The organism is Stutzerimonas stutzeri, from assembly GCF_000952685.1.
Lineage (GTDB): Bacteria > Pseudomonadota > Gammaproteobacteria > Pseudomonadales > Pseudomonadaceae > Stutzerimonas > Stutzerimonas stutzeri_E.
In genome coordinates this window covers 1-57,671 of record NZ_JYHV01000016.1, presented here as the reverse complement: position 1 = coordinate 57,671, position 57,671 = coordinate 1, and the positions used below count along the sequence as shown (strand labels likewise).

The following is a 57,671-nucleotide window of genomic DNA, read 5'->3' as shown; positions in this document are numbered from 1 at the left end:
TCAGTCCCCCGAGCACAAGGTCGGCCACACCGGTAAAGGTATTGGCCCCTGCATCCATTACCCGAAGAAAGGCCGAGACGCCCCGGGTGGTCGGCGTGCTGCCGTTGAGTCCCGGGTTCTTGGCGAAGCCGTCGCGGAAGCCGGCGTTAAGCTGATCCCACTGATCGGGCGTCAGATCAAGCTTCTTCGCCAGCTTGTCCTTGTCTTCGATGGGTGCGGCATCAACGGCGGTGTTGAAGTCCGTGAGAATCTTATGCAAATCGCCTTCGACCAGCCCCATGTTCCGACCGGCACCGCCTGGCACGTCCTTTCCAAATATCTGCGGCAAGGACTTGTCGAGCCCCAACATTTGATTGACGTGAGTGCCACGGACGCTGTCGACGATATTGCTGCCCAAGTTGACGAAGTGCTGCCCTGCGCCCAACACGCTGACGAAGTCCTTGGCGATGGCCAGTCGCTCCTCTGGCGTGTCCGCCAGCGTGCCGCCCTTGCCCGCGATCTGATAGATGCCAGAGGCCAGCGAAATCAGACCGCCTGCCGACCCGAGCACGCCGTTGCTATTGAGCTCGGTGATGGTCTTCAACATGCTGCCGTGGGCACCCTCGCCCAACGTCTTGTAGATGTCCTTGCCCATGACCTTGTCGATATCGGCCGCGGTCACGGTCCCGTTTTTGGCAAAGGTCGCGCCCAGTTCCTTCAAGGCCTCACCGAACGCTTTGGCGGTCTGCTTGTTGCCCAGAAACTCCTGCACGAAACGCTCGGTTTCCACAGTACGGCGGGTCATGTCGACACCACCCTTCTTCAGCGCAGTCAGAAGGGTTTTGATGGTGTCCTGGGTCGCAAGTACCGTGTTTTCGTCATTGATTCCGGAGGGATCGGCGAGCAGCTTGTCCAGATCCAGGGTCGTCGCATCGATCATCATGTGCTGCGAAAACTGTGCGGCCTTGTCCGGATCGAAGGCAGCGAGCGATGCGTAGGTCTTGCCGATATCGGCTTCAGCCAGATCAGCCTTGCCGCTCTCCTTCAGATCGGCAATGTAGCGCGAGTACTCCTCGGAGAAGGCCATCTTCTCAAGCTTGTCGAATACCGCGTCTTTGTCCGGCAGCGCGTCAAGGGCCTTGCCCTGTTGGGCCTGGAAATCTTTTTGCACAATGCTGGAGCCGAACAGCTCGGCCGTTTGCTCATCAACCTTGGCTCGATCGATGATCGAGGCGAAGTCCTCGCCGTTGACCTTGGACGTGCTCTGACCCATAGACATGTCCAGCGTCACCATGTCCAGGCCATTCTCGCTGGCAGCCTGGGCGCGCAAGGCGTTGTACAACTTGGCGCGGTCGTCGTCCTTTGCAATGCTGCCGTTGTCGATGCCGGTCTTCCATTCGCTGATCAGGTTCTGCCAGGTCAGCTCGCCTACGGTCAACTTGCGATTCTTGTCATTCGGATCGGCAGTCGTGGTTTCCAGGTTGGCCACATCCGTTTCGGAATCCAAAGGCAGACCGGCGCTCTTGCGTTCGAAATCCAGTCTGCTGTCTTCGGTAGCCTCAGGTCCCTTGAGGCTTGAGAAACCGTACTTACCGAAGTCCTGGAGGCGGCCTGCTTCGGTGCCATTCCTCGCTTCGCCATCCTTGGTGATGCCGTCAATGCTGCCATTGCCCACATCGCTTCCAGACAAAAGCTTTCCGTCGCTGTCATGTGTTTCGATAAATTCGAGTACTTGCGAAGCCCTGAACGCGGCGTCGGCATCCTTCTCGAAATCGCCGACTTGGTCTTTCAGCATGTCCTTGATGCCGCTCTGGTTCCCGAGATTCTTGAGCAATGGATCGCCATTGATGATGTCTTGTGCCGAGCGATCATCGCTGTCCGGCCGCTCCCACACGATGCCGAGTTTTTCCGCCTGTTCGCGAGCGTCCTTGTCATTGGCGGCCGACGCCGGGTCCTTGAGTTCGCCTTTGAGGTGGGAGAAGCCGAACTTGCCGAAGTCCTGAAGACGCCCGGCCTCCGTGCCGTTCTTCGCTTCGCCGCTCTTGGTGAAGCCATCGACACTCCCATTGCCGACATCTTTCCCGGCGATCTTCTCGCCTGAACTGTCCATCGTCTCGATATGCTCGAGAACCTGAGCCGCTCGGTAAGCGGCATCGGCATCCTTCTCGAAGTCGCCAACCTGCTCCTTGAGCATGTCTTTGACGCCGCTCTGGTTCCCAAGGTTTTTCAGCAACGGGCTGTCGTCGATGATGTCCCGGGCAGAGCGCTCATCACCTTCGGGACGTTCCCATTTGATTCCCAGCTTCTCGGCTATTTCGCGTGATTGCTTGTCATCCGCTGCAGCGGACACCTGATTGAGCTCCCCCTTGAGGTGAGAGAATCCATACTTCCCAAAATCCTGTAGACGTCCGGCCTCGGTGTTCGCCCTCGCCTCGCCGCTCTTGGTGAAGCCATTGATGCTGCCGTTGCCGATGTCGCCGCTGATGATGCGGTTACCGTCGCCATCAAGCTTCTCGACATGTTCCAGTACCTGAGCGGCTCGGTAAGCGGCATCGGCATCGTTTTCGAAATCGCCGACCCGCTCTTTGAGCATGTCTTTGACGCCGCTCTGGTTACCTAGGTTCTTGAGCAGGGGATTGTCATTGATGATGTCTTGCGCTGAGCGGTCATCCCCGTCCGGACGTTCCCATTGGATGCCGGCGGCCTCGGCCTGCTCTCGGGCTTCGGTGTCGTCGCCAACAGTGCTGACATCGTTGAGCTCACCCTTGAGGTGGGTGAAGCCATATTTCCCGAAGTCCTGCAGTCGACCCGCTTCGGTGGCATGTCTCGCCTCGCCGCTGCTAGTGAACCCGTCTACTCTGCCGTTATCCACATCGTTGCTGGCGATACGGTTGCCGCTTTCGTCGAACTTCTCGATATGCTCCAGGACCTGCGCGGCCCGGTACGCCGCATCGGCATCTTTCTCGAAATCGCCGACGCGCTCTTTCAACTTGTCCTTCACGCCGCTCTGGTTTCCCAGATTTTTCAGCAGCGGCGTATCGTCGATAATCTCTTGTGCTGAGCGTTTGTCGTCTGCTGGACGCTCCCAATTTATGCCTGCTTCCTTGGCCCCCTCAGCCGCCTGCTCCCACGCTCTTGTGGAATTCGAGTCCGTTCTGGGGTTGTCGCCTGCGTTACTCGTCGCTTTGACGGTCATTGTCTATTCCTTTCTCGAAGCACCAGAAAAGTACAGTGACTACATGAGCTTACGTGGGCCGGGCGCAATACTCGCTACTGGCTGGATCGGATGATGTAAACACCGTCCATGAGAACCCTCATGAATGAAAATTCAATGACAGCCCAACCCATCGAGCAACGCACTGCATTTCAACGGGACCTGACGTGTGAGCGATAACGCTTCGGCCGACCAGACGCAGCATGAATCCCCTCGCGAACGGTGCGATGTGTTTCGTAACGACAGGGCCTCCTGATCCGCATCGGACGGCGATGTCCGGGCCGCCGCCTGACAGCCATACCCCCAGCAAGCCATCCAACGGTGCGGTGAGCTTCTGCAAGACCAATCGATACCGGCTTTCTTCCGAGCACCGCCGACCTGCGGTAATCAACCTGCAAACGGCCTGGTACCGTATTCTGGGCCGGGAATCCGCGCCTATATCAGTGATTCAGTGAGCTGAACCAGATGTCTGCAGCAATCCTCAATGCCTTCGGCTGGAACATTGGTCACGCCCAACAGCAATCCACTTTGGGCCTGTGCAGCATCGGCATACCAGATGGATAACGGTAACGGCGCAATCCCGAATGCCAACGCCTCCTGGCTGATGGCAACGTCGTCCGTGCCTCGAGGCAAGTGCAACAGCAAAGCAAGTCCGGCCATCGCTTCGCTCGTGCCTGGAACGTTCAAGGCACGCTGTAGAGCGGCCAACCGGGCGGCATAGGTGCGCTTCATTCTGCGCAGGTGGCGCAGGTAATGGCCCTTGCGCATGAACTCGGCGAGCGCCCATTGGCTGGCGATCGACGCCGCAGGTGCCAGCGCAGCCGCTGTGTCTGCGACCCGGTTTGCCAAGGATGCCGGAGCCACAACAAACCCTAGGCGCAAACCCGGGTTGATGGTTTTGCTGAAAGTGCCAATGTGAATGACCCGACCTGAACGATCCTGGGAGGCAAGAGCCGGGGCCGCTCGACCTGCGAGTTGCAGCTCGCTCAGGTAGTCATCTTCTATGATCCAGCTGCCATTCCTCTCAGCCCACTCCAGCAGGCGAAGGCGCCGTGCCAGCGACAACGTCACACCCAGAGGTGCCTGCTGCCCTGCGGTGACGACTGCCAACGCCGCGTTCGGCGCGTGTCGGATACCCTCTTCGACGTTCAAACCCTGTGCATCAACCCTGACGGGTACCGACTCGATCCCCGCCATGGAAAGCGCCGTTCGGGTCATTGGATAGCCGGGATCTTCCATCCATGCCGTCTGCCCTCGCAAACCGAGCGCATGCAGGATCAGCCCTAGGCCACCCGAGTAGCCCGAGGTGATGACGATCTGCTCTGGCGCACAGATGACGCCTCGCGCCACCGAAAGATAGGCGGCGATCTCGGTCCGCAAACCGGGCTCGCCGCGAGGGTCCGGGTAGCTGACCGGAGCCATTGCGGCCTGACGGGCCGCGCCCGCGGCAATGCGTGACCATACTTTGTAGGGAAAAACGTCCTGCGCGGGTATGCCAGCCTGGAACACCATGGGTGCGTTGCTGAATGGATGCTGGTAGAAGTCCGGTAATGGCGAGCGCAAACTGCTGGCGTCAATCGCCCGGACCGCAGGTAACGGCTGCGCGACAAAGGTACCCGCAGCGCCCCGGGAGACGATCAACTGATCGTCGATCAATCGCTCATAAGCCGCCCGCACGGTGCCACGGGCTACGCCTAGTTGAACACTGAGGTCCCGCCAGGATGGCAAGCGAGCACCCGCATACAGATGCCCCTCGCCGATCGATCTGCCAATGGCTCCAACGATTTGCTCAACCAGGGAAAGCCCCGCCTCGCGGTTGAGTTCAATGCGCAAATCTTCCATGCATCCATCACCCGCTGGCGTTGACAAAAAGACGAAAGGAGGCCTGGCGTTCGAAAGCGGTACAGGCGCGCCGATGGTACAGCCAGATTTGCCGTTCATGGGCCTTTTTATTGAACCTTCAATCCATATGATGAAGCACTACAACGACCTATTTCATGCCCAACCCGGTCTAGGAGTTCCCCTTGCAATCACCGTCTTTCCTGTCATTCATCAAGCAGTTCGCGGCACTGCTCGTGCTCGGTTTCGTGTTCCACTCGGCTCACGCCGACGACAGTCTCGACGATGAGGGTGAGCGGCGGGCACGCACCGCCGGCGCTTCGCTGATCGGACATCCCGGGCCGGTTGCTGTGCTGGAAACCATCGATGGAAAAAAAATCGATCTGGCTGAGCTGTACGGTAACAAGCCGGTTTACCTGAAGTTCTGGGCCACATGGTGCGTGCCTTGCCGCCAGCAGATGCCCGGCTTCGAGCAATTGCAACAGACGATGGGCGACAAGGTGCAGGTCATCGCGGTAAACACCGGCTTCAGCGACGACATTGACTCGATCCGCGCATACCGCAAGGAGCATCAGTTGACCATGCCGATCGTGATCGATGACGGCAGCCTGGCGGCGGACCTCAACCTACGGGTAACCCCCCAGCATGTGGTGATCGGCCGGGATGGACTGATATCCCATATTGGTCACCTCGATGATCAGGCGCTGCACGCTGCGCTGGAGCGGGCCGTATCGGAGCAGACAGCCTCCGCCAGTCACTCGGAGGCCAACACAGCGCCCGAAACGCCGCAGTTCGGCGTGGGCGACACCGTGACCGACCTGAGCATCGAAACCCTCGACGGTGATCATGTGAAGCTGGGCAAGGGTGACAAACCACGTGCGCTGGTGTTCTTCGCCCCCTGGTGCGAGTCCTATCTCGAGGAAAGCCGGCCCGAGACGTCCCAGGCTTGCCTACGGGTACGCAAGGATGTGGACAACCTGATGGGCCAGAGCGACATGGAATGGCTGGGCGTTTCTTCAGGCCTGTGGGTCTCGGCCAGCGACCTGCAGGACTACAAGAACACCACACCGACCACTCTGCCGCTGGCGCTCGACGAGCAGGACGAGCTCTTTCGTGCCTTCGCCATTCGGGACATCCCGACGGTGGTACTCCTGGATGCGCAAGGCCGTGTCACCAGCATCCTCAAACCGCAGGACAGCAATCTCGTAGAGGCCGTAAAAGCGCTGCCCTGACCCGTTGCGCCCCGCGGTTGCGGAAGGAGGCGCCATGATGCCTCCTCTCTTTGTTCACTCGATACCTTCGTCAGGAACCGCATGCCACTGCTATCGCTAAACAGGCTTCTGCTCTGCCTCTGCCTGTGCGCTTTCAATCTGCCTAGCCTGGCAGCCGAGATGCCTGGGCCGGACGATGTATTGATCGCCTCCTCGCTGATCGCTTCAACCGAGGCGCCTTCATCCGGGTCGACCACAACATTGGCGATCTTCATGGAACCCCAGGGCGAATGGCATGGCTACTGGAAGCAACCAGGCGATGTCGGTCTCCCCGCCAAGTTCACCTGGCATCTGCCGGACGGTGTAACGGTGGGCGATCCCGCTTATCCGCTGCCGCAAACGCTGCTGATCGAAGGTCTGATGAACCATGTCTACGAGCATCCCTATGCGTTGCTTGTAGACCTGTCTCTCGAAGACAACCTGCCAGACGGGACCGCATTGCCGATCCGTGTGGATATGCAATATCTGGCCTGTCGGTACGACGCCTGCGTCCCTGAGCGGGCCTCGCTGGGCATGACATTGCATGTCGGCGACGGTCATCAGTCGCCGGGCGTCGCAGCCCGTTTCGCCAGCTGGCGCCAGGCGCTGCCCAGGCCACTGGCCACGCCGGCCAGTTATGACGTGGACGGCGATCGCCTAAGCCTTCGCGTGCCCCTTCCAGCCGGCGTCTCGATCCGGAATCCTCATCTGTTTTCAGCAACCAAGGGGGCGATCGACAACGCAGCTCCCCAACGCGTTGAGCGCCGCGGCGATGAACTGATTCTGGAAACCCGCGCGGGAGCTCAAGTACCCGATGCTTTCCAGGCCACGCTGAAACTGAGTGATGACCTGGGGCTGGATATACATGCGAAACGCGGCAGCCCGGCGAGCGGGACCGACAGCGGCTTGAGCGTCATCCTGTTCGCGCTGGCCGGGGCGATTGCCGGCGGACTGTTGTTGAACTTGATGCCGTGCGTTTTCCCTATCCTGAGCCTCAAGGCCTTGAGCTTGGCGCGCTCTGGCATCAGCCCGGCTATAGCTCGTCGCGACGCCGTGGCCTACACCAGCGGTGTGGTGTTGGTGTGCGTCTTGCTCGGCGCCGTTCTACTCGCCCTGCGTGCTGCTGGCGCCCAGGTCGGCTGGGCCTTCCAACTGCAGAACGCTAGCGTGATTCTGACCCTGATGTTGCTTACCACCGCCATCGCCTTCAATCTGGCCGGGCTGTTCGAGCTGGCAGCGATCGATGCTGGAGCCAAGCTAACCAAGCAAAGCGGCGTCGGCGGTGCATTCTGGACCGGCGCGCTCGCGGCCTTCATCGCCACGCCTTGCTCCGGGCCGTTCATGGCAGCAGCCCTGGGCGCTGCGCTGGTTTTACCGACTGCCGCAGCCATGCTGGTATTCGCCGGGCTTGGTCTGGGAATCGCGTTACCCTTCTTGGCGCTGGGGTTCGTCCCCTCGCTACAACGACGCTTGCCCAGACCCGGTCCCTGGATGGGAACCCTGCGCCACGTCCTCGCGGTGCCAATGTTTCTCACCGCGCTCGCCCTCCTCTGGGTACTTAGCCATCAGGTGCCGGCCAATGCACTGGTCGCATCCCTGGGCTGCGCCATGCTGCTTGCACTCGGGCTCTGGCTGACTGGCCTCTGGCAGCAGAAACTGAAACGCAACGCCTGGTTACCCGCTGCTGTTGCATTGATCCTGTCGCTCGGCCTGGGCTGGAGTCTGGTAACAGGGCAAACCGCACCGGCTTCGGATGTGCAGCGGCACGTGTTCGACGAGAAGCAACTGGCCCAACTTCGCGCTGATAAGGTACCGGTGTTCCTTTACTTCACCGCTGACTGGTGCATCACCTGCAAGGCGAACGAGCAAGTCGCCATCGACCGTGACGCAACCGCACAGGCTTTTGCCGCTGCCGGGGTTGAAGTGATGCGTGGCGACTGGACCAATGGCGATCCCATCATCACCGCATTTCTAGAACGCCACGGTCGCTCAGGCGTTCCGCTGTACCTGTGGTACGGAGCGGGTGAAGCCGAGCCACGACTACTGCCCCAGATCCTCAGACCGGATTCGCTGCCCGAACTGGTGCAACGGTAATTCTGGATATCGAAAGACCAAGGAGTCGCTCATGGAACAATTGCTCGTCATCAACACCAGCCCGCAGCGCAGTGCGTCGTACAGTCGGCAAATGACAGAACGCTTTGTGCGTTCTTGGCGCCTTCGATACCCGAGCGGCGAAATCGTCTACCGCGAGCTGGGCAACCAGCCAATTCCACATGTGGATGAGCGCTGGGTCCAGGCCGCTTTCACACCGCCCGAGGGCCGGGACTCTCAACAGAAAGACATCTTGGCGCTCAGCGACGAACTGGTGAGCGAGCTGAAGCAAGCCACCCAGATCGTGATCGGCTGCCCCATGCACAACCTGTCGGTGCCCAGTACGCTGAAAGCCTATATTGATCAGATTATTCGTATGGGAATCACTACCCGCCTGGTGCCCGGCACACCCGGCAGCCCCTACGCAGGTCTATTGCTCGACAAGAAAGCGTATCTGCTGCTCGTGCGAGGCGGCCATGGGTACGGTGAAGGGGGAGCTTACACACACATGAATTTCCAGGAGCCCTACCTTACTGCAGTGCTGGGCATGCTGGGCATCCACGATGTGGCAACGGTCAGTCTGGAATACACGGCCATCGGCGGTGATCAACTCGATGAAGCCGTCAAGCGGGCCAGTTCACGTATCGATGCACTGTTGGGTTAAGCGACGACGGCACCGGTCTGGTCTGTGATACCCGACCAGAACCACCTGCCGCCGCGTCTCCAAGCCAACAACGAGAGCCGGCATCCGCGACTGCTCGACCGGTACGGCAAGCGGCCTAGAAAACCGGTGACTGTCTTGCTTCCCTGTTGACACTCTAAGGCTCCTACGCACCCTTAATGCGGTCTGTGGCGCTTCACGACCGCGAGCGAATATGCGTTCGTCCATTAGCGACTGGACGCTTCAGGGAAGCATGCTCAGCTTCCATTGTCGACCGTAAGCCCCACCCCCTGCCCTGTGAATCAGTGACGCCCTGGACTTCGGCACAAGCGCATCGGTCGCTGGGCGTATCGAGCACTGAACCACGATGACCGCCAGTCGCCCTTTTCTTAACTAATCGGTCAACTAGCCGATAGGGAGCCATCGCCACGCCCGGGTCGGGCCGGCTGTCTACAGGTTCAGGATCCATGTTCACTTTGCGTACCATTAAAGCTCGCTACACAACCGCCTTCATCAGCTTCGTTCTCTTGGTCATGCTGCTCACGATGCTGGGCGTCAAGCGCTTCGTTACCCCGCAACTCATGGCTGCGGGCGAAACCATCGTCATGTCCCAGGTCACTGAGATTGGCGAGCACATCGCGATGGAACTGGCGCGAGTCGAGGCGCAAGCACGCAGCATCACCCAGACGGTGCCGATGCTCGACAGTGACGGGATCGATCGGGTCCTGCCCGGCCTTGTCGACCAGTACGGTGATATCAAGGTCTTCGGCGGCGGCATCTGGCCGCTCCCAGAGGTCCGCACACAAGGCCGCGCAAAGCACAGCACCTTCTACCACCGGGACGCGTCGGGGAAGCTTATCGTCAATACCCACTGGAACTCGCCAGAGTCGCGTAACTACTTCGAGGAGCCATGGCACCGGGCCGGCATGCAGGCACCTCGCGGCAAATGCGTCTGGGCAGCCGCGTACCAGGACGACGCCAGTGCGGAGCCACGTACCAATTGCGCCATGACCATCTATAAGGACGGCTCCCCCTGGGGCGTGTCGACGATCGATCTCACCCTTGGCTTCTTCAACCGCTTGGTTGCAGAAAAGCAGGATGAGATCGAAGGCGAAGTCATGATCGTCGAAGCCGATGGCAAGATCCTCAGCAACCAGCCGCAGCTGGGCTCGGACATGGTGCTGCGCAACGTTTCCGACATGGCCAGCCAGTCGCCCTTCATCGCGACCGTACAGAAGGCGCTCGCCAGTCCGCCGCAACCGCTACGACGGGAGGTATTCACGAACAAGACCGGAGAAGAATTCACTTTCTTCATGGCACCTGTCGATGGTACGCCGTGGTTCCTCGCCGCCGCCCTACCGACCGCCAAGCTCGAGGCACGAAGCGATGCGATGCTCAGGACGCTTGCATCCCTGCAAATTCCAATGGTGCTCGTCCTGCTAGTCCTCATGCTTGTTGCGATCAACCAGCTCATGAAGCGACTTGGCGTTCTAAGGACAAACATCGATTCCTTGTCCGCGGGCGACGCCGACCTGACCAAGCGTATCGATATCAAGGGTGAAGACGAGGTCGACCAGGTCGGACGCTCCGTCAATGGATTCATCGGCTACCTGCAGAAGATGATGATCGACGTAAGTGACGCCACCACCCAGATCCAGTCCGAGATCGCGCAACTCAAGCAGCTGTCACGTTCTACCAACGATGCGCTTGCCCGGCATGCCTCGGAAACGGACCAAGCCGTTACGGCGATCAACGAAATGAGCTCGACTGCCGAGTCGGTTGCTCACAGCGCCAGCGACACGGCGACCTTCACCAAAACGGCCAACCACAACGCGATCTCATCCAAGCTGGTGGTTGACGATGCATCCAGCAGCGTGCGCTCGTTGGTCAGCGAAGTGGAAAGCGCGACGGCCAAGGTCCAGGCGATGCAGGCCGACGCCCAGCGCATCAACGATGTACTGGGCGTCATTGGTGACATCGCCGGACAAACCAATCTACTCGCACTCAATGCCGCGATCGAAGCGGCACGAGCCGGCGAGCAGGGCCGTGGTTTTGCAGTCGTCGCCGACGAAGTCCGCGCACTCGCCGCACGTACCCAACAGAGCACGTCCGAAATCAATGAAACGCTCCAACGCCTGAAAGAAGCTGTGGGCTCTGCCGTGCAGGCCATGGAACAAACCAAGGCCAGTTGCCAGGCGACAGCCGACAAGACCGCTCAGGTCACTGTCGGGCTGGACGAGATGGCCAGCTCGGTCGTTCACATCAACGACCTCAGTACTCAGATCGCGACAGCCGCCGAAGAGCAAAGCGCCGTGGCCGAGGAGATCAATCGGAACATGGTCGCAGTGCGCCACGTGGTTGAAGAGCTGGTCGAAAGCGGCGTGAGCGTCGACCGAAGCACAGAGTCCCTACTTGGCACCAATGCCCGCCTAACGGCCTTGGTGAATCGCTTCAGGGTTCGCTAACGTTCGAGCTGATGAGAATGGCCCCGACAGGGGCCGTTCCACTGCAACACACCTCCGCAAGCTCTACCGACGTTGCACTGCGTCCTGCCTGTGCAAGCCACACTGCTGTCGGTAGCCAGGGCTGTCGAGCATAGTGGAGCACCTCTTCGAACATTGCTCATTCGATTTCTCGCCATGCCGCCAAGGCAACTGGTCGCGCAACAGCCCGGAGCTTGGGCGGCCAGCGGCTCCCCCGACTGAGACGCGGCCAATGTGGTACACCAGATTAACCGGCTGGCCGAACAGTTGGTGGGCCGACGGGTTTAGGGCGGCGTTCTGCTGTTGTCCTACATAGAAGTGGCCACAAGCCCGCTGACGGTTATGGCCCGAGACAATAACCGCAACGCAACGATCCTGGGCGCCTTCGCCCCAGCCGTGGTTCCATATTCGTGGGGCTCCTAAGCACCCAGCATGAGCGCGACAGAGCGATCAGGGCTGTGACCGTAACGTCGAACTGCGTCGCCTAATGGTCGCTCTGGTCAATCTAGAGCACTGCTTTACGCCCCGAGTAAGCGTCTAACCGCATTATCGATCACCAGGTCCTGAAACACCGCGCCATATCGCTACAACAAGCTAATATGTCGTCCCGGCTCCAGACCAGCGAGCCCTGGAGCGGTTATCAATGTCACCACCGCTCTGCGACTAACGAGACACAGGATGTTTTACGTACATGAAACCACAGACGAAGGCCAGGCCGACTATCTGAACTCAGCACTTCGACGTTACGGAGTCGATTCATTCGTAGCGCCAATAGGGCCTAATGCGGAAGGTCGGAACGTCTACGGTATTGCCTGCCCGCTTGCCTCTGAAGCTGAACAAGCGAGGTATCTGCTCTACAGCAACCGAGCGTTCATCGGCGATCTGCATCCTGATGCCGCGTCCGAGATCAGTGAGAAGCGTGCGAGGAAAAACGCGGCATTCGTTAGGCTGATGACATCCAACCGTATTCTGAAGGCCTCCGGACTGATGCTGTTGATCGTGCTCGGTGGCTATCTGCTAGGTCTTTAAGCGTGTCCACTTAGAAATATTATCTGCTCAGAGCGACGGTCATCAATACCGAGTGACACGCGCTAGAAGCACCTGAGCTGAGCCCTCGCCAACCTGGGCTCACGAGCGCACTCGTATAGATGACCCAAGCAGCTAAGCGCTACGGAACTGGAATGAACTGGACAGCGCGATAAGCGAGTTAAGAAGCGCAGCGTGACCGAAGGGGAAGCTGACGCCAGGGCTTAACCGAAGCTAGCCCCCTTATGGGTAGTAACGAGCTAGCCGGGCTTCAGTTCCCTCGAGTCGCCTCATCATTCCTCTTACCTGCTGCCAGTGCTGGGCTGATCGGGCGTCTCGGTGCCGGACGCAATTGATTTAATCCGCAGTCTTTTGCGCAATAGTATCGGCTGCAGGGAGAGGTTCTTTCACCTTTGACTGAGTGCGTCGCGCTTGTCCGCGTTGCCGCTTAGCCTGCTGCTTCGCGTGTAGCGCTTGAGCGGCTGTCACCGAGCCAACCGCCTGGCCGTTCAAGTCGAGACGCGGAGCATTCTCAATCATGCTTGCCCAATATCGGCTCCCCCTGCACCAGGTCGCGATGCCCAACTTGAGTTGTTCGCTGGATATTCCGAGCAGCTCCAAGTGTTGCTCGGCATCTTTGAGAATGCCCTCTTTGAGCGGGACCTTGGGGGCCGGGTTGACCGGGAAGGCCAACGGAAAATGCTTCTGCAACCGCCATATTGCTTCCACCGCAGGATCTTGCTCACGAGGCTTCGTTTGCAAGGCCGGCTCCCTCTTGCGCTGCTTCGTACTTTCAGTCTTCACCTGCTGCTTTTCAGCCCGCAGGCGGTCCCGTAGCTCAGCTAGTTGCTCAAAACCCATCGTTCAGCTCGCCGCTTCATGGTTGTCGTGACGCAAGATTATCCCATGCAGCCATTCGAAGCAGCCTCGTCAGGCGGCAACACGATCAAGCAGTTGTTTACGGCACGCCGGCCGGCCGGTAACCGGCCGCCGCAAGCGGCGGCGTTATGTGACCTTCTGCACCACTGTCATGTCTGGCACAGCAATACCACCGAGGGGTCCGCCTGCCTGGCGTGCAGGATCAGACACTCTCCTGCAGACGCACCAGATGCCTCAGAAAGGGCCTTCTCCCAGAATCACCTCAATGGTGCGCTCGCTGCATTCAGCGCCGCAGTTGTGCAGAAGCATTTTGAGATCTGCCAGTTCCTCGATGCGCTGCTTGCTGCCGGCGATGAAGCCGACGCGCAGCGCCGCCGAGATCGATTTGGAAAAGCTGCCCAATACAGGGGGCGGTTCAACTGATCCAGGGCCGATAGCTTGACTGCAGAGCTGGATTTGAAGTCGGCCATGGCATCGTTTTCGACAATCAGCAGGTCATGCACCTCCGCCATTTACAGCAGCCGATGGGCCTTGGCGGGTGACAGGTCCGAGCCGGTGGGGTTGTGGCCAACCGACTGTATGGAGAACAACTTGGGCTTGTGCCGCTTGAGGATGCGCGTCAGCGCGTCGAGGTCCGGCCCATCGGCATGGCGCGGTACGCCTAGCATGCGCGCGCCTTGCAGCTGCAGCTTGCCGAACAGGGGGTAGTATCCCGGATCCTCGACCAGCACCACGTCACGTGGCGCAACGTAACGACGGATGATCAGGTCCATGGCGTGGTTGGCACCCAGGGTCGTCACGACCTGCCCGGGTGAAACGACTATGGCGTAATCCGCCAGCTTCTGTATCAGCCGGTGGCGAAGCGCCGGATTGCCCAGACGGGTGCCGTAGCGAAACAGGGTGGTGCCCCCTCGAACGACCTGGCGGTGAAACTTGTCCAGGCGCATGTCCATCAGCCACTCCACGGGCGGGAAGCCTTCGCCCAGATGCGAATGACCCGGCTCGCGGACGAACTGTTGGCGCATCATCCAGATGGTGTCCGGTAAGGCAAAAAGTAATTTTATTGCAAGCGGCTGATTTTAAAGGAATTCATAAAACGAACACCTCACCACTACTTGAGGTAATTCACGTACCTATTTTATTACTCTTATTATTATCTTTAACTAATGGTGGCAAGGTATTGAATTCGTTACGCTTTTAACCGTTTAAAAATCGACCTTACCAAAATTACCCGTTTTTTTGGGGTCAGGCGAAATCGCGGCACCAGCCATGGAAGTGGGTTTTTTGACCTGACGCGCTCACTTTCATGGGAACGCACTGGGAACACTCACGCGTGCTTTTGCCATATCCCAGATACGCGAAAGCCCCGAAATTCGGGGCTTTCAACGTTCTACATGGTGCGGACGGAGAGACTCGAACTCTCACACCTTGCGGCGCCAGAACCTAAATCTGGTGTGTCTACCAATTTCACCACGTCCGCAAATCTGCTAAACGAAAACGCCAGGCAGTGCCTGGCGTTTCGGAATATGGGGTGGACGATGGGGTTCGAACCCACGACCGCAGGAGCCACAATCCTGTGCTCTACCAACTGAGCTACGCCCACCATATTGCCTTGCTTTTGCCAGAGCCCGAAATGGCGCACCCGGCAGGACTCGAACCTGCGACCATCCGCTTAGAAGGCGGATGCTCTATCCAGCTGAGCTACGGGCGCTCTTATCTGCAACCTATCAGAGCGCAGACTTCAAGCTTCAGCCAATGAAGGCCTCGACCTTCAAAAGCCGTCTTACCCAGCAGCAAGCTGTGCTCGACAAGCGGGGCGAATCTTAATGGCCTGCCGGCATGCCGTCAACAGCCAAACCGAAAAAAATTCAGCCTGGTAAAGGAGTTACGGGATTCCGCCGTCGCATTGCCTTTGCCGGACGGTGTCACCGTGCGAGAATGCGCCTCCTTTTTCAATCCTTCTCGATGGTTAATCAAGCGTCATGACCGCAAAACTGATCGACGGTAAAAAGATCGCTGCCAACATCCGCCAACAGATTGCAGGCAGGGTTGCCGAGCGATCTCGGCAGGGCCTCAGGATACCGGGACTGGCAGTGATTCTCGTGGGCACGGACCCGGCGTCTCAGGTCTATGTGGCACACAAGCGCAAGGACTGCGAGGAAGTCGGATTCAAGTCTATCGCCCATGATCTACCGGCAACGACCAGCCAGAAGGACCTGTTGGCACTTATCGATCAGCTCAATGAGGATCCGCTCATCGATGGCATTCTCGTACAGCTACCACTGCCCAAGCATCTGGACGCCTCGCAGTTGCTTGAACGCATCCGTCCGGACAAAGACGTCGATGGCTTCCATCCGTACAACATTGGCCGACTCGCTCAGCGGATGCCGCTACTGCGTCCGTGCACGCCGAAAGGCATCATGGCGCTGCTTGAAAGCACCGGCATAGATTTGCACGGGCTCAACGCCGTGGTTGTGGGCGCGTCCAACATCGTAGGGCGGCCCATGGCGCTGGAATTGCTGCTGGCAGGCTGCACGACGACCGTCACCCATCGTTTTACCCATGATCTGGCCGATCACGTCAAGCGCGCCGATCTGATCGTGGTCGCGACGGGTATTACAGGCCTGGTAAAAGGCGACTGGATCAAGGAAGGCGCAGTCGTCATTGATGTCGGGATCAACCGCCAAGCCGACGGCAAACTGGTCGGGGACGTCGAGTTCGAGGTGGCGGTACAACGCGCCAGCTGGATCACCCCGGTGCCTGGCGGTGTGGGTCCGATGACCCGCGCCTGTCTGCTGGAAAATACGCTGCACGCCGCAGAACATTTGCATAGCTGACCTGAACGAAGCCTGATCGTCGGGCGCTGCCCTGAGCCAGCGTGATGAAAAAACGGCACCCTGAGGTGCCGTTTTTTTTTGCGCTTTTAACGAACGTGTCGGCGCTTAGCGCTCCTGTTCCCAAGACTTGATCAGCTCGTCATAACTGATGGTCTGGCCCTGAGGCTTCTCATTTTCCAGCTTGGGTTTCGGTGAACCAGGCTGCTTCAGCCAGTACTCCGGGTCACGCGGCTCGTTAAGCTTTGGACCGCACTTGGGCTGGACGTTGGCCCGCTCCAGTCGCGCCATCATGGTGTCTTGCGCTTCGGCAAGACCATCCAGCGCCTCTTGAGGGGACTTGTCGCCGCTGGCCGCTTCGGCGATGTACTGCCACCAGAGCTGCGCCAGACGTGGATAATCCGGCACATTGGTTCCGGTTGGCGTCCACTGCACCCGCGCAGGGCTGCGATAGAACTCGACCAGGCCTCCCAGCTTCGGTGCCGCTTCGGTCATGGCATCGGAATTGATGTCGGATTCACGGATCGGCGTCAGGCCGACCAGAGTCTTCTTCAGCGACACGGTTTTCGACACGGTGAACTGCGCGTAGAGCCATGCAGCCAGACGGCGCTTCTCGGGCGTCGAGTCGAGGAAGGTCCAGGAGCCAGCATCCTGATAGCCGAGCTTCATGCCCTCTTCCCAATATGGCCCTTTGGGAGATGGCGCCATCCGCCACTTAGGCGTGCCGTCTTCGTTGACGACCGGTAGACCCGGCTTGGTCATGTCGGCTGTGAAGGCGGTGTACCAGAATATCTGCTGCGCGATATTGCCTTGCGCCGGTACCGGCCCGGACTCGGAGAACGTCATGCCCTGGGCTTCACGCGGGGCGTATTCACGCATCCAGTCGACGTATTTTTGCGTCGCGTAGACAGCCGCTGGCCCATTGGTTGCGCCGCCACGAGCCACGCTCGAGCCGACTGGATGGCAATCCTCGACGCGGATGCCCCATTCGTCCACCGGCAAGCCGTTTGGCAGCCCCTTGTCACCAGCTCCCGCCATGGAGAACCAGGCATCGGTGAAGCGCCAGCCCAGCGAAGGATCTTTCTTGCCGTAGTCCATGTGGCCATAGACGCGCTGACCGTCGATTTCCTTGACGTGCTTGCTGAAAAACTCGGCGATATCTTCATAGGCGGACCAGTTCACCGGCACGCCTAATTCATAGCCATAACGCTCTTTGAACTGCTTTTTCAGCTCGGGACGCTCGAACCAGTCCGCGCGAAACCAGTAGAGGTTGGCAAATTGCTGGTCAGGTAGCTGGTAGAGCTTGCCGTCTGGGCCGGTGGTAAAGGAAATCCCGATGAAATCATCGAGGTCGAGCGTCGGCAAGGTAACGTCCTTGCCCTCGTTCTTGATCATGTCGCTGATGGCGACCGCCTTGCCGTAACGAAAGTGAGTGCCGATCAGGTCGGAGTCATTGATATAGCCATCGTAAATGTTCTTGCCGGATTGCATCTGCGTCTGCAGTTTTTCGACGACGTCGCCCTCCTGCATCAAGTCGTGGCGCAGACGGATGCCAGTAATCTCGCTGAACGCCCGTGCGAGGGTTTTGGATTCATATTCATGGGTCGTGATGGTTTCCGAAGCGACGTTGATTTCCATCCCACGGAAGGGCTCAGCGGCCTTGATGAACCAGCGCAACTCTTCCATCTGCTGTTCCGGCGAGAGGGTCGAAGGATTGAATTCCGACTCGACCCATTTCTTAGCCGCATCTTCATAGGCATCAGCCCATGCCGTTCCTGCAATGCCGGACAACGTCAGCAAGGCCGCGATCGCCATGCCATGTCGGGTGTTGTTTTTATTCTCGAACATAAACACCTCCTTTGGGTTTTTCGGAGGGATGGGCCGCGAGGCTCAACCCCAGCGCATCACTGCAAACAACCAGACGAGAGATAGCGCGGACGCTATCCAGATGCTCCAGTCGGTCAGCCCTATCAGCAGAAGGTGCCAATAGGCGCTGCCCAGAAGTCCAATGAACAATCGATCGCCGCGCGTGGTGACGATAGGCAGGAAACCCTTGCGTGGCACACAAGGCCGCCTCAGCTCCCAAGCGCTCATCAGCGCCAGCATCACGCCAATTACCGCGAAGAAGGCTGCAGTAGGGGTGGTCCAAGCCATCCAATTCATGGTGATCTCCTTCCTATACCCGTCCGAGGGCGAAGCCCTTGGCCACGTGATTGCGGACGAACCAGATCACCAGCATGCCCGGCAGGATGGTCAGCACGCCGGCGGCTGCCAGCACACCCCAGTCAATTCCTGAAGCGGAAACGGTCCGCGTCATCACCGAAACAATGGGCTTGGCGTCGACCGAGGTCAGCGTGCGAGCCAGCAGCAGCTCGACCCAGGAAAACATGAAGCAGAAGAAGGCCGTCACGCCAATACCCGAGCCAATCAGCGGGATGAAAATCTTCGCGAAGAACTTGGGAAAGCTGTAACCATCGATATAGGCGGTTTCATCGATCTCCTTGGGCACACCAGACATGAAGCCTTCGAGAATCCAGACCGCCAGGGGTACGTTGAACAGGCAGTGCGCCAGCGCCACCGCGATATGCGTGTCGAACAACCCGATCGACGAATAGAGTTGAAAAAACGGCAGCAGAAAAACCGCCGGAGGCGCCATGCGGTTGGTCAAGAGCCAGAAGAACAGGTGCTTGTCGCCGAGAAAGCGGAAGCGGGAAAAAGCATAGGCAGCCGGCAACGCCACGGTCAGCGAAATGATTGTGTTCAGGCAAACGTAATACAGCGAATTGATGTAGCCGCTGTACCAGCTGCGATCGGTGAAGATCACCCGGTAGTTGTCCAGCGTGAAGCCCCGAGGCCAGAGCGTAAGGCCGCCGAGAATCTCGGTGTTGCTCTTGAATGACATATTGACCAGCCAGTAGATCGGCACCATCAGAAAGACGATGTAGAGGATCAATACCGCTCGCTTGCGCAGGTTCATAAGCAGGCCCTTGTCATTTCTGGTCGCCATGGGTCATGGCTGTATAGAACAGCCAGGACACCAGCAGGATGATCAGGAAATAGATCAGCGAGAACGCCGCCGCCGGGCCTAGATCGAACTGGCCCACCGCCATCTTGGTCAGCGTCTGACTGAGGAAGGTGGTGGCGTTGCCCGGCCCGCCGCCGGTAAGCACGAACGGCTCGGTGTAGATCATGAAACTGTCCATGAAGCGCAGCATCACGGCGATCAGCAGCACGCTTTTGAGCTTCGGCAACTGTATGTAGCGGAACACCGCCCAGGACGACGCCCTGTCGATGCGCGCGGCCTGGTAATAGGCGTCGGGGATGGCCCGCAACCCCGAGTAACAGAGCAACGCAACCAGTGACGTCCAGTGCCAGACATCCATGACCAGTACCGTCACCCACGCGTCCCGTGTATTGGAGGCATAGTTGTAGTCGATACCCAGCTCACGCAGGCCGTACCCCAGCAGCCCGATATCGGCACGCCCGAAGATCTGCCAAATGGTGCCGACTACGTTCCATGGAATGAGCAGCGGAATCGCCATCACGATCAGACAGAGCGACGCCCAGCGGCCACGTGTCGGCATGGTCAAAGCAACCGCGATACCCAGCGGGATCTCGATCAGCAGCACGCAGCCGGAAAAGATGAACTGCCGCAGCAGCGAGTCGTGCAGTCGAGGATCATGAAGGATCTGGCGGTACCAGTCCGCCCCCACGAAGAACCGCGTCGAGGAATCGAAGATGTCCTGAACCGAGTAGTTCACCACGGTCATCATCGGCAGAATCGCACTGAAGGCGACCAGCAGAAATACTGGCAGCACCAGCCACCAGGCACGGTTGTTCTGGACCTTGGTCATGGCGCCTCCTCCACCAGCCGATCATCGGCGTAGAGCATCAGCCACTGGGCAGGGAAGCCTACCCAGGCCTCGCCTCTCGGGACGGGTTGATCCTCTGGCAGTCGCGCCTTGAGCAAATGTTCTTGCAGGCGAAGCGTGACGATCTTGTAGGTGCCCAGGTCTTCCACTCGCACCACGTCGGCCTGCATCCCGCCTACTGCGGCCTCGTCGGAAACCTGAACGAACTCCGGACGAATGCCGATCTGCAAGCGACACCCAGCTACATCGGGCAATCTCCCGAGCAAGGTATCGGAAAGCGGTAGATGCAGATCGCCGAACCCGACACCGCCCTTTTCGGCCCGCACGTCGATCAGGTTCATTCCCGGGCTGCCGACGAAGAAGCCGACAAAGGTGTGCTGTGGACGCTCGAACAGTTCCCGTGGCGTACCGAACTGAACGATCTGCCCACCATGCATCACCGCGATCTTGTCGGCGAAGGTCGATGCCTCCAGCTGATCATGGGTGACGTAGATCATGGTGATATTGAACTGCTCGTGAATCTGCTTGAGCTTGCGCCGCAACTTCCATTTCAGATGAGGATCGATGACGGTGAGCGGCTCGTCGAAGAGAATTGCCGACACATCGTCCCGTACCAAGCCACGCCCCATGGACACTTTCTGTTTCTCATCCGCGGTCAGGTTGCGGGCTTTTCGCTTGAGTAGCGGATGGAGATCGAGCACCTCGGCGATTTCGTGCACCTTGCTGGCAACCCGCGCTTCCGGAACGCCCTGATTGCGCAACGGGAAGGCCAGATTATCGAAGACGGTCATGGTGTCGTAGACGACCGGGAACTGGAAAACCTGAGCGATGTTGCGTTGCTCTGGCGACATTCTGTTGACTTCTCGCGCGTCGAACAGCACCTGCCCCTCAGATGGGCTGAGCAAACCGGAAATGATGTTGAGCAGGGTCGACTTGCCGCAGCCGGAAGGGCCCAGCAGCGCATAGGCGCCACCCTGCTCCCACACGTGGTCCATCTCGCGAATGGCATAGTCCGCCGCACCACTCGGCTGCGGATTGTAACTATGGGCAAGGTTCTGCAAGCGAATCTCCGCCATGGCGCTCTCCTCAGACGCGTCGGGCCGGTGCCTGGGCCAACTGCCCACCAGCATCGAACACAAACAGCTTGTGGGTCGGGATGTACACCCGGATCGGCGAATCAACGGCGTAGTCGTGCACACCCTGCAGATGTAGCACCAGGCTGAAATGTTCGTTGCGTACGTGCAGGAAGGTTTCCGAACCGCTGATTTCCGCCAGCTCGACCATGCCGGACACCTCGAGGTCGTCGTCATTGGACGGCACCAGCCCGATATGGCTGGGGCGGATGCCGAACCGGTATTCCCCTTCGTTAAGTGCACGCAGGTCGGCATTAAGGGGAAAGTGCATACATTCCTGGAAGCTCACCTCGTTGGCGGCGATCCGTCCCGGCAACAGGTTGATTGGTGGCTCGGAGAACAGCTCGGCACTGAGCATCTGACTCGGCCGGTGGTAAACCTCGGACGTCGGTCCGCTCTGAATCACGCGACCCTCATGCAGGACAGTGGCCGTTCCACCGAGCGCCAGCGCCTCGTTGGGCTCGGTGGTGGCATAGACAGCAATGCTGCGCCGCGTCTTGAATAGCTCGCGCATCTCCTGGCGGAGTTCTTCACGCAGCTTGTAGTCGAGATTGACCAGCGGCTCGTCGAACAGGATCAAATCTGCGTCCTTGACCAATGCCCGGGCCATCGCAGTGCGTTGCTGCTGCCCGCCCGAGAGTTCTAGCGGGTGCCGCTGAAGAAAGCCTTCGATGTGCAGCATCTCAGCGGTTTCGCGGACCTTGAGCTCGATTTCCGCCTTGCTCATGCCAGCCTGTCGCAACGGTGAGGCAATATTCTCGAAGACGCTCAACGTCGGATAGTTGATGAACTGTTGGTACACCATCGACACATTGCGCTTGCGCACCGGTACGCCGGTTACATCGGCGCCGTTCATCAGGATCCGTCCCTGGTTCGGCTTGTCGAGCCCCGCCATGAGTCGCATCAGCGACGTCTTGCCCGACAGCGTTCGTCCGATCAGAACGTTGAATGAGCCTGGCTCGAAATTCAGGCTGGCGTCGTCGATATGCAGCTGCCCATCGACGGATTTGGTGACGTGTTCCAGCGTGAGGGACATGTCGCATCCTTCTATTGTTATGGAAGGATGAAGAGCGATATCCGTGCCAGCGCCGGAAAAGGCTCTAGTTCGTTGTTTTCCGCAGAAAACGTTGTTCTCAAGTGTTCAAAATGAACAATTGTGAACATTGACAGTGAACAGAAATGAACAAGACTGTTCAAAGCCGATAGCCGCGTCAGCGGTCGATAACAACAATAAATTGCACATTCAGAGAGGCAACATGGCCGACCCAGCCCAGTCCATCTCGCATCAGGCTCTCGTGGAAGATTCGTGGAACCGCTGCGAGCGCTACGGGTTGAACCCGCTCAGCATTCCCAGCTTCGGCCAACCCGCAAAGCAGGACATCGATGCGCTGCTGGAACGCCAGCGCAGCCTGGTGCAAACCACCCAGCGCGAAGTGCTCCCCTACTACGAAAACATTCTTTCGAATTCGAGCTGCCTGATTCTCTTGGCGGACAGTGGCGGGCAGCTGCTCGAATCCTGGGGCGATCGACGCTTTGTAGAACCCGCACAGCAGCGCGGATTCAAGCCTGGCGCGAGCTGGATGGAGCGCGACACCGGAACCAATGCGATCGGCACTGCGCTGGCCAGCGGGCAGGCCGTACACATTCAGCGCGACGAGCACTTCCTCAAGGCCAATCGCTATCTTTCCGGCGCGGCTTCCCCCATCTTCGATGCGCAGCGCCAGCTGATCGCCGTACTCGACGTCTCCAGCGACAGCTATCTTCCCCCTTCGCACACGCTCGGCATGGTCAAGATGATGAGCCAGTCGGTGGAGAATCGGCTGATCCTCAATCTGTTCCATGACGACTATTTCCAGCTGACCTTCAACACCGGACAGGACAATCTCGACAGCCAGTGGGCCGGGCTACTGCTATTCGACGAGTCCGGTCTGGTCGTCTCGGCCAACCGGCGTGCCGACAATCTGCTCGGGGTGACACTGGCGCGGACCCGCATCGACACGCTGTTTGATGTCCCCTTATTACAACTGCTCAATCAACCCGAAGACCAGCCCTTGCTGTTACGAGCAATGGGCCGCCATCGCTTTCACGGCATCGTGCGACGTCCGCAGAAACCTCGCATGCAGCCGCGCGACTTCCGCACGATAGCTCGACCGGAACAACCCATCGACCTGGCTGGCATCGACCAGGGCGACCCGCAAGTCAACAAGGTGATTCGCCAGGCCAGACTCATGCTGGAAAAGAATGTTCCGATTCTGGTGCACGGTGAAACGGGTGTCGGTAAGGAAGTCCTGGTCAAGGCGCTGCATGCAGCCAGCTCGCGGGCCAAGGCACCATTGATCGCCGTAAACTGCGCTGCCATACCCGGCGAACTGATCGAATCCGAACTGTTCGGCTACGAGAAAGGTGCGTTCACCGGTGCCCATCAGAAAGGCAGCCTCGGCTTGATCCGCAAGGCAGATCGAGGCGTGCTGTTCCTAGACGAAATCGGTGATATGCCGCTGAATCTCCAGGCGCGCCTGCTACGCGTATTGCAGGACCGCAGCGTCCAGCCGCTCGGTGGCGGAGAGCCCTTCCCCGTCGACTTTCGCCTGATTTGCGCAACGAACCGCTCGCTACGCCAAGAGGTCGAGAACGGTCGCTTTCGCCAGGACCTGTTCTACCGCGTCAGCGGACTCAGCGTGGAACTGCCGCCTTTACGAGAGCGCCGCGACAAGCAGGCGCTGTTCCAGCGAATCTGGGAACAGTATCGAGAACCGCAGCAGTGGGCCGGGTTGAGCGCCGAAGTGCTGCGCTTATTCAACAGCCATCCCTGGCCGGGAAATATCCGCCAGCTGAGCAGTGTTATCCAGGTTGCGTTGGTCCTGGCCGACGATCAGCCGATCCGCCCCGAGCACTTACCCGACGACTTCTTCGACGATCTGGAACGCGCTCCGACCCAACCGACGCCACGCTCTGTGGAAGCCACTCCCTCCCCCAGCGACGATCTGGCCAGCCATTACCACGCTTGTCGCGGAAACATTTCGCATTTGGCCCGCAACCTCGGGATGAGTCGCAACACTCTTTACAAGCGTCTACGTGAACAAGGGCTGAAAGCATAAAGCCTGAACGCTGCCTCTAGCGAGATGCACAACGCTTGTTCAATCGAGCGAATGATGCTTTCATCGACACTAATTAATTACCTGATTAATTAAATATGCCAAAAGCTCATAAAACTCGCCGCACTGCTGGTCGTCCGGCCTCGCACCAACAGGTACAGCGCGATCAATTACTCGATCTTGCTACCCAGACGTTCGCCCACACTGGCATCAAGGCCAGTAGCCTGCGCATGATCGCCGAGTCTGCCGGGGTGACTCCCGCGTTGCTCAACTACTATTTTGGCAATAAGCAGCAACTCGTCGACGCCATGGTCGAGGAACGCTTTTTGCCGCTGGTCCAGGAAATCGCCGAAGAGCTGCGATCCACGGACGACGACCCGCAGCGCCTGGTTCGCACCTTCGTCCGTAGCATGAGCGAAATGGTGCGACACAACCCATGGATACCACCGTTGTGGGTGCGCGAGATCCTTTGCGAGGGCGGCCTGCTGCGCGCACAACTGACCACCCGGATCGCGCCTATGGTGCCGTTGCTGCTGGCTCAGCGATTTGCCTCCGCCCAGGCGCGTGGAGCGCTCAATCCGACGCTGGACCCACGCCTGCTGGTGGTTTCCCTGATTGGCGTAACCATGCTGCCCTATGCCGCCGAGTCCATCTGGCGGGGCATATTTGCCAATCCGGAGGTTGGCCACGAAGCCCTCGTCAACCATACCCTAGCCCTAATGGAACGCGGCATGGAGGTCTGACATGAGCCGTGTACTACTTGTCGCCCTGTTACTCCTCGGGCTTATCGGCTGTGAAGCTAAAAACGACAAACTCCTCGGCACCTTGGAATGGGATTCGATCAGCCTGCCCGCCGAGGCCTCGGAAATCATGCTTAGCGTGAACGTCAACGAAGGCGATCATGTGGCAGCCGGCCAGCTACTGCTGGAGCTGGATGCGCGCCGCCACGATGCCCGCATCGCCCAGGCCAGGGGACAGGTCGATCAGGCCGCCGCCCAGTTCGCTGAAATGAGCAATGGCGCCCGTAGCGAGACCATCGAAGCGGCCCGCGCACGGCTGGCGAGGAGCCGTGCGGAACAGACCGATACCGAGCGTAGCTTCCAGCGCATCGCTGCACTCTATCAACGCAAGCAGGTCGCCATCGCCGAGCTGGATCGCTCGCGCGCCGCCCGGGATCAAGCCAGGGCCTCCGTGCGCAGCGCCGAGGCGCAACTGAGCGAGTTGACCAACGGCACACGGCCGGAACGCCTGGACCAAGCCACTGCCGCGCTAGACGCCGCGCGCGCGAATCTGAACCAGCTGCAGATCGGCCGTGAGCATCTCAGCCTGCGAGCGCCCCGTGCCGGTCTGGTGGATGCCTTGCCCTTCAAGACAGGCGACCAACCGCCTGCTGGGGCCGAACTGGTCCGTCTACTGGTGGGCGATGCGCCCTATGCGAGGGTATTCATACCTGCGAGTCAGCGGGCGCAGATCCACATTGGAGACGGCATGCAGGTCTGGGTTGAAGGCGTCGACCAGCCGTTCGCCGCACATGTGCGTAGCATTCGCAGCGAGGCGAGCTTCACGCCCTACTACGCACTCACGGGCGATGACGCCAGTCGCTTGTCCTACCGCGCCGAACTGGTGCTCGAAGGTGCTGAGGCGCAGCGGCTACCGGCCGGGCTGCCTCTACGGGCAGAACGGTTGAATGATGAACATTGACGATCTGGTGATACGCGCCCGAGGCCTGAGTAAGTGCTTCGGTACGCTGACCGCCGTCGACCATCTTGAGCTTAACGTGCGCCGCACCGAAGTGTTTGGTTTCCTCGGACCCAACGGCTGTGGCAAGTCCACCACCATTCGCATGCTCTGCGGCCTGCTGCAGCCCAGCGAGGGAGAAGTCGAAGTGCTCGGCTACCAGATTCCTCGAGACGCAGAAGCACTGAAGCGCCGCATCGGCTATATGACGCAAAAGTTTTCCCTTTATGACGACCTTACCGTCATGGAAAACCTGGAGTTCCTCGCCGCCGTCCATGGCCTGAGCCGTCGGGACGCCCACCAGCGTACCGAGGAGTTGCTGGAGCGCTACTGGCTGACCGACCAGCGCTCGCAAATGGCCGGCACCATGAGTGGTGGGCAGAAGCAGCGTCTGGCACTGGCCGGCGCCGTGCTGCACAAACCCGACTTGCTGCTGCTCGACGAACCCACCAGCGCCGTGGATCCGCAATCGCGCCGAGAGTTCTGGGGATCACTGTTCGAACTGGCCGATGCCGGCACCACACTGCTGGTTTCTACGCACTACATGGATGAAGCCGAGCGCTGTACCCGCCTGGGCATTCTCGACGCGGGCCGGCTGGTTGCCGACGGCAGTCCGCGAGAGCTGATGGACGCGCTACCCAGCCACCCGCTGTTGATCGAATGCCGCCAGCCACGGCAAGCCCAGCGAGCGCTCGAAGGGCACCCAAAAGTGCTCGCAATGGCGCAGATCGGCGCTGTGCTCCGCGTCCTCTGTGCTGGCAGCGATACGCGCGAGGCCATCGCAGCCACGCTACAGCGTGCTGGCATACCCGCCGAGCTGCGGGACGGTGAAGCCAATCTCGAAGATGTCTTTGTCAGCGTCACCCACAAGCCCGTGGAGGCCACGCCATGAACCTGCGCAGGCTGGGCGCCATCGTGCTTAAGGAGCTGCGTCAACTGCGCCGCGACAGACTGACCTTCGCAATGATCGCCGGCATTCCTCTCTTGCAGCTGGTGCTGTTCGGTTACGCCATCAATATGGACGTGCGCGGCATCCAAGCGGCGGTGCTTGACCAGGCCAATACCGCCAGCTCCCGCGAAGCCATCGCCGAACTGGCCTCCAGCCAGGTGATCGACCTGCGCTACCACTTGGACAACCCGCAACAGATCAACCAATTGCTGCGCGAAGGCCGGATCAGCGCTGCTCTGGTGGTCCCAGTGGATTTCAATGCACGCCTGCAGCGCAAGGACCGCCCTCCGCTGCAACTGGTGGTCGACGGCTCCGACCAGAGCGTGCAAGCCTCGGCCCGCCAACTGGCAGCCTACCCGCTGCCTGGCTGGAGCAACCGCCAAGCCGTGGAGGTGGTCAACTTCTACAACCCGGAACGCCTGGCACCTCTGAACACCGTACCGGGACTGCTGGGCGTGATCCTGACCATGACCATGGTGCTATTCACCGCGGTCGCTCTGGTACGCGAGCGCGAGCGCGGAAATCTCGAATTGCTAATCGCCACGCCAGTCTCGCCGTGGGAATTGACCGTCGGTAAGGTCCTGCCCTTCGTGGGCATCGGCCTGATCCAAGTCAGCGTCATCCTACTGGTCGGTCACTGGCTGTTCGCCGTGCCGGTACGCGGCTCGCTGCTGGAGCTCTATGGCGCCTCGCTACTGTTCATCGTCGCCAGCTTGTCGCTTGGCGTGTTTCTTTCCACCCTGGCCAGTACGCAGTTCCAGGCCATGCAGATGGCGTTCTTCACATTCCTGCCGCAGATTCTGCTGTCGGGATTCATGTTTCCCTTCGCCGGCATGCCGAAAGCCGCCCAGTGGATCGCCGAGCTCTTGCCTCTGACTCATTACCTGCGCATCACCCGCGGCATCATGCTGCGCGAGGCCGGCATGGGCGAGCTATGGAACGAAGCCCTGTGGTTGCTGGTATTCTGCGCCATTCTGCTGGGCCTTTCGGTATCCCGCATTCAGAAGCGCCTAGATTGAACGCTGCGCAGCAACGAGCCCGCCAGAAGGCGTCGTTGCCCCAAATGAAAAAGGCCGCACACGCGGCCTTTGTCCTTTTGACAGCAATCAGTCAGCCAGCCGCCATGTCGTCCCACCTTTGCCGTCTTCCAGGACGACCCTCATGGCGGTGAGCTGATCGCGGATGCGGTCGGACTCGGCCCAGTTTTTCTCGGCACGAGCTTGCAGGCGAGCGGCGATCAACGCCTCCACCTCAGCTGCGTCAACCTTACCTGCGGCACCGGCCTGCAGAAAGTCGTCCGGCTCCAGCTGCAACACACCTAGCGGCCCGGCCAGCTCCTTCAGACGCGCCGCCAGACCGGCAGCGGCTTGCGGATCGGACGGGCGCAGGCGGTTGACCTCGCGGGCCAGCTCAAAGAGCACAGCACAGGCCTCCGGGGTATTGAAGTCGTCATCCATCGCCGCCGAGAAACGCTCAACGAAAGCCTCACCGCCTGCAGGCGCCGCGTCAGGCATGCCCCTCAAGGAATGGTAGAAGCGCTCGAGCGCGCCTTTGGCTTCTTTCAGGCTGTCTTCGGAATAGTTGATCGGGCTGCGGTAGTGGCTTGACACCAGCAGGTAGCGCACCACTTCCGGCTGGTATTTCTCCAGCACTTCGCGAATGGTGAAGAAATTGCCCAGCGACTTGGACATCTTCTCGCCATCGACACGCACCGCTCCAGCGTGCATCCAGGCGTTGGCGTACTGCTTGCCGGTTGCCGCTTCGCTCTGCGCAATCTCGTTCTCGTGATGGGGGAACACCAGATCGGGACCGCCGCCGTGGATATCGAAGGTCTCCCCCAAGCAGCAGGTAGACATCACCGAGCATTCGATATGCCAGCCCGGACGCCCCGCTCCCCACGGCGAATCCCAGCTCGGCTCACCCGGTTTGGCCGCTTTCCAGAGCACGAAGTCCAGCGGATCTTCTTTGGCCTCGTCGACTTCGATGCGCGCACCGATCTTGAGATCTTCGATCTTTCGGCGTGACAGCTTGCCGTAGCCGACGAACTTGCCGACTCGGTAATAGACATCGCCATTACCCGGCGCGTAGGCGAAGCCCTTGTCGATCAAGGTCTGGATCATGCTGTGCATGCCGGCGATGTGCTCGGTGGCACGCGGCTCGAGATCCGGCCGCAGGACGCTGAGCCGTGCCTCGTCCTCATGCATGGCGGCGATCATGCGTCCGGTCAACGCCTCGAAGGCCTCGCCATTTTCCTGAGCACGCCGGATGATCTTATCGTCGATATCGGTGATGTTGCGCACGTAGGTCAATTCATAACCACGCTGGCGCAACCAGCGCGAGACCACGTCGAACGCCACCATGACGCGCGCGTGACCGATGTGGCAGAAGTCATAGACCGTCATGCCGCATACGTACATGTGTACCTGGTTGTCGACCAGCGGCTTGAGGGGCTCCTTGGCCTTGGTCAGGGTGTTGTAGATGGACAACGCCATTACTGGCCTCCCCAGGAGTCACGCAGCGTCACGGTCCGATTGAACACCATGGCGCCCGGGTGACTGTCCTTGCGATCGACGCAGAAATAGCCCTCGCGTTCGAACTGGAAACGGTCTTCGGCTTGGGCCGAGGCCAGCGAGGGCTCGGCACGGCAGCCCTTGAGCACCACCAGCGACTCGGGGTTGATGTTGTCGAGGAAGCTGCCGCCCTCCTCGTCTTTCTCAGGATTGGCCGAGCGGAACAAACGGTCGTACAGACGCACTTCGCACTCGAGGCTCTCGGCGGCCGGAACCCAGTGAATGACGCCCTTGACCTTGCGGCCTTCCGGGTTCTTGCCCAACGTGTTTTCGTCGTAGGAACAACGCAGCTCGACGACGTGGCCGTGCTCGTCTTTAACCGCTTCATCGGCACGGATAACGTAGCCGCCTCGCAAACGCACTTCGCCGCCCGGAATCAAGCGCTTGAAGCCGGCCGGCGGGACTTCTTCGAAATCGCTGGCGTCGATGTAGATCTCGCGGGAGAACGGCAATTGGCGTACGCCCATGTCCTGCTTGGGATGGCGAGGCAGCTCCAGATTCTCGACCTGACCTTCGGGGTAGTTGGTGATGACGACCTTCAGTGGCTTGAGCACGCACATGGCGCGTGGTGCGTTGGCGTCCAGATCCTCGCGGATTGCGAATTCGAGCATGCCGATGTCGACCACACCACCGGCACGGTTCACGCCGATCATGTCGCAGAAGGAACGAATCGACGCCGGGGTATAACCGCGTCGGCGATAGCCGGTGAGCGTCGACATGCGCGGATCGTCCCAACCGTTCACGTGCTTCTCATCTACCAATTGCTTGAGCTTGCGCTTGCTGGTGATGGTGTAGTTCAGGTTGAGCCGGGCGAATTCGTACTGCCGCGGGCGCGCAGGAACCGGGAGGTTTTCGAGGAACCAGTCATAGAGCGGCCGGTGATCTTCGAACTCCAGGGTGCAGATCGAATGAGTGATGCCCTCGATGGCGTCCGACTGGCCATGGGTGAAGTCATAGCTGGGGTAGATGCACCAGTCATTGCCGGTCTGGTGATGATGCGCATGACGAATACGATAGAGAATCGGGTCGCGCAGGTTCATGTTCGGCGAGGCCATATCGATCTTCGCGCGCAGCGCCTTGGCGCCCTCCGGAAATTCACCGGCCTTCATCCGAGCGAACAAATCCAGGTTTTCTTCCACCGAGCGATCGCGAAACGGGCTGTTTTTGCCCGGTTCGGTCAGGCTGCCTCGATACTCCCGAGCCTGCTCGGGGGTCAAATCGCAGACGTAGGCTTTGCCCGCCTTGATCAGATCGATGGCCCATTCATGGAGCTGGGAGAAATAATTGGAGGCATAGCGCTCTTCACCCGCCCACTGGAAACCGAGCCATTGGACGTCGCTCTTGATCGCATCGATGTACTCCTGATCTTCCTTCGCTGGATTGGTGTCGTCGAAGCGAAGGTTGCACTCGCCGCCGAACTCCTTGGCCAGGCCGAAATTCAGGCAGATCGACTTGGCGTGGCCGATATGGAGATAACCGTTGGGCTCGGGCGGAAAGCGCGTGACGATCTTGGCATGCTTGCCCGATTCCAGGTCGGCCTGAATGATCGGGCGGAGAAAGTTGGTGGCTGCGGTAGTCTCAGGCTTGCTCATGGTGTCCTTAACGATCTGCGAGTGTGCGGCTCAGAGAGGTTTACAAAAATGGTCGGGCAAGGCGCAACGACCATCGGGAGTAACAGCCAAAGGCTGGCCCGAAGGGTGAGCGCCGCGAATCAATCAGTCGAAAAAGCGGAATATACAAGTAGTACATGAGCATTTGAGGCTGATTTCAACGCAGCATGGCCGAGCGCAGTAATTTGTAAACGCTCTCTCAGGGTAGGCCGGCCAAAACAAAGCACCTATCATAGCGGACCCATCAACCCCCTGACAGCGCAAAGCGCCCTGCTGCGCACTGCGCCGCAGCAGCGAGTCTCCGGGGCGACCGCGCCAATTGCGCAATCGCAACACCCATTTTCTAACTCTTTATCATAAGGAAGGCTTCCAATGATCAAACTCCACACCAATCATGGCGTCATCACCGTCAAGCTGTTCGAAGACAAAGCTCCTGAAACCACCGCCAACTTCAAGGAATATGTGAAGACCGGCCACTATGACGGCACCATCTTCCACCGCGTCATCAGCAACTTCATGATTCAGGGCGGCGGCTTCGAGCCAGGCATGAAGCAAAAAACTACCCGTGGCCAGATCAAGAACGAAGCCAACAATGGCCTTTCCAACAAGACGGGCACCTTAGCCATGGCCCGCACCATGGAGCCACATTCGGCGTCCGCGCAGTTCTTTATCAACGTCAAAGATAACGACTTCCTCGATCACACCGCGCCAACCGTTCAAGGCTGGGGCTACGCCGTGTTCGGCGAAGTGGTCGAAGGCATGGACGTGGTCGAAAAGATCAAGGGCGTTCCCACCACGATGAAGTCAGGTCATCAGGACGTGCCGGTGGAAGACGTGGTTATCGAGAAAGCCGAGATCGTCGAGTAATCGCATTGATCCTGCTGATTTCCGACCTGCACTTGGAAGAAGAACGCCCGGATATCACCCGGGCGTTTCTTCGCTTCCTCGACACACGAGCGCCCCAGGCCGAGGCGCTCTACATCCTGGGTGATTTCTTCGAGGTCTGGGTCGGCGACGATGGCATGACGCCCTATCAGCACGAGATAGCCGGAGCGCTGAAGGCGTTGAGCCAGCGGGGAACCCGAATCTATCTGATGCACGGCAACCGTGACTTCATGATCGGCAAGGCGTTCAGCCGAGAGGCCGGGTGTACGCTCCTGGCCGATCCGCATATCGCGCAGCTTGGCGGAGAGCGAGTACTGCTGATGCACGGCGACAGTCTGTGCACGCGAGACGAAGGCTACATGCGGCTACGGCGCTGGCTGCGCAACCCGATCAGCCTGTTCATCCTGCACAACCTCTCCCTGGCCAAGCGTCAGAGGTTGGCGCAGAAGCTGCGCTCGAGCAGCAAGCAGGAGACACGCATGAAAGCCAGCGACATCGTCGACGTGACGCCCGACGAGGTAGTCAGGATCATGCAGCGACACAAGGTCCGCACGTTGATTCATGGCCACACCCACCGCCCCGCTACGCACTCGTTCCAAGTCGACGATCAAGCCGCCAGACGTATAGTGCTAGGTGATTGGGATCGCCAGGGTTGGGCGCTGCAGATCGATGACTCAGGCTTTCACCAAGCTCCGTTCGACTTGGACTGAGCGAATCAGGCGGCGCTCGGTACACCGCTGTGAAAGCGAAACTCGTCATCCGGGCTTTCGATCAGCTCGCGCTCGCGCTCACGGACCCGAACGATGGTCGCGTCGATATCTGACGCATCGCCGTAGAGATACGCCAGCTTCAGATAATCCTGGAAATGCCTCGCCTCGGACTTCAGCAAACCGTGATAGAACTTGCCCAGCTCTTCATCCAGGTGCGGCACCAGCATCGCAAAGCGCTCGCAAGACCGCGCCTCGATAAAGGCTCCGATCACCAGGGTATCGGTGAGCCGATAAGGTTCATGGTTGCGAACCAACTCCCGCAATCCGGCGGCGTAACGTGATGAGCCGATGTTGCGCAGGCCGATATCGCGCTTGCGAATGATCGACAGCACCTGCTCGAAGTGTCGCAGTTCCTCTCTCGCCAGGCGCGACATCTTGTTCTGCAGATCGGGCTTGTCGACATAGCGGAACATCAGCTGGAAGGCCGCGCCAGCGGCCTTTTTCTCGCAGTTGCCGTGATCGATGAGCATTACGTCCTGGTTCTGCAGTGCAACATCGACCCAGGCGGCAGGCGTTGCACAGCCCAGAAACTCGTTCAATTCGGGAAGCATGATGAGGTGTATTCGCAATAAGAGGTGAACGGCGGCGATACCGCGATTCGAAGCCGCGGACGACGGGCATTATACGAGCCGAATTTCCTGCGGCCAGTGCGGGTTGATTTGCGTCACAACCAAATGGGTTGCCTTAGCTATAGTGAAGACATTACGAAACCGGAAACGGAGCCGATCATGCAAGCCATTCGCAGCATCCTCGTAATAATCGACCCAAACCTGCCCGACAACCTGGCACTGAAACGAGCGCGCCTGATCGGCAGCGTCAGTCAGGCAAAACTGCATCTGCTGGTCTGCGATGGCAAGCATGAACACAGCGAATACCTCGCCAGGCTTCGCGCAGAACTGGAAGATCAGGGGCAGACCGTAGCCGTTCATCAGGCCTGGCATGAAAATCTTCACCAGACAATCATTGCGGTACAGCAAGCCGAAGGTTGTGATCTGGTGATCAAGCAGCACATCGCGGACTCTCCTTTGAAGCGCGCACTGCTGACGCCGGACGACTGGAAACTACTGCGTTACTGCCCCTGCCCCGTGCTGATGGCCAAGACCGAAGCGCCCTGGACCGGCGGCACGGTGCTTGCCGCGGTCGACGTCGGCAACGCCGATCTCGAACATCGCACGCTCCATGCCAGCATCGTCAATCATGGCTACGATATCGCCTCGCTTGCCGAAGGCAGCTTGCACGTCATCAGTGCCCACCCGTCGGCCATGCTCTCGGCGGCCGATCCCGCTTTCCAGCTCAAGGAAACCATCGAAGCGCGCTATCGCGATGCCTGTAAGCAGTTCCAGGCCGAGTTCGGCATTCCGGATAGCCATCTACATATCGAGGAGGGTCCGGCCGATGCCTTGATTCCTCGCGTTTGCCACGAGCTGCAAGCCGTTGTGACGGTTATCGGCACGGTAGCCCGCACGGGCTTTTCCGGCGCACTAATGGGCAATACGGCAGAAGTGGTGCTCGATACATTGGAAAGTGACGTCCTGGTGCTCAAGCCGAAAGGTATCATCGATCACTTGGAAGAACTGGCACGTCGGTAACCGGCCCGGCGCGCCCATCTCCGGCGAGAGCAGTGCTACCGCCGCTGCGGCCGCTAGCCGCTGATCTCGCCCAAAAACCCTGGCGCGATATAGCGCTGATAGTGCGCCTCTGAGAGAAGAAAAAACTCCCGGTCGATAGCATCGCGAAGCTCGGGCAGCGACCAGTCGCGAAACTCAGGCAGCAAGACTACGCCATAGGCGTCGAGCTGCTGAATCACCCGCGCGCCCCTAGCGATAAGCTGATAAGCCCAGCAGTAGGGTGACTGTTCCGCAACGAAGCGGATCTGTCGGCTTTCCAGTTGGCGGCGCAACAGCTCCGCATCGAAGATTTCCAGCTTGGCAGCCATCACCTGCGCCAGGAGCTGTTCCAGCCGCAGCCATACGGAGCGCTTGCTCGCCTCGTCATAGGCATTCCAGCTGACCACTTCGTGATGGAAACGCTTGCAGCCACGGCAGACGAGATCACCGTAAACAGTGGAACAGAGGCCCACACAAGGGGTTTTGATGCGCTGATTGGACATAACGGGCGGTGGATCGGAGAACAGCGCCGCATCTTAGACTTTTGTCCAAGCCGGGTCACGGAAGAATCCACCTGGGCACCCGCCCATGGCCGTGCATCCCGCGCCCTGCGGTACTCCAGCGCGTTTTCGCAACAGCCCGGCAGGACGCACCAGATTCGATGGGCACGGCGTTTCACTTAACTTTGCGGGCCTGTTCCAGTAGAATCGGCCCGCCGTTTTAGGCGCAACAATCCGCAAGAAGCTGTTTTCAAAGCGTCACGAGCACAGTTGACCGGCTACCTACCGGGTGCGCAGATCCCTCTAACCTGCGCACCCGGAAACCGGCGTAAAACTTTGAAAACAGCTTCCGGATGCGCGTCCCGAGACACCCAAGGGACCAATGATGAGGGTATAAAACTGTGCTTGAAGCCTATCGCAAACACGTAGAAGAGCGTGCCGCCCAGGGCGTCGTGCCCCAGCCGCTGAACGCCGAGCAGACCGCAGGCCTGGTCGACCTTTTGAAAAATCCGCCAGCCGGCGAAGAGCAATTCCTCCTCGATCTGATCACCAACCGCGTTCCCGCGGGCGTGGATGAAGCCGCCTACGTCAAGGCCGGTTTCCTCGCCGCCATCGCCAAGGGCGAAGCCACCTCTCCGCTGATCAGCAAGCAACACGCCGTCGAGCTACTGGGCACCATGCAGGGCGGTTACAACATCGTCACGCTGGTCGACCTCCTGGACAGCCCGGAACTGTCCGACGCCACCGCCGAACAACTCAAGCACACCCTGCTGATGTTCGACGCATTCCATGACGTAGCCGAGAAAGCCAAGGCCGGGAATGCGAACGCCAAAGCCGTCCTGCAATCCTGGGCCGAAGGCGAATGGTTCAAGAACCGCGCCCCTGTTGCCGAGAAAGTTACCCTGACCGTATTCAAGGTCACCGGCGAAACCAACACCGACGACCTATCGCCGGCACCGGACGCCTGGTCGCGCCCGGACATCCCGCTGCATGCTCTGGCCATGCTGAAGATGGCCCGCGACGGCATCACGCCTGACGTGCCTGGTTCCGTTGGTCCGCTCAAGCAGATGGAAGAACTGAAAGCCAAGGGCTTCCCGGTCGCCTACGTCGGTGACGTGGTCGGTACCGGTTCTTCGCGTAAGTCGGCGACCAACTCGGTGCTGTGGTTCTTCGGCGATGACATCCCGAACGTACCGAACAAGCGTGCCGGCGGTTTCTGCTTCGGCACCAAGATCGCGCCGATCTTCTACAACACCATGGAAGACGCAGGCGCGCTGCCGATCGAGTTCGACTGCTCGGATCTGGCCATGGGTGACGTGATCGACGTATACCCCTACAAGGGCGAAGTCCGTCGTCATGGCAGCGATGAGCTGGTCACCACCTTCCAGCTGAAGACCGACGTTCTACTCGACGAAGTACGCGCCGGCGGCCGTATTCCGCTGATCATCGGTCGCGGCCTGACCGAAAAAGCACGTGCCGAGCTGGGCATGGGCCCGTCCGATCTGTTCAAGAAGCCGGAAGCGCCGGCTGAAAGCAACAAGGGCTTCACCCTGGCACAGAAGATGGTGGGTCGCGCCTGTGGTCTGCCGGAAGGCAAAGGCGTGCGTCCGGGCACCTACTGCGAGCCGAAGATGACCACCGTTGGCTCCCAGGACACCACCGGCCCGATGACCCGCGACGAGCTGAAGGACCTGGCTTGCCTGGGCTTCTCAGCTGACTTGGTGATGCAGTCGTTCTGCCACACCGCGGCCTATCCGAAGCCGATCGACGTCACCACGCACCACACCCTGCCGGACTTCATCATGACCCGCGGCGGTGTTTCCCTGCGTCCGGGCGACGGCATCATCCACAGCTGGCTGAACCGCATGCTGCTGCCGGATACCGTCGGTACCGGTGGCGACTCGCACACCCGGTTCCCGATGGGTATTTCCTTCCCGGCCGGTTCCGGTCTGGTCGCCTTTGCCGCGGCCACCGGCGTGATGCCGCTGGACATGCCGGAATCGGTACTGGTTCGCTTCAAGGGCAAGATGCAGCCTGGCATCACCCTGCGCGACCTGGTTCATGCGATCCCCTACTACGCCATCCAGAAAGGCCTGCTGACTGTCGAGAAGAAGGGCAAGAAGAACATCTTCTCCGGCCGTATTCTCGAGATCGAAGGACTGAACGAGTTGACCGTCGAGCAGGCTTTCGAGCTGTCCGACGCCTCTGCCGAGCGTTCGGCTGCAGGCTGCACCATCAAGCTGCCGGAAGCGGCTATCGCCGAGTACCTGCAGTCCAACATCACCCTGTTGCGCTGGATGATCAGCGAAGGCTACGGCGACGCCCGTACCCTTGAGCGCCGCGCCCAGGCCATGGAAGCCTGGCTGGCCGATCCGAAGCTGATGAGCGCCGACGCCGACGCCGAGTACGCCGAAGTCATTGAAATTGATCTGTCCGAAGTCACCGAGCCAGTTCTGTGCGCGCCGAACGACCCGGACGACGCCCGTCTGCTTTCGAGCGTACAGGGCGAGAAGATCGATGAAGTGTTCATCGGTTCCTGCATGACCAACATCGGTCACTTCCGCGCTGCAGGTAAGCTGCTGGACAAGGTCGAAGGCTCCCTGCCGACTCGTCTGTGGCTGTCACCACCGACAAAGATGGACCAGCATCAGCTGACCGAAGAAGGCTACTACGGCATCTATGGTCGCGCCGGTGCGCGCCTGGAAATGCCGGGCTGCTCGCTCTGCATGGGTAACCAGGCTCGGGTCGAAACCGGTTCGACAGTGGTTTCCACCTCGACTCGTAACTTCCCGAACCGCCTGGGCGATGCGACCAATGTGTACCTGGCCTCTGCCGAGCTGGCAGCAGTCGCCTCGATTCTCGGTCGTCTGCCGACCGTCGAGGAGTACATGGTCTACGCCGCGCAGATCGATACCATGGCAGCGGACGTGTACCGCTACCTGAGCTTCGATCAGATCGCCGAGTTCCGTGAGTCCGCGGCCAAGGCGAAGATCGACGTGGTTGCGGTTTGATGCGCTGAGCCATGCATGTCCGCCTTACAGACGGTTAACGCCGTCTGCATGAGTAGCGGAAGATGAGCAAACGCCCCGACTGGTTCGGGGCGTTTGCTTTTCTGCGAATCGCATAACAGTAGCAACCATAGCCGTGCGCTATCGGCGCTACTCAAGAACGCTGTCGACATGCATTCAACAGCACGAACCCGAGATAGCTCCATACCGTCGCGGTATGCTGAACCGCACGGCCAGATGTTCAGCCAGCTAACCTACGAACCTGCCTGGGTTCGGCAATACGTCAAACGCCGCTCGATAGAACGGCCGCTCAGTGATGTGCCAACACGGGAACCGCAGCAGCCAAAATAACCATGACGGCCTCCGATCCAGAAATCACTATCCCATCTAGCCGTTAGCCTTCGCCGAACCACCGTGCAGGCTCGCGTTACCCCAGCTGCGAAGGGCATCCTGCTTGATGCCAGAAATTTTCCATTCGCCCTCCAGGTCGGAAAGCTCGAACTCGTAGCCTCCGCATGAATGGAAGAAATCCTCGCCTGAATCCGGACGCTCCTGGGAAAGGTCAAACCGAAGAATCAGGTAGTTGCACCGCGCTCGGACAATTCCTGCGTCTGGCCCTGGAGTGATTAACAGGTTGGAAAAACTGTGGTGTTTCGCCAAGGTGTCTGCGGCATTCTGCCGACGACTGACGAAATCACGACCAGTCATCGTCGTCGGCCGCTCCCGCCCAGAGGACACATAGTCAATTGCCACTTCAGACCCAAGGCAATCGACCATCGAGGGCCAATCACGCTGATCGAAGCAAAGAAAAAATCTGCACAGGACATCATTGACCTGTACGAATACCTCTGGCTCTACGGATTCCACATCACACTCCTACGGATCGATCACTGCGTCGAAGGCATGTCTGCCGCTGCCTCCGTGAGGATTTCGGGGCCTGGGTTGCTGCGGGCAGCGAGCTATAATCTCGTCGCCTTTGCGGCCGTGCTGCGAAAGTTTCTCTGACCGACTTATCGCCAAACATTCAGTAGCGCTCAGCCTCGATAACCTGCGAGCGCAAATTCCGCATTCATGTCCGGGAAATATCGGACTCAGCGTATCGCATGCTAGAACGCCCCTAACAACGGCTCAAGTGACCGCGCCGTTTCGTTGGGCTTTGTCGCGCCTTTTCGATTCAAGGGATGAGCTATCGAGAGGCCAGATGCTCCGAGTGAGCAACGCTACGGCACTGACCCGCTGGGCCCAGCGAGCCCCGTCGGATCGGCATCGGGGCTGCCCTTGAGTTTGCGTAGGCAGCCGACGAAGTCATCCACGTAGCTGAATAACACCGGGATGACCAGCAAGCTCAACACGGTCGAAGTGATCAGTCCCCCTATCACGACGATTGCCATCGGAGAGCGGAAGCTCGGGTCGACGCCCCACCCCAGCGCCACCGGCATCATCCCTGCGCCCATGGCGATCGTCGTCATGATGATGGGACGTGCACGCTTGCTGCAGGCATCGATGATAGCGTCCCATCGCGACAGCCCGAAGTCGCGGCGTGCGAGGATGATGTAGTCAATCAGCAGAATTGAGTTCTTCGTAGCGATGCCCATCAGCATGATCAGCCCGATCATCGCCGGCATCGACAACGCCGTTCCGCCCAGGTAAAGCGCAACGAAGGCTCCGGGAATTGAAAGCATCGGTGCGGCCAGAATAGTCAGCGGCTGCAGGAAATCCTTCAAGAGCAGGACTAGCACGACGTAAATACATAGCACGCCGGTCAGCATCGCCAGGCCGAATCCTCTCGCAAGCTCGCCCATGGCTTCGGCGTCTCCAACCGACGTCTGGACTACGCCTGCTGGCAGATTACGGAGGCTCGGTAGTGCCAGAACCGCCTGCTCGATGTCACCCAAAGGCTGGCCATTGAGTTCGATCTCGAAATTGACGTTGCGCATCCGATCATAGCGGGTGATCTCGGAGGGGCCGCTGCCGATCTCGAGCGTTGCGACATTATCCAGGGGCACCGGTCCGCGAGCACCGGGTACGGGAAGGCGTTGGAGCGTATCGAAGTCTGTTCGGGCGGCGTCAGTCAGCCGTACCACAACGGGAACCTGCCGATTGCTGAAGCTGAGCTTGGCGAGATCCTGATCGTAATCCCCGGTCGTGGCAACGCGCAGGGTATCGGCGATGGCAGTGGACGTAACACCCAGGTCGGCAGCACGTGCGAAATCAGGCCGGACAATCAGTTCGGGGCGAACCAGGCTCGCGGTCGAGGTAATGGCGCCCACCCCGGGAACGGTGCGCAGCTCCCGCTCCACCTGCTGGGCGTGCCGGCTCAATACCCGACCGTCTTCGCCTGCCAGCACCAGCACGTAGTTTTCCGATCCGCCCATGCCGACCTTGATACGCACGCCGGGCAATGCAGCAAGCGCTTTGCGCAGCTGACTCTCGATCTGCTGCTTGGTCAGCCCGGGGCGATCGTTACGGTGAGTCAGATTGAGGGTGAGCACCGCGATGCGAACATCGCCTGCCGAGCTGCCGGACGGATCGATCAGGTCACCGCTGGTGTTGCCACCGCCAATCCCGGCGTAAACCATCTGCACGTGCTGATGTTGCGCCACGATACTGCGTGCTCGCTCGGCGAGCACCAGCGTGTCGTCCATGGTGCTTCCCGGCGCGAGCGTAAGGGTTACTTGCGTCTGCCAATCGTCGTCTGGCGGCATGAAGGTACCCGGCAACAAGGCGGCGAGCATCAGGCCACCCGCGAAGAATACCGCCGCGCCTGTGACGGTCAGAACGCGGTGGTGCAGGCACCAGCGCGCAAGCGATAGATACAAGCTCATCCATCCCGGCTCGGGTTCGTCATGCTGCTTTGGCGCCTTGAGCAAATACGCCGCCATCATAGGCGTCAGCATGCGCGCGACGAGCAGCGAGAAAAAAACCGAAATGGCTGCGGTCCAACCGAACTGCACGAAGAATTTACCGACCGTACCGCTCATGAAGGCCGTGGGCAGAAAAACCGCAATAAGCGTAAAGGTGGTCGCCACGACGGCCAATCCGATCTCATCGGCCGCCTCCATCGCGGCTTGGTACGGCGTTTTGCCCATCCGTAGATGGCGTTCGATGTTCTCGATCTCAACGATGGCGTCATCGACGAGAATGCCGACAACCAGTGACAACGACAGCAAGGTCACGGTATTGACCGTAAAGCCCATCCAATACATTACGGCGAAGGTGGGAATCGCTGACAGCGGCAGCGCTACGGCGGCCACAAACGTTGCCCGCCAGTCACGCAGGAAAAGGAATACGACCAGCACGGCGAGCGCGGCGCCCTCATACAGCAGGCGCATGGAGCCTTCATAGTTCTCGATCACCTGATCGACGGAGTTGAAGGCTTCGGTGACGGTGATGTCCGGGTGCTTGGCCTTGAGCGTGTCGAGTGCCGCCCGAACGCCCGCGCCCACCTCGACCTCACCGGCGCCCCGCGCACGTACAATCTCGAAACCGACCACGGGCTCACCATTCAGGAGTGCAGCCGATCGGCGTTCGGCGAACGTATCGGATACCGTGGCGACCTGGTCGAGCCTGACTCGCCGACCATCGCTGAGCGTGATCTCGAGCGCGCCGAGTTCCTCGGCGGATTGAACGGTAGCAATGGTGCGCACCATCTGCTCACCGCTACCGAGGGTCACACGGCCGCCGGACGCCTCCCGCTGGATCTGACGCAACTGACGGGAGATGTCCAGCGCCGTGGTATTGAGAGCCAGCAGATGCGTCGGATCCAGGGCGATGCGCACCTCGCGGGTGACACCGCCAACCCGGGTTACCGCTCCCACCCCGGGCACCGCAAGCAAAGCCTTGCTGATGTCATGGTCGACGAACCACGACAGGGCCTCGTCATCCATCCGTGTCGAGGCGACTGTGTAGGTCAGGATCGCCGAGCCCGAGACTTCGACCTTCTTGATCACCGGGTCGCGTAGATCGGCCGGCAGGTCGGCGCGTACTCGGGACACCGCGTCACGGACATCATCAAGCGCTTCCTGGGTCGACTTCTCCAGGCGGAACTCGACCGCGATATCCGCGGTACCGTCAGTCAGGGTGCTCTGGATGTGTTTGACGCCCTGCACGGTGGCGAGCGAGTCCTCGATCCTGCGCGCAACATCGTTCTCAAGCTGTGCCGGGGAAGCGCCGGGCAGCTCCGCCGTGATGGTGATCATCGGCAAGTCGATGTCGGGAAACTCCTGGATTTTCATTGAGGCAAAGCCCATCAGGCCCGCAAAAGTCAGCAATATGAAGAGCAGGATGGCCGGCGTCGGGTTTCGGATCGACCAGGACGAAACGTTAAGAGTCATCGGGCATCCCCCTTCATGTACAGGCTGACGGGCTTGGCTGCTCCACTGGAAACCTGGTCGCCCTGACTCAAGGCAGGCTGCTCCTCGACGACTCGCACAAGATCGCCGTCGCCTAGAAACCCGCCTCCCGTCAGTACCACTTGGCCGTCCGTATCAAGACCCGCCGTGATCTCGACGCGGTCTTTTACCCGCCGCCCCACAGTCACCTTGACCTTTGCCACTGTTGAATCAGGTCCGACGCGCAGGACGTAGCTGAACCCGTCACGCAACAGCACGGCGCTCTGCGGCAGGGTCCGCACCTGATCCGTGCCCACCACAAACTCGCCTCGCGCGAACATACCAGCACGTGCCGGGCTGTCTGGCGGCAAGTCGACATAGACCAATCCATTGCGGGTTTGCGTGTCGATCACTGGCGCGACCATGCGCAACCGCCCTTCTACCACCTCGCCATTGCTCAGCCTGACTTGTGCGGGCTGGCCCGGTCGCAACGTAGCCAAGTCCGCCGCGGCGACCTCGGCGCGCCACTCGAGCCGCCGTCCGCGTATCAAACGGAACAGCTCCTGACCGGCAGGCAGAACTGCTCCCACGGTGGCGCTGCGCGCCGAGATAATGCCGTCGTCCGGCGCCAATACTTGGGTTTGAGCCAGGCGAAGGCGCTGGGTCTGCTCGGTTGCCTCCGCAGCCTTCAGGCGTGCTCGCGCGGTGCGCTCAGCCGTCACGTACTGATTGATCTGCTGGGCCGACAAGGCGCCGCTGTTTTGCAGCTCCCTCGCCCGCTGGGCATTGGCCTCGGCTTCGGCGAGTGCCGCCTGTGCTTCTGCGGTGGCGGCACTGCTCTGCGCCAGTTCGGCCGTGACGGTATCGGAAGCAAAGGTCGCCAGCAGCTGATTGCGTGTGACCAGATCGCCCACGTTCACCCTGACCTCGGCCAGGCGCAGGCCATCGGCCTCGGTACCGATGCTCGCCTCCTGCCACGGCTGGATGTTGCCATTCGCCGGGATCTGATTGGGCAGCGTGGTGGTTTCGAGCGAGGTGACGGCCACCGTGAGCGCAGGCCTCGCGACCGGCTCATCCTCCTGAATCGCGTCACGGCGGTCCCAGGCGGCTATAGCCCCCATCGTCATGGCGATCGTGGTGACCACTACCGTTACGATAAAAACGGTCTGGCGAGTTGTCCTTTTCATACGGGTCATAGTCCTGGTTTAACGTTGCGGCCGGGACGTGGTCCGGGCGGCGATCGATAAGGCGATGGTTATGTGGGGGTCATAGGCCGGTGATGTCGTCTAACGCCGCGGACGACCAGCCACCACCAACCGCTCGGTACAGCGTGATCCAACTGGTGACGTGCTCGCGCTGCAGTTCGATGAAGGAGATCTGCGCATTCACCCTGCTGCGACGGGCATCCTCTAGTTCGAACAGGCTGGCATTACCCGACCGGTACCGTGCTTCGAAGGCCTGGAACGAACGTTCGAATCCCTCGACGGCGTCGCGCGCGTTGCCACTTCGCGCAGCGGTGCTCTGCAGCGACACCAGCGCCGTTTCGACTTCTCGTATGGCATTACGCAAGCGGTCGGCGTAAACGACCTTGGCAACGTCGTAGCGCACCTGGGCAGCTTCAGCGTTGGCTCGACGCGTACCGGCATCGAACAGAGGTACCGTCACCGCAACCGGGCCGACGCTCCAGACGGTACCGCTGGTGCTGACGCTGCCCTGCTCGGCGACACGTGTCCGCCCGACTTCCCCGCTCAAGGTGACGCGCGGCCAACGCAATGCCTGCGCCTGAACAGACTCAGCGCTAGCGGTGACGACGTCACGAGCAGCCGCAAAGATATCCGGGCGTTGCGCCAGTACCTGAGCGGGCAGCGTCGCGACGACAAACTCGGCAGGCTGCGGCATACGCGCGCTGGCTGCGACAAGGTCGCGTCGCAGCGCCACCTCGTTCCGGGCGGTCAGCGCAACCAGCGACTTGATCAGATATTCGCATTGCGCATGTTGCTCAGCCAGGCTCACCCGCCCTTGGGCCGCGCTCGCACGGGCCAGGTCAGCTTCGGCCGGCGATTGAAAACCGCTCGCGGCCATCAGATCGGTCAGGCGTGCGGTTTCATTGCGTGACTGTGCATCGAGTTCGGCTTGCACCGCCTGGGCTTCACAAGCCCGGAACTCGACATAGGTCGTCGCGATCTCGGCGGCGACCGACACCCGAGCGTCATGCCATTCGGCCATACTGGCTTCCAGCTGCGCCTGTGCAGCGCCGGCTCCAGCTCGATTGGCACCGAATATATCCAGCTCCCAGCTGGCCTGAAGGCCCACCGATGCCATCGAGCCCACCGGCGCTGCCACTTCGGACCGTCCACGGCTCGACTCGATGGCTCCATCCAGCGAAGGCAACAGAGCAGCCAGCCCAGAGACACGTGCAGCTTGGGCGTCAGCGATACGTGCGATGGCCTGTGAAAGCGTCGCGCTGGCGTCCTGTCCATCCTGGATGAGGCGCAGCATCAGCGGGTCGTCGAATTGTCCCCACCACTGCGCCAGATCAACGAGCTCGCCCCCGTGTGCACGGGGTGCATGCCACTGGGTGGCCACGGGCGCATCGGCGCTGCCGAGTGTCGGTGCCTGCTCGATGGTCGCGCAGCCAGCGAGCACAACTGCTGTCAGCACGCCCCAGGTCAGACTCAACGATGAGTTCAATGCGGCATTCTCCCTTCCTACATGAGCGCAGCCAGTCGTCATCACGCAGCGAACCGGCCATCGACTTGCGGCTTAGGGAGTCACTATCGGACGGGCAACCTTTCCAGACCCTTACCGGGCGCACGGAAAATAAAGGTTGGCCGGTAAGTTTTCAGTAAGACGGAGTTCTGGACGATGCAAGCGTTTTCAACCTCGCCCTGGAGAGTTCGATGTATCGTTTTCGCTTACCCGCTTTGACCGCATCATCAAGTGCAATCATGCGCGCCGCGACTGCTTCCGTTCTTTTAGGTGGTTTGTCGCCGCTGACCACCCACGCGGCCGAGTTCTCCTATCCAGAGGTTTCAACATCCTGGGGGCTTGGTATTGGCGCGGCCAGCAGTCAACAGCCGTACACCGATATAGATCGGGACAACAAGGCGATACCGCTGATCTACTACGAAAATCAGTATGTGCGGATCTTCGGCCCTGTCGCGGAGTTCAAGCTGCCGAGTCTGCGCATCAGCGATTCTGAACAACTCAATTTCAATATTGTGGCTCGGTACGACTCAAGCGGGTATGAAGAAGGCGATGCTCGCATACTCGACGGAATGGACGATCGCGACGGCGGTTTTTGGGCTGGAGCGAATGTGAAATGGCAGAACGAATGGGCGGACGTCTACGCCGAATGGCTTACGGACGCGTCGAGTAATAGCGACGGTCAACGCTTTACCCTCGGCCTGGAACGATCGTGGCAGGTCAGTGACCACATCAAGCTTACGCCGCGCCTGGCAGCCGTATGGCAGGACAAGAAGTACGTCGACTATTATTACGGCGTTCGCGACAGCGAAGCTCGCTTCGACCGGGCGGCCTACGATGGAAAGGCCGGAATCAATACTGAGTTTGGCGTGCGTGGAACCTATATGTTCGATAAAAAGCACTCCGTGTTCCTCGACCTCGAAGCGGTAAGTCTCGCTGATGAGATCAAGGACAGCCCTCTGGTAGACAGCTCCACCGAAAATCGCGTGGCCTTTGGCTACCTTTACCGATTCTGATGAACCGCATCCTCCTCGTTGAGGACCACGAACGCCTGGCTCGACTGATCTGCAAAGGGCTGCTGGGCGCCGGGATCGCTGTCGACGTAATCGGACGCATCGATGCTGCGTGGGCCGCTATCCAGCAGCTCCCGTACCAGGCCGTCATCCTGGATCGGGGCCTGCCGGATGGCGATGGGCTCATTCTGCTGCAAAGACTGCGCACCGCGGGGATAGGGTTGCCGTGTCTCGTATTGACGGCGCGTGACGCATTGCACGATCGAGTAGAAGGGCTGGACGCCGGAGCGGACGATTACCTACCCAAGCCGTTCGCCATGGATGAGATGATCGCGCGCGCCAAGGCGTTGCTGCGCCGCCCCGTCATACAGCGCTCGCTCGATCCCAGCTATGGGGACCTGACGCTACGCGTCGATGCCGGCGTTCTCTGGCGCGGCGGTAATAGCGTAGCCCTGTCGCCGACCGAAGCTCAGGTCATGCTCTTGCTGATGCGCAACCATGATGAGGTTGTGCGGCGCACGGCGCTGGAAGCAGCCGCGTGGGGGCTGAGTGAAGCGGTCACTCCCAATGCTCTGGATGTAGCGCTTCACCGTATCCGCCGCAAACTGCTCACCATCGGTGCGCGCCACAAGATCGTCAACGTACGGGGGCACGGTTATGCGCTTCGTGAGAACGACGTGGCTCAATAGCCTCGCCGTCAAAGTACTGCTCGCCTATATCGCCGGCGCAATGGTCACCACAGCCATAATCGTGCTGGCCCTTTTCGCGCTGACGGCATCTCAAAGTGACATGCTCTCGGACGCGGAGGTGGCCGATAATGCGAGAGAGATGGCCGATGACCTAGTGTTCGATAGCAATGGCATACCGATCGGGATAGACATAACCAAATTCGATATCGAATGGGTATTCGACAGCCTGAAACAAGAAACCTCATACCGGGTGCTGGACGCGTCGGGGATGGTTGTATTGTCCTGGCCTGGAAGCGAAGTCATTTGGCCTGAAAGTAGCGAAGCCGACCAGCTTCGCTCCGAAAGCTTTAAATTCGAGCAAAGAGGCGTGACGATGCACGGAGCCACCGAGGCAGTCGAGCATGAGGGGCGGACTTGGTATTTTCAGTTCGCGGCCAGTACCCGATTCCTGCACCTGATGCACCGTGCGTTCGCATTGCCTTTCACCGGCCTGGGAATCACGCTGTTCAGTTTGGTATTGCTGTTTATCTTCGGCGCATGCGTTTACGTAACACTGAAGTATGCGTTCAAGCCGCTACGAGACATATCGAACTCGGCTGCGAAGATCTCCCCTCGCTCGCTACACGCTCGCCTGAACACCGATGCCGCGCCAAATGAGATCGCACCCTTGGTTGAAAGCTTCAATAACGTGCTCGAGCGGCTTGAGCGGGGCTATCGCGTTCAGCAGGAATTTCTCGCAACGGCGGCCCATGAACTTAAAACGCCACTTGCATTGATCCGTGCTCAGATCGAGTTGATCGATCATACCGACGGACAGAACTCACTGCTCAATGATGTCGAACATATGACGCGCCAAGTGCAACAGCTGCTGCATCTCGCCGAAGCAAGCGAGATGCAAAGCTACCGGTTTGCCGCTGTGGATATCCGGGAGGTTGTGAGCGAAGCGATCAGTTATCTGCAACGTATGGCCGATGGCGCGGGTGTGAGACTGGTAATGAACAATGACGCCCGTCAGAACGATTGGGTAGCCGATCGGGGTGCGCTGTTCACCTTGCTGAAAAATTTGTTGGAGAACGCGCTTCAGCACGCGCCTCGTGGGACGGCAGTTCATGTGAGCGTCGGCGCGAACATATTGGCGGTGCGTGACTGGGGCCCTGGTGTGAACGAAGACCAACTGGCGCATTTATTTGCACGCTTCTGGCGTGGCGCCGATAGACGCGATCACGGTGCGGGCCTTGGCCTCGCCATCTGCCAGGAAATAGCGACAGCGCACGGTTGGACGCTGTCCGTGTTCAGGGTAGAGCCAGGCCTGCTGTTCCAGCTCTCGCACCCTGGCGCCAAAGACACCGCAGGCCAGCAACGGCACCATCTGAGCCCAATACCAGATCCTGCTCCCAGCTAAGGCACAGGCTCTGCATCGCGGCGGATAGTTTCGGTCGATGAGGTCAACGGCGGATGCCCTTCCTCGTCGGGCTGCGGGAGGCTATGCAAGCGCACTGGACTTGAATGTAGCGGCTGACGCCGCCGTGCAACATCGTTACGTACCCACCGTGACGCCGGTCATTGCGGCGCAGCATCACCAGAACCAGCCCTGTAATCTAGCGAAGCAAGCCGGATCTGCATTCATCAAGGACAACCAACGCTTAAGTCATTAGGGATTCGCTAGCATCATCCGTACAATGCGCGCCACCCATACGCAACCATCTGCCTGATGTAGGCATGCCCCGCGTTTATCGCCAAACAGCTTGGCTATCGTTACATGTCCCTCGGTCTCGATACGCCTGTTGCCGATAGCGAACGCGATGGGAACGAAATGAAAAAGCTGCAGATGGGACCTAAAAGGGACCAAGCGTAAATCCCCAACTCTGAAACCCGCGAGAATATTGGCTTTGATCTCCACCGCTAACATCACCATGCAGTTCGGCGCCAAGCCGCTGTTCGAAAACGTTTCCGTCAAATTCGGCAACGGCAATCGCTACGGCCTGATCGGCGCTAACGGCTGCGGCAAGTCGACCTTCATGAAAATCCTAGGGGGCGACCTGGAGCCGTCCGCTGGTCAGGTCATGCTCGAACCCAACGTACGCCTGGGTAAGCTGCGTCAGGATCAGTTCGCCTACGAAGACTTCAACGTCATCGACACGGTGATCATGGGCCACGAAGAGCTATGGAAGGTCAAGGCCGAGCGCGAGCGCATCTACTCGTTGCCGGAAATGAGCGAGGAAGACGGCATGGCCGTCGCCGAACTGGAAACCGAGTTCGCCGAGATGGACGGCTACACCGCCGAGTCCCGTGCCGGCGAGCTGCTGCTGGGCCTTGGTATCCCGCTCGAACAGCACTTCGGGCCGATGAGCGAAGTGGCGCCGGGCTGGAAACTGCGGGTACTGCTGGCCCAAGCGCTGTTCTCCGATCCGGAAGTGCTGCTGCTCGACGAGCCGACCAACCACCTGGATATCAACACCATCCGCTGGCTGGAAAACATCCTCACGGCGCGTAACAGCACCATGATCATCATTTCCCACGACCGGCACTTCCTGAACAGCGTGTGCACGCACATGGCCGACCTCGATTACGGCGAGCTGCGGCTGTTCCCGGGCAACTATGACGAGTACATGACCGCGGCGACCCAGTCGCGCGAGCAGCTGCTGGCCGACAATGCCAAGAAGAAAGCGCAGATCGCCGAATTGCAGACCTTCGTCAGCCGCTTCTCGGCCAACGCATCGAAAGCCAAGCAGGCGACTTCGCGCGCCAAGCAGATCGACAAGATCCAGCTCGCGGAGGTCAAGCCCTCGAGCCGCGTCAGCCCGTTCATTCGCTTCGAGCAGACCAAGAAGCTGCACCGCCAAGCCGTAACCGTCGAGCGCATGGCCAAGGGATTTGATGGCAAGACGCTGTTCAAGAACTTCAGCTTCACCGTCGAAGCCGGCGAGCGGGTCGCGATCATCGGCCCGAACGGTATCGGCAAGACCACCCTGCTGCGTACGCTGGTTGGCGAACTGCATCCGGATGCTGGTTCGGTGAAGTGGACCGAAAGCGCCGATATCGGCTACTACGCCCAGGACCATGCCGATGACTTCGAAGACGACATGTCGCTGTTCGACTGGATGGGCCAGTGGACGCAGGGCGGCGAACAGATCGTGCGCGGCACCCTTGGCCGTATGTTGTTTTCCAATGATGAGATCCTCAAGTCGGTTCGAGTTATCTCTGGAGGCGAACAGGGTCGCATGCTGTTCGGCAAGCTGATTCTGAAAAAGCCCAACGTCCTGGTAATGGACGAACCGACCAACCACCTGGACATGGAATCCATCGAAGCGCTGAACCTGGCGCTGGAGAACTATCCGGGCACTTTGATTTTCGTCAGCCACGACCGCGAGTTCGTCGGCTCGCTCGCGACGCGAATCATTGAGCTCTCGGATACAGGTGTGACCGACTTCAGCGGCACCTATGACGACTATCTGCGTAGCCTTGGCGTGATCTAAGGACGCCGGAACGAACGCGCCCCGTCAGTTCCGTACTGTACGGGGCGTTTTTGTATGAGCCCTTCGCGTCAGGCGGTTTCGTACAGCGCCTCAATGGACTGCTGAGCTGCGATCATCGCTGATTCCCGTGCATCGCCTCCCATGGCGAGGCCATGGGCCCGAATGATCTCGATCTCGGTAATGCCGAGAAACCCCAGTACAAGCTTCAAGTAGCCTTCGTGCGCGACACCGCTGGGTTGGTCGCCATGAATGCCTCCGGCAGTTGAAACGAGAATCACGCGTTTTCCGCCGGCCAAGCCCTCTGCACCGTTCGGGCCGTAGCGAAAGGTTTTGCCTGCTACGGCGATGCGGTCGATCCATGCCTTGAGCTGGCTGGGTACGCTGAAGTTGTACATAGGTGCGCCAATGACCAGTAAATCCGCCTTGAGAAACTCATTCAGGGTCGCCTCGGCCAGTGCCGCTGCCTGACGCTGCACCGCATCACGCAGCTCTTCCGGAGTGCTGGCGGCCGCCAAACCTGCGCCAGACAGGTGGTCCAGCTCGTCCGCAGCAAGATCGCGATAACGCAAGCTGCTCTCTGGCTCGGCCGCCAGCACAGTCGCCACGACAGCACGTGTTAGCTGTCGCGAAGCCGAGGCGTCGCCGAGGATGCTCGAATCCAGGTGCAGTATGTTCATGTAGGGTCTCCATCTCAGGTTCGTTTCGATGGGGAAATCCTACAGACAAATCGAATAAGGGATTAGTAGCGAGATTTACGATAGATTGTCCTGAAAATAGGACGATAAGCCATGCAAGATCTCAACGACCTTTTCTATTTCGCCAAAGTGGTCGAAGGCGGTGGATTCGCTGCGGCCGGTCGCCAGCTCGGCATTCCCAAATCACGACTGTCGCGCCGCATCGCCGAGCTTGAAGAGCGACTCGGTGCGCGATTGCTTCAGCGCACGACGCGAAAGCTATCCGTCACCGAGATCGGCGAGCGCTACTACCGGCATTGTCAGGCGATGCTGCTGGAAGCGGAACAGGCGGATGAGGTCGTAGCGAGACTGACCAGCGAACCCAGGGGACGCGTGCGCGTGTCCTGCCCCATCGCTGTGGCCGGATTCGCTGATGCGGTAGTGGATTTCCTTGCGACATATCCGCTGGTAACACTCGAAACGATTGTCACCAACCGGCGTGTAGATCTGGTCAACGAGGGCATCGATGTCGCTCTGCGGGTTCGTACCGCAGATGACGAAGACCCCTCGCTCATCGTTCGGCGTTTGCAACCGACTGTCGCCTATCTCGTCGCCTCGCCCGCATTACTTCGTGACCACACCATCAACGGTCCAGAAGACCTGCCTAAGCTGCCCGTGCTCGGCGCAGCAGACCCCGACCGCAAGGTGCGCTACCGGCTCGTCAGCGATGATGGCGAGACACGGGAACTCGTGCTGGAACCGCGGCTTGCGGTCGATGACTTTGTGATCCGCAAGGCTGCCGCTCTTTCAGGGCTCGGCCTGACCATGCTGCCACGCGGCTACTGTGAAGAGGAGTTGGCGAGCGGCCAGTTGATTCGCGTCCTGCCAGACTGGACGCTGCCGGGGGGTCACCTGCAGGTGGCTTATCTGCATCGGCGCGGAATGTTACCTGCCGTTAGGGCGTGGATAGATCATATGGTCAAGGTATTCGGTCAGGGCTGACCGTGTTAACGCCGAAAGACTCACCGGCTCAATCCGAGCAATACCCCATGCAAGCGCTGGGAATACAGATAATCCAGCCACACCACCTGATGAGCCATAACGATCAGCCAGAACGCCAGCTGGAATGAGAGCTTGCGAGTCTTGTGTCGTAACACTTGCTGCGCCAGCAGCGCGCCAGGCCAACCACCGAGCAGCTCGACCAGATGCAGATGCGCCTCCGGCGTACGCCTGTTGCCGCGCATGGCGCTGCGCTTGTCGTGCAAATACAAACCGAAGACCAGCAAACTCGCCAGTGCATAGGCGACTAGCGGCCAGTGCACGCCCTGCTGGACCAACCGCACGCTGCCCAGCGTCGGTAGCAGACACAGTAGTACAAGGGCAGAGACCTTCAGCGAGAAATGCTGACGAAGAGCACCAACTCGTCGGGCGCGCGGTCCATGGTCCTCATGCCGAGCTTTGGGTGAGCGCCGCGCCAAGGGCTTTTGGCGAATGGCCGGATCATCGAGGGAAAGCGTATCCAGACGGATATGCGAGGCACGCAAACGTCCTTCCCTGTCGCGATCGGTTCCATACCGCACCCGATCGCCCTGTACCGGACGACGTGCTCCGCGCATGACCGAAATGTGCGCGAACACCTCGTTACCGCCATTGTCAGGGCGGATGAAACCGAATCCTTTCTGATCGTCCCAACTTTTCAGCTGACCGCGTAATTCCATGTTGAAAGACTCGGTGAAAATCAGGCATTCCAATCGGCGGCAAAACGATAACGAAATGATCGGTTTCAATCGGTGTTCGTGGCGTTTGCCGGAGTTTCTTCTTCAGCCCTAAGCCATGGCGTTATCAGCCTGCGGCAGTGCTCCAATCGATCAAGCCGAACTGCCAGGTCGCCAGAATGGCGATGCCAAAGATGATCCGGTACCAAGCGAATGCTGCGTAGCTATGGTTGCCGATAAATTTCAATAGCGCACGCACCGCCAACATCGCAAAAATGAACGAAGTGACAAAGCCAATCGCAAATACTGGAAGATCACCCGACTGGAACAGATCGCGGTACTTGTAGCCGGAGTAAACCGCAGCACCCACCATGGTCGGCATCGCCAGGAAGAAGGAAAACTCAGTCGCCGCCTTGCGCGACAGGCCAAATAACAGCCCGCCGATAATAGTAGCCCCCGAGCGCGAAGTGCCTGGAATCAGCGCCAAGCACTGTGCACACCCCACCTTCAATGCATGGCTCCAGTGCATATCATCGACCGTTTCCGCCTGGATACGATGCGAACGTTTTTCAGCCCAGAGCATGACCACCCCACCGATAACCAGCGCGGTCGCCACGGTGATGGGGTTGAACAGGTATTCATGTATCAGGTCGGCAAAGGTCACACCCAGCACAACGGCTGGTAGGAATGCCACTAGTAGGTTGACGGTAAATTTCTGCGCCTGTCGCTCGCTGGGCAGCCCGACCACGACATCGATGATCTTGCGCCGGTACTCCCAGACCACGGCCAGAATCGCGCCCAGCTGAATGATGATGTTGAAGGCCAATGCCCGCTCGCCACCAAACCCGATGAGATCGGCGACGATGATCTGGTGTCCGGTACTGGATATAGGCAGAAACTCCGTGATTCCTTCGACCACGCCTAGAAGCAACGCCTGAAAGGCGATCCAAAAATCCATCTAATCCCCAATAGCGGTGCAAACCACCGCATTTGAATATGCAACGAAGGTATATGTCAGATAGCCACTTGAGCGCTGTTCTGACTCGCTGGCGACAAGTAAATTCAATGAGTCGAAGCGCCCATCCTCATCTTTTTTTCACAGATGCCGACAAGCTATTCAACGGTGTAGCAAAGCAACCACTGCCACAGCTCAAACGGCCAAGGCAGACGCAGGCGCGGTGCTCCAACCCAAAGCCGCTAAACAAATAATAATTAAGATAAAGTCTCAACAGGAGCTTACAAGCAGATGAATATGCTGCGAAATTTCCCTATCAGCAAGCGCCTCTGGCTGATTCCGACGCTAGCCGTTGCGATGCTATTCGTTCTCGGCCTGCTGATGATTCAGCAAGTGCGTACCGACCTGTACAAAGGCAAGCAGGTCATGACCCAGAACATCGTCGAAACGGCGACGGGTGTTCTCAGCTATTACCAACAACTCGAGGCAAACGGCACGCTGAGCACGTCCGGGGCACAGAAAGCAGCAATGGATCAGATCCGCCTGCTCCGCTACGGACAAAATGACTATTTCTGGATCAATGACATGAGCCCGGTCATGCTCATGCACCCGATGAAGCCCGAGCTCGAAGGCAAGAATCTTTCCAACGTGAAGGACCCGAACGGCAAAGAGCTGTTCAACGAGATGGTCAAAGTAGCTCGCCTACAGGGAGCCGGCATCGTCGACTATCAATGGGCGAAACCGGGTAAGGAAGATCCCGTACCGAAAATTTCCTACATCGAATTGTTCAAGCCATGGGGCTGGATCATCGGTTCCGGCATCTACGTGGACGACGTAGAAGCAGAGTTCATGCATTACCTCGTTCGCTTCTCCATCATTGGCTTGATCATCGCCTCGCTGATGGCGCTGCTGGTTTCCGTTCTCATCCGCAGCATCACCCGTCCGTTGCGCCATTCCATGCAGGCGATGGCCAACATAGCGAGCGGTGAAGCCGACCTTACGCGCAGCCTGGACATCTCGGGGAATGACGAGCTGACTACGCTGAGCCGCGATTTCAACACGTTTATACACAAGCTCCATACGGTTATCGCTCAGCTGTTCGAAACTTCCGGCTCGCTGGCGAAGTCGTCCAGCGACCTGGGTGGGCTAGCCGGTCGGACACACAAGCAAAGCCAACAGCAGTCGCAGCAAATGGAACTGGTGGCCACCGCAGTGAACGAGGTGACCTACGCGGTGCAGGAAGTGGCGAAAAATGCCGAACATGCATCGAACGAAGTCGGCGATGCGGAAAAGCAGGCAGGGCTGGGACAACGTAATATCGAAGCCAGCCTTCAGCAGATCGACCAGCTATCGACCACCATCAATAAAGCAGTTGGGGTCATCCAGTCATTGGCCGACGAAACCACTCAGATCGGTTCGGTGTTGGAAGTTATCGGATCGATCGCCGACCAAACCAACTTGCTCGCTCTGAACGCCGCGATCGAAGCCGCTCGCGCCGGAGAACAAGGCCGCGGCTTCGCCGTTGTGGCTGATGAAGTTCGTTTGCTGGCACAGCGCACCCAGACCTCGACGGCAGAGATTCACACCATGATCGAACGCCTGCAGAAAAATTCAGGCGCGGCGGTGACCGTCATCATGGAAAGCAGTCGGGCCTCTCAGGCCACCGTCGAGCAAGCCAGCCAGGCCGGTGAAAGCCTGGGTCAGATCGCCCAGGCGCTGCGCAACCTGTCCGGCCTGAACGCCTCGATTGCCAGCGCTACCCTGCAGCAGACTCATGTCGTCGAAGATATCAATCAGAACGTCACTCAAGCCGCCGGACTGGCACAGGACAGTACCCAGGCCGCTGAGCACTCGAGCGCAGCGAGCAAGCAGCTCGGCGAATTGGCAGAACAACTGAACCGTCTGCTCAAGCAGTTCAAGGTCTAGCCAACCAAACCTGCATCAACGACTGGCTTTTGTATACATACGGCTGGCCTCCTCACGGAGACCGGCCGTTCTATTTCGCCAGGCAGCTGCGACTTTTCGCCACGCGCGATGCGGCTTGAGTAACGGTCATCGTTGCGGCCATGGAACCTCTGAACGGTCCGCAGGCCAGGAAATCAAGCCGTTCAGCCGACGCTTAATCCAAAATGCGCTTGCACGACTAATCCTATACTTTCGGCTAATTGCAAAAATTCTCCGCAATCGCGAACTCTCAATGTGACTTATCAGTCCTCTGTGTACATCAATGGTATGTAAGGCCAACGCCGGCAGCCTGGCGGCAGGCTAAATCCGATCTTGGTTATCACACAGAGAGACACACCTCATGAATAGCCCCCTTCGTTTCAACGACGCCCTTCTCATTACTGATCGTGCGTTCAAGCCGTTCCAGTGCGTCGCCTGGACACTGCTCGAAGGCAACGGCGAACTCAGCATTACCGTCGTGGATGGCAGCGAGTCTCGCGCCGTCGGCCATTGCAAACTCTCCAGCAGCGTTTATTCCGACCCGGTCAAGCTCGGCGAATCGTTGGAACAAGCACGCGCTGACCTGAGCCGCCAGGGTATTCACCTCGCCCCCTGGCAGATGCCGGAATAAGACATCCGTCTCGAATGAACCAAGGCCCGGAGGCGCAAGCACCGGGCCTTTTTCATTGCAATCGCATGCCCCTCGCCTGCCGGTTCCGTTTATCGGACTGATCCATTCGCTTGTTTCACGGTCCCAGCAATAAGTGAATCAAGAGGAGCAAGCCATGAAGGGTGCAGAAGCCTACGTCAATGACCAGTGGCACAGCAGCGGTCTGGCAGACCTGCCTGAGGGTGCTGATGGCCATTGCATTACCTTGAAGTTCGTTATCCCTCGCGATGCTCAGTTCACCGGGCTGATCACGCATGTCCGCGAGGTGGCGCAGCGGCACCTGAGCGAGTTCTATAAAGACCGAAAGGTAACGCACAGACCAGTGGAAGGTTCGGTCGTAGGGGATGGCAGTGGCGACGGTATAGACCTGGTATTTGATGTCGCCCCTGCGCAATGAGCAATCGCTACATCGGAGTACGGACCATGACCGCACTACGTCTTGCACTCGACGAAGCCATACGTATCAGCGAGATGGCTTTTCTACCTTGCCACGCGACTACCCAGGTGAATAACGAGGACGCCAGCTTTTCACTGCGGGTGACCAACGCGGCAGGCGATGAAATCATGTCGATTCCCCATATCGCTCGTTCCCAGTATGCGGACCCCATGCATCTCGCCGGTCTGCTTGAGAACGCACGGCTGCAGCTCAGCAAAGATGGCGTGCCGCTGAGCGCATGGTCCATGCCCGCACAGCCGGGCCTTATTGGTTAAGCGACGCCATTATCGAGGCCGCGAATGACTCCTTTCGATTGGCAGCGCATGCTGCTGGACGATCTGCCATTGCTGTTCATCGCAGAAGTGGTGCTGCGAGCGTTGTTTGCCTTCGTTGCGGTGTTTCTATTTCTGAAAATCAGCGGGCGACGGGGTATTCGGCAGCTGTCACTGTTCGAGCTGGTAGTGATTCTTACGTTGGGGTCAGCAGCAGGCGACGTCTCCTTCTATGAGGATGTGCCACTGCTGCCCATCGCGGCCGTGTTCGCAACCTTGTTGCTGCTCTATCGGCTCACCGTCTGGATCATGACGCGCAACGAACGGTTGTCCAAATGGATGGAAGGCGAACCAGTCACAATCATCCAGAATGGCCTGTACGAACTACACAGCCTGGACCAACTAAATATCTCATCCGACGAGTTTTTCATGGAGTTGCGTCAGCAAGGTGTTGAGCACCTGGGGCAGGTTCGATTGGGCATTCTCGAGACCGATGGAGAGGTCAGCCTCTATTTCAACGAAGCCGAGGCGGTGCGCCCAGGGCTTTCTGTGCTGCCCAAACAATTTCGGACGATTTACCGGCAGGTCCCCTCCAGCGGGCTGTATGCCTGCATGCGGTGTGGATATCCGCAGATCATCGAAGCACAGCGGGAGGCGACCTGTCCTCGTTGTCACCACCAGCATTGGTGTATTGCGCTGAGCAATCCTCGTGTGCGCTGATCTGCGGCGCGAACCCCGTCCGCTTACATCGGTCACTTATAGAGACGGGCGCCGCGCTGCCCCCCCCCCCCGCCACGG

General features: G+C 59.5%; 45 protein-coding genes, 3 tRNA genes and 1 pseudogene (1 of these 49 running past the window's edge). 25 read left to right on the top strand and 24 right to left on the bottom strand.

The window, feature by feature from the left end; translation table 11 throughout:
* Positions 1 to 3,175: the 5' portion of a hypothetical protein gene (locus UF78_RS22980; RefSeq protein ID WP_052679305.1), read on the bottom strand. Its footprint begins 527 nt before the window's first position; only the first 3,175 of its 3,702 coding nucleotides appear in the window; the start codon lies at positions 3,173 to 3,175; its stop codon lies off the left edge, out of view.
* Between the two features lie 453 nt (positions 3,176 to 3,628).
* The gene (locus tag UF78_RS10415) at positions 3,629 to 5,035 is read right to left on the bottom strand and encodes a PLP-dependent aminotransferase family protein (protein ID WP_045162137.1); all 1,407 of its coding nucleotides are present in this window, start codon (positions 5,033 to 5,035) and stop codon (positions 3,629 to 3,631) included.
* Between the two features lie 182 nt (positions 5,036 to 5,217).
* Here UF78_RS10415 and UF78_RS10410 point away from each other — a divergent pair, with 182 nt between their 5' ends.
* From UF78_RS10410 to UF78_RS10390, 5 genes are all read left to right on the top strand, one after another.
* The gene (locus tag UF78_RS10410) at positions 5,218 to 6,264 is read left to right on the top strand and encodes a TlpA family protein disulfide reductase (RefSeq protein ID WP_080890588.1); all 1,047 of its coding nucleotides are present in this window, start codon (positions 5,218 to 5,220) and stop codon (positions 6,262 to 6,264) included.
* An 81-nt stretch (positions 6,265 to 6,345) separates the two neighbouring features.
* Positions 6,346 to 8,376: a protein-disulfide reductase DsbD family protein gene (locus UF78_RS10405; RefSeq protein WP_052679304.1), complete on the top strand. Its 2,031-nt coding sequence runs from the start codon at positions 6,346 to 6,348 to the stop codon at positions 8,374 to 8,376.
* 31 nt (positions 8,377 to 8,407) lie between these two features.
* Complete coding sequence (locus UF78_RS10400; RefSeq protein ID WP_045162135.1) at positions 8,408 to 9,037, top strand: FMN-dependent NADH-azoreductase; 630 nt, start codon at positions 8,408 to 8,410, stop codon at positions 9,035 to 9,037.
* 464 nt (positions 9,038 to 9,501) lie between these two features.
* On the top strand, positions 9,502 to 11,499 hold the full coding sequence (locus tag UF78_RS10395; protein ID WP_045162134.1) for a methyl-accepting chemotaxis protein: 1,998 nt from the start codon (positions 9,502 to 9,504) through the stop codon (positions 11,497 to 11,499).
* Positions 11,500 to 12,195: 696 nt separating this feature from the next.
* A complete protein-coding gene (locus UF78_RS10390) occupies positions 12,196 to 12,546 on the top strand; it encodes a hypothetical protein (protein WP_045162132.1) in 351 nt (116 codons plus the stop codon).
* 354 nt (positions 12,547 to 12,900) lie between these two features.
* Here the strand turns inward: UF78_RS10390 and UF78_RS10385 are convergent, their stop codons facing one another.
* From UF78_RS10385 to UF78_RS10365, 5 genes and pseudogenes are all read right to left on the bottom strand, one after another.
* A complete protein-coding gene (locus UF78_RS10385) occupies positions 12,901 to 13,404 on the bottom strand; it encodes a ProQ/FinO family protein (RefSeq protein ID WP_045162130.1) in 504 nt (167 codons plus the stop codon).
* Between the two features lie 229 nt (positions 13,405 to 13,633).
* A pseudogene (locus UF78_RS10380) lies at positions 13,634 to 14,462 on the bottom strand (PLP-dependent aminotransferase family protein); the annotation flags it as partial.
* Between the two features lie 355 nt (positions 14,463 to 14,817).
* Positions 14,818 to 14,902: transfer RNA gene (locus tag UF78_RS10375), tRNA-Leu, on the bottom strand.
* Positions 14,903 to 14,949: 47 nt separating this feature from the next.
* Positions 14,950 to 15,025 (bottom strand) — tRNA-His (locus UF78_RS10370).
* Between the two features lie 31 nt (positions 15,026 to 15,056).
* A tRNA-Arg gene (locus UF78_RS10365) sits at positions 15,057 to 15,133 on the bottom strand.
* Between the two features lie 271 nt (positions 15,134 to 15,404).
* On the opposite strand from UF78_RS10365, the gene folD reads away from it, so the two are divergent.
* A complete protein-coding gene (folD, locus tag UF78_RS10360) occupies positions 15,405 to 16,259 on the top strand; it encodes a bifunctional methylenetetrahydrofolate dehydrogenase/methenyltetrahydrofolate cyclohydrolase FolD (RefSeq protein ID WP_045162129.1) in 855 nt (284 codons plus the stop codon).
* Positions 16,260 to 16,364: 105 nt separating this feature from the next.
* On the opposite strand, the gene UF78_RS10355 is transcribed toward folD, so the two are convergent.
* From UF78_RS10355 to UF78_RS10330, 6 genes are read right to left on the bottom strand one after another with little or no spacing between them, the layout of a single operon-like run.
* Complete coding sequence (locus UF78_RS10355) at positions 16,365 to 18,104, bottom strand: ABC transporter substrate-binding protein (RefSeq protein WP_045162127.1); 1,740 nt, start codon at positions 18,102 to 18,104, stop codon at positions 16,365 to 16,367.
* Between the two features lie 42 nt (positions 18,105 to 18,146).
* Positions 18,147 to 18,419, bottom strand: a complete 273-nt coding sequence (locus UF78_RS10350) for a DUF2160 domain-containing protein (protein WP_045162126.1) — start codon at positions 18,417 to 18,419, stop codon at positions 18,147 to 18,149.
* A gap of 13 nt (positions 18,420 to 18,432) precedes the next feature.
* Complete coding sequence (locus UF78_RS10345) at positions 18,433 to 19,233, bottom strand: carbohydrate ABC transporter permease (protein ID WP_045162125.1); 801 nt, start codon at positions 19,231 to 19,233, stop codon at positions 18,433 to 18,435.
* A 13-nt stretch (positions 19,234 to 19,246) separates the two neighbouring features.
* Positions 19,247 to 20,110, bottom strand: a complete 864-nt coding sequence (locus UF78_RS10340) for a carbohydrate ABC transporter permease (RefSeq protein WP_045162124.1) — start codon at positions 20,108 to 20,110, stop codon at positions 19,247 to 19,249.
* Positions 20,107 to 21,204 (bottom strand): ABC transporter ATP-binding protein, encoded by a 1,098-nt coding sequence (locus UF78_RS10335; protein WP_045162123.1) that lies wholly within the window; start codon positions 21,202 to 21,204, stop codon positions 20,107 to 20,109. Before UF78_RS10335 ends, UF78_RS10340 begins: the two co-directional genes overlap by 4 nt.
* 10 nt (positions 21,205 to 21,214) lie before the next feature.
* A complete protein-coding gene (locus UF78_RS10330) occupies positions 21,215 to 22,297 on the bottom strand; it encodes an ABC transporter ATP-binding protein (RefSeq protein ID WP_045162122.1) in 1,083 nt (360 codons plus the stop codon).
* A gap of 220 nt (positions 22,298 to 22,517) precedes the next feature.
* Here UF78_RS10330 and UF78_RS10325 point away from each other — a divergent pair, with 220 nt between their 5' ends.
* The 5 genes from UF78_RS10325 (at position 22,518) to UF78_RS10305 (ending at position 28,061) form a co-directional block, all read left to right on the top strand.
* On the top strand, positions 22,518 to 24,359 hold the full coding sequence (locus tag UF78_RS10325; RefSeq protein WP_045162120.1) for a sigma-54-dependent Fis family transcriptional regulator: 1,842 nt from the start codon (positions 22,518 to 22,520) through the stop codon (positions 24,357 to 24,359).
* Positions 24,360 to 24,454: 95 nt separating this feature from the next.
* Positions 24,455 to 25,099 carry a TetR/AcrR family transcriptional regulator gene (locus UF78_RS10320; protein WP_045162119.1) on the top strand — a complete coding sequence of 215 codons (645 nt, stop codon included), beginning with the start codon at positions 24,455 to 24,457 and terminating at the stop codon, positions 25,097 to 25,099.
* 1 nt (position 25,100) lies between these two features.
* Complete coding sequence (locus tag UF78_RS10315; protein ID WP_045162118.1) at positions 25,101 to 26,057, top strand: HlyD family secretion protein; 957 nt, start codon at positions 25,101 to 25,103, stop codon at positions 26,055 to 26,057.
* Complete coding sequence (locus tag UF78_RS10310; RefSeq protein WP_230623613.1) at positions 26,044 to 26,985, top strand: ABC transporter ATP-binding protein; 942 nt, start codon at positions 26,044 to 26,046, stop codon at positions 26,983 to 26,985. The genes UF78_RS10315 and UF78_RS10310 overlap by 14 nt, the downstream gene beginning before the upstream one ends.
* A complete protein-coding gene (locus tag UF78_RS10305; RefSeq protein ID WP_045162117.1) occupies positions 26,982 to 28,061 on the top strand; it encodes an ABC transporter permease in 1,080 nt (359 codons plus the stop codon). Before UF78_RS10310 ends, UF78_RS10305 begins: the two co-directional genes overlap by 4 nt.
* Positions 28,062 to 28,148: 87 nt before the next feature.
* Here UF78_RS10305 and cysS read toward each other — a convergent pair whose 3' ends face one another.
* Together cysS and UF78_RS10295 are read right to left on the bottom strand one after the other, a co-directional pair.
* Positions 28,149 to 29,534, bottom strand: a complete 1,386-nt coding sequence (gene cysS, locus UF78_RS10300; protein ID WP_045162116.1) for a cysteine--tRNA ligase — start codon at positions 29,532 to 29,534, stop codon at positions 28,149 to 28,151.
* Entirely contained in the window at positions 29,534 to 31,204 is a 1,671-nt protein-coding gene (locus UF78_RS10295) for a glutamine--tRNA ligase/YqeY domain fusion protein (RefSeq protein ID WP_045162115.1), read from the bottom strand. The genes cysS and UF78_RS10295 overlap by 1 nt, the downstream gene beginning before the upstream one ends.
* Before the next feature lie 390 nt (positions 31,205 to 31,594).
* On the opposite strand from UF78_RS10295, the gene UF78_RS10290 reads away from it, so the two are divergent.
* Together UF78_RS10290 and lpxH are read left to right on the top strand one after the other, a co-directional pair.
* The gene (locus tag UF78_RS10290; RefSeq protein WP_045162114.1) at positions 31,595 to 32,089 is read left to right on the top strand and encodes a peptidylprolyl isomerase; all 495 of its coding nucleotides are present in this window, start codon (positions 31,595 to 31,597) and stop codon (positions 32,087 to 32,089) included.
* A 5-nt stretch (positions 32,090 to 32,094) separates the two neighbouring features.
* Positions 32,095 to 32,817, top strand: a complete 723-nt coding sequence (gene lpxH / locus UF78_RS10285) for a UDP-2,3-diacylglucosamine diphosphatase (protein ID WP_045162113.1) — start codon at positions 32,095 to 32,097, stop codon at positions 32,815 to 32,817.
* Positions 32,818 to 32,822: 5 nt separating this feature from the next.
* Here lpxH and UF78_RS10280 read toward each other — a convergent pair whose 3' ends face one another.
* A complete protein-coding gene (locus UF78_RS10280; protein ID WP_045162111.1) occupies positions 32,823 to 33,428 on the bottom strand; it encodes a tRNA-(ms[2]io[6]A)-hydroxylase in 606 nt (201 codons plus the stop codon).
* A gap of 177 nt (positions 33,429 to 33,605) precedes the next feature.
* Between UF78_RS10280 and UF78_RS10275 the strand changes: the two genes are divergently transcribed.
* The gene (locus UF78_RS10275) at positions 33,606 to 34,466 is read left to right on the top strand and encodes a universal stress protein (RefSeq protein ID WP_045162109.1); all 861 of its coding nucleotides are present in this window, start codon (positions 33,606 to 33,608) and stop codon (positions 34,464 to 34,466) included.
* A 53-nt stretch (positions 34,467 to 34,519) separates the two neighbouring features.
* On the opposite strand, the gene UF78_RS10270 is transcribed toward UF78_RS10275, so the two are convergent.
* Entirely contained in the window at positions 34,520 to 34,987 is a 468-nt protein-coding gene (locus UF78_RS10270; protein WP_045162107.1) for a DUF1289 domain-containing protein, read from the bottom strand.
* Between the two features lie 398 nt (positions 34,988 to 35,385).
* Between UF78_RS10270 and acnB the strand changes: the two genes are divergently transcribed.
* Positions 35,386 to 37,995, top strand: coding sequence for a bifunctional aconitate hydratase 2/2-methylisocitrate dehydratase (gene acnB / locus UF78_RS10265; protein WP_045162105.1), 2,610 nt, complete (start codon positions 35,386 to 35,388; stop codon positions 37,993 to 37,995).
* Positions 37,996 to 38,379: 384 nt separating this feature from the next.
* On the opposite strand, the gene UF78_RS10260 is transcribed toward acnB, so the two are convergent.
* The 4 genes from UF78_RS10260 to UF78_RS10245 all read right to left on the bottom strand — a co-directional run bounded on the left by UF78_RS10260 (position 38,380) and on the right by UF78_RS10245 (position 45,014).
* Positions 38,380 to 38,859 (bottom strand): nuclear transport factor 2 family protein, encoded by a 480-nt coding sequence (locus tag UF78_RS10260; RefSeq protein WP_045162104.1) that lies wholly within the window; start codon positions 38,857 to 38,859, stop codon positions 38,380 to 38,382.
* Positions 38,860 to 39,212: 353 nt separating this feature from the next.
* Entirely contained in the window at positions 39,213 to 42,326 is a 3,114-nt protein-coding gene (locus UF78_RS10255) for an efflux RND transporter permease subunit (protein WP_045162103.1), read from the bottom strand.
* Positions 42,323 to 43,510: an efflux RND transporter periplasmic adaptor subunit gene (locus tag UF78_RS10250; RefSeq protein ID WP_045162102.1), complete on the bottom strand. Its 1,188-nt coding sequence runs from the start codon at positions 43,508 to 43,510 to the stop codon at positions 42,323 to 42,325. The genes UF78_RS10255 and UF78_RS10250 overlap by 4 nt, the downstream gene beginning before the upstream one ends.
* A 79-nt stretch (positions 43,511 to 43,589) precedes the next feature.
* Positions 43,590 to 45,014: an efflux transporter outer membrane subunit gene (locus UF78_RS10245; RefSeq protein WP_045162101.1), complete on the bottom strand. Its 1,425-nt coding sequence runs from the start codon at positions 45,012 to 45,014 to the stop codon at positions 43,590 to 43,592.
* Positions 45,015 to 45,223: 209 nt separating this feature from the next.
* Between UF78_RS10245 and UF78_RS10240 the strand changes: the two genes are divergently transcribed.
* The 4 genes from UF78_RS10240 (at position 45,224) to UF78_RS10220 (ending at position 50,207) form a co-directional block, all read left to right on the top strand.
* The gene (locus UF78_RS10240) at positions 45,224 to 46,045 is read left to right on the top strand and encodes a MipA/OmpV family protein (protein WP_230623611.1); all 822 of its coding nucleotides are present in this window, start codon (positions 45,224 to 45,226) and stop codon (positions 46,043 to 46,045) included.
* Positions 46,045 to 46,731, top strand: coding sequence for a response regulator transcription factor (locus UF78_RS10235; RefSeq protein ID WP_045162100.1), 687 nt, complete (start codon positions 46,045 to 46,047; stop codon positions 46,729 to 46,731). Before UF78_RS10240 ends, UF78_RS10235 begins: the two co-directional genes overlap by 1 nt.
* Complete coding sequence (locus tag UF78_RS10230; RefSeq protein WP_080890586.1) at positions 46,700 to 48,133, top strand: sensor histidine kinase; 1,434 nt, start codon at positions 46,700 to 46,702, stop codon at positions 48,131 to 48,133. Before UF78_RS10235 ends, UF78_RS10230 begins: the two co-directional genes overlap by 32 nt.
* A gap of 487 nt (positions 48,134 to 48,620) precedes the next feature.
* Positions 48,621 to 50,207 carry an ABC-F family ATPase gene (locus UF78_RS10220; RefSeq protein WP_045162097.1) on the top strand — a complete coding sequence of 529 codons (1,587 nt, stop codon included), beginning with the start codon at positions 48,621 to 48,623 and terminating at the stop codon, positions 50,205 to 50,207.
* A gap of 68 nt (positions 50,208 to 50,275) precedes the next feature.
* On the opposite strand, the gene UF78_RS10215 is transcribed toward UF78_RS10220, so the two are convergent.
* Entirely contained in the window at positions 50,276 to 50,884 is a 609-nt protein-coding gene (locus tag UF78_RS10215) for an FMN-dependent NADH-azoreductase (RefSeq protein ID WP_045162095.1), read from the bottom strand.
* 111 nt (positions 50,885 to 50,995) lie between these two features.
* Here UF78_RS10215 and UF78_RS10210 point away from each other — a divergent pair, with 111 nt between their 5' ends.
* Positions 50,996 to 51,883 (top strand): LysR substrate-binding domain-containing protein, encoded by an 888-nt coding sequence (locus UF78_RS10210; protein WP_045162094.1) that lies wholly within the window; start codon positions 50,996 to 50,998, stop codon positions 51,881 to 51,883.
* Between the two features lie 20 nt (positions 51,884 to 51,903).
* Here the strand turns inward: UF78_RS10210 and UF78_RS10205 are convergent, their stop codons facing one another.
* Positions 51,904 to 52,599 (bottom strand): DUF1294 domain-containing protein, encoded by a 696-nt coding sequence (locus UF78_RS10205; RefSeq protein WP_045162185.1) that lies wholly within the window; start codon positions 52,597 to 52,599, stop codon positions 51,904 to 51,906.
* Between the two features lie 124 nt (positions 52,600 to 52,723).
* Positions 52,724 to 53,554, bottom strand: coding sequence for an undecaprenyl-diphosphate phosphatase (locus UF78_RS10200; RefSeq protein ID WP_045162093.1), 831 nt, complete (start codon positions 53,552 to 53,554; stop codon positions 52,724 to 52,726).
* 288 nt (positions 53,555 to 53,842) lie between these two features.
* Here UF78_RS10200 and UF78_RS10195 point away from each other — a divergent pair, with 288 nt between their 5' ends.
* The 5 genes from UF78_RS10195 to UF78_RS10175 all read left to right on the top strand — a co-directional run bounded on the left by UF78_RS10195 (position 53,843) and on the right by UF78_RS10175 (position 57,593).
* Positions 53,843 to 55,477: a methyl-accepting chemotaxis protein gene (locus tag UF78_RS10195; protein ID WP_045162092.1), complete on the top strand. Its 1,635-nt coding sequence runs from the start codon at positions 53,843 to 53,845 to the stop codon at positions 55,475 to 55,477.
* Between the two features lie 379 nt (positions 55,478 to 55,856).
* The gene (locus UF78_RS10190) at positions 55,857 to 56,126 is read left to right on the top strand and encodes a hypothetical protein (protein WP_045162090.1); all 270 of its coding nucleotides are present in this window, start codon (positions 55,857 to 55,859) and stop codon (positions 56,124 to 56,126) included.
* 154 nt (positions 56,127 to 56,280) lie between these two features.
* Positions 56,281 to 56,562: a hypothetical protein gene (locus tag UF78_RS10185; protein WP_045162089.1), complete on the top strand. Its 282-nt coding sequence runs from the start codon at positions 56,281 to 56,283 to the stop codon at positions 56,560 to 56,562.
* Positions 56,563 to 56,588: 26 nt separating this feature from the next.
* The gene (locus UF78_RS10180; RefSeq protein ID WP_045162088.1) at positions 56,589 to 56,876 is read left to right on the top strand and encodes a hypothetical protein; all 288 of its coding nucleotides are present in this window, start codon (positions 56,589 to 56,591) and stop codon (positions 56,874 to 56,876) included.
* Between the two features lie 24 nt (positions 56,877 to 56,900).
* Positions 56,901 to 57,593, top strand: coding sequence for a DUF421 domain-containing protein (locus UF78_RS10175; protein WP_045162087.1), 693 nt, complete (start codon positions 56,901 to 56,903; stop codon positions 57,591 to 57,593).
* Positions 57,594 to 57,671 lie beyond the last annotated feature (78 nt).

Bases quoted from the DNA above. Each gene is read 5' to 3' on its own strand.
- UF78_RS10195 (WP_045162092.1), top strand. From the start codon at position 53,843: ATGAATATGCTGCGAAATTTCCCTATCAGCAAGCGCCTCTGGCTGATT.
- UF78_RS10205 (WP_045162185.1), bottom strand. From the start codon at position 52,599: ATGGAATTACGCGGTCAGCTGAAAAGTTGGGACGATCAGAAAGGATTC.
- UF78_RS10290 (WP_045162114.1), top strand. From the start codon at position 31,595: ATGATCAAACTCCACACCAATCATGGCGTCATCACCGTCAAGCTGTTC.
- UF78_RS10185 (WP_045162089.1), top strand. From the start codon at position 56,281: ATGAAGGGTGCAGAAGCCTACGTCAATGACCAGTGGCACAGCAGCGGT.
- UF78_RS10305 (WP_045162117.1), top strand. From the start codon at position 26,982: ATGAACCTGCGCAGGCTGGGCGCCATCGTGCTTAAGGAGCTGCGTCAA.
- UF78_RS10340 (WP_045162124.1), bottom strand. From the start codon at position 20,110: ATGACCAAGGTCCAGAACAACCGTGCCTGGTGGCTGGTGCTGCCAGTA.
- UF78_RS10280 (WP_045162111.1), bottom strand. From the start codon at position 33,428: ATGCTTCCCGAATTGAACGAGTTTCTGGGCTGTGCAACGCCTGCCGCC.
- UF78_RS10210 (WP_045162094.1), top strand. From the start codon at position 50,996: ATGCAAGATCTCAACGACCTTTTCTATTTCGCCAAAGTGGTCGAAGGC.
- UF78_RS10310 (WP_230623613.1), top strand. From the start codon at position 26,044: ATGATGAACATTGACGATCTGGTGATACGCGCCCGAGGCCTGAGTAAG.
- folD (WP_045162129.1), top strand. From the start codon at position 15,405: ATGACCGCAAAACTGATCGACGGTAAAAAGATCGCTGCCAACATCCGC.
- UF78_RS10190 (WP_045162090.1), top strand. From the start codon at position 55,857: ATGAATAGCCCCCTTCGTTTCAACGACGCCCTTCTCATTACTGATCGT.
- UF78_RS10345 (WP_045162125.1), bottom strand. From the start codon at position 19,233: ATGAACCTGCGCAAGCGAGCGGTATTGATCCTCTACATCGTCTTTCTG.
- UF78_RS10180 (WP_045162088.1), top strand. From the start codon at position 56,589: ATGACCGCACTACGTCTTGCACTCGACGAAGCCATACGTATCAGCGAG.
- UF78_RS10250 (WP_045162102.1), bottom strand. From the start codon at position 43,510: ATGAAAAGGACAACTCGCCAGACCGTTTTTATCGTAACGGTAGTGGTC.
- UF78_RS10405 (WP_052679304.1), top strand. From the start codon at position 6,346: ATGCCACTGCTATCGCTAAACAGGCTTCTGCTCTGCCTCTGCCTGTGC.
- UF78_RS10330 (WP_045162122.1), bottom strand. From the start codon at position 22,297: ATGTCCCTCACGCTGGAACACGTCACCAAATCCGTCGATGGGCAGCTG.
- UF78_RS10325 (WP_045162120.1), top strand. From the start codon at position 22,518: ATGGCCGACCCAGCCCAGTCCATCTCGCATCAGGCTCTCGTGGAAGAT.
- UF78_RS10385 (WP_045162130.1), bottom strand. From the start codon at position 13,404: ATGGGTTTTGAGCAACTAGCTGAGCTACGGGACCGCCTGCGGGCTGAA.
- UF78_RS10255 (WP_045162103.1), bottom strand. From the start codon at position 42,326: ATGACTCTTAACGTTTCGTCCTGGTCGATCCGAAACCCGACGCCGGCC.
- cysS (WP_045162116.1), bottom strand. From the start codon at position 29,534: ATGGCGTTGTCCATCTACAACACCCTGACCAAGGCCAAGGAGCCCCTC.
- UF78_RS10415 (WP_045162137.1), bottom strand. From the start codon at position 5,035: ATGGAAGATTTGCGCATTGAACTCAACCGCGAGGCGGGGCTTTCCCTG.
- UF78_RS10395 (WP_045162134.1), top strand. From the start codon at position 9,502: ATGTTCACTTTGCGTACCATTAAAGCTCGCTACACAACCGCCTTCATC.
- UF78_RS10335 (WP_045162123.1), bottom strand. From the start codon at position 21,204: ATGGCGGAGATTCGCTTGCAGAACCTTGCCCATAGTTACAATCCGCAG.
- UF78_RS10320 (WP_045162119.1), top strand. From the start codon at position 24,455: ATGCCAAAAGCTCATAAAACTCGCCGCACTGCTGGTCGTCCGGCCTCG.
- UF78_RS10240 (WP_230623611.1), top strand. From the start codon at position 45,224: ATGTATCGTTTTCGCTTACCCGCTTTGACCGCATCATCAAGTGCAATC.
- UF78_RS10400 (WP_045162135.1), top strand. From the start codon at position 8,408: ATGGAACAATTGCTCGTCATCAACACCAGCCCGCAGCGCAGTGCGTCG.
- UF78_RS10270 (WP_045162107.1), bottom strand. From the start codon at position 34,987: ATGTCCAATCAGCGCATCAAAACCCCTTGTGTGGGCCTCTGTTCCACT.
- UF78_RS10350 (WP_045162126.1), bottom strand. From the start codon at position 18,419: ATGAATTGGATGGCTTGGACCACCCCTACTGCAGCCTTCTTCGCGGTA.
- UF78_RS10200 (WP_045162093.1), bottom strand. From the start codon at position 53,554: ATGGATTTTTGGATCGCCTTTCAGGCGTTGCTTCTAGGCGTGGTCGAA.
- UF78_RS10230 (WP_080890586.1), top strand. From the start codon at position 46,700: ATGCGCTTCGTGAGAACGACGTGGCTCAATAGCCTCGCCGTCAAAGTA.
- UF78_RS10275 (WP_045162109.1), top strand. From the start codon at position 33,606: ATGCAAGCCATTCGCAGCATCCTCGTAATAATCGACCCAAACCTGCCC.
- UF78_RS10235 (WP_045162100.1), top strand. From the start codon at position 46,045: ATGAACCGCATCCTCCTCGTTGAGGACCACGAACGCCTGGCTCGACTG.
- UF78_RS10295 (WP_045162115.1), bottom strand. From the start codon at position 31,204: ATGAGCAAGCCTGAGACTACCGCAGCCACCAACTTTCTCCGCCCGATC.
- UF78_RS10315 (WP_045162118.1), top strand. From the start codon at position 25,101: ATGAGCCGTGTACTACTTGTCGCCCTGTTACTCCTCGGGCTTATCGGC.
- UF78_RS10390 (WP_045162132.1), top strand. From the start codon at position 12,196: ATGTTTTACGTACATGAAACCACAGACGAAGGCCAGGCCGACTATCTG.
- UF78_RS10175 (WP_045162087.1), top strand. From the start codon at position 56,901: ATGACTCCTTTCGATTGGCAGCGCATGCTGCTGGACGATCTGCCATTG.
- UF78_RS10215 (WP_045162095.1), bottom strand. From the start codon at position 50,884: ATGAACATACTGCACCTGGATTCGAGCATCCTCGGCGACGCCTCGGCT.
- UF78_RS10355 (WP_045162127.1), bottom strand. From the start codon at position 18,104: ATGTTCGAGAATAAAAACAACACCCGACATGGCATGGCGATCGCGGCC.